General features: G+C 66.5%; 47 protein-coding genes (2 of these 47 only partly in view). 31 read left to right on the top strand and 16 right to left on the bottom strand.

Annotated elements, in window-relative coordinates; genetic code table 11:
• The 4 genes from QX128_RS08315 to QX128_RS08300 form a co-directional block, all read left to right on the top strand.
• Window positions 1-134, top strand: partial view of a tetratricopeptide repeat protein gene (locus tag QX128_RS08315; RefSeq protein ID WP_316237187.1) — the end only. It extends 1,249 nt beyond the left edge of the window; the window shows 134 of its 1,383 coding nt (coding positions 1,250-1,383); its start codon lies off the left edge, out of view; its stop codon occupies window positions 132-134.
• A 122-nt stretch (window positions 135-256) separates the two neighbouring features.
• Window positions 257-2,161, top strand: coding sequence for a propionyl-CoA synthetase (locus QX128_RS08310; RefSeq protein ID WP_316237186.1), 1,905 nt, complete (start codon window positions 257-259; stop codon window positions 2,159-2,161).
• 350 nt (window positions 2,162-2,511) lie between these two features.
• Entirely contained in the window at window positions 2,512-2,784 is a 273-nt protein-coding gene (locus QX128_RS08305; protein WP_316237185.1) for a hypothetical protein, read from the top strand.
• Between the two features lie 186 nt (window positions 2,785-2,970).
• Entirely contained in the window at window positions 2,971-3,702 is a 732-nt protein-coding gene (locus QX128_RS08300) for an OmpW family protein (RefSeq protein ID WP_315804622.1), read from the top strand.
• Between the two features lie 299 nt (window positions 3,703-4,001).
• Here QX128_RS08300 and QX128_RS08295 read toward each other — a convergent pair whose 3' ends face one another.
• Window positions 4,002-4,697 carry a DUF1013 domain-containing protein gene (locus tag QX128_RS08295; RefSeq protein WP_315804621.1) on the bottom strand — a complete coding sequence of 232 codons (696 nt, stop codon included), beginning with the start codon at window positions 4,695-4,697 and terminating at the stop codon, window positions 4,002-4,004.
• A gap of 268 nt (window positions 4,698-4,965) precedes the next feature.
• Between QX128_RS08295 and ispH the strand changes: the two genes are divergently transcribed.
• The 3 genes from ispH to rnhA all read left to right on the top strand — a co-directional run bounded on the left by ispH (window position 4,966) and on the right by rnhA (window position 7,517).
• A complete protein-coding gene (gene ispH, locus QX128_RS08290; protein WP_315804620.1) occupies window positions 4,966-5,934 on the top strand; it encodes a 4-hydroxy-3-methylbut-2-enyl diphosphate reductase in 969 nt (322 codons plus the stop codon).
• A gap of 147 nt (window positions 5,935-6,081) precedes the next feature.
• Window positions 6,082-7,056: a homoserine kinase gene (locus QX128_RS08285; RefSeq protein ID WP_316237184.1), complete on the top strand. Its 975-nt coding sequence runs from the start codon at window positions 6,082-6,084 to the stop codon at window positions 7,054-7,056.
• A complete protein-coding gene (gene rnhA / locus QX128_RS08280; protein WP_315736125.1) occupies window positions 7,053-7,517 on the top strand; it encodes a ribonuclease HI in 465 nt (154 codons plus the stop codon). The genes QX128_RS08285 and rnhA overlap by 4 nt, the downstream gene beginning before the upstream one ends.
• Window positions 7,518-7,530: 13 nt before the next feature.
• Here the strand turns inward: rnhA and QX128_RS08275 are convergent, their stop codons facing one another.
• The 6 genes from QX128_RS08275 to QX128_RS08250 all read right to left on the bottom strand — a co-directional run bounded on the left by QX128_RS08275 (window position 7,531) and on the right by QX128_RS08250 (window position 15,984).
• Window positions 7,531-8,688, bottom strand: coding sequence for an FAD-dependent oxidoreductase (locus QX128_RS08275; protein ID WP_316237183.1), 1,158 nt, complete (start codon window positions 8,686-8,688; stop codon window positions 7,531-7,533).
• Window positions 8,689-8,955: 267 nt separating this feature from the next.
• Window positions 8,956-9,441 (bottom strand): peroxiredoxin, encoded by a 486-nt coding sequence (locus tag QX128_RS08270; RefSeq protein WP_315804617.1) that lies wholly within the window; start codon window positions 9,439-9,441, stop codon window positions 8,956-8,958.
• Window positions 9,442-9,580: 139 nt separating this feature from the next.
• On the bottom strand, window positions 9,581-11,272 hold the full coding sequence (locus tag QX128_RS08265; RefSeq protein ID WP_316218045.1) for a long-chain fatty acid--CoA ligase: 1,692 nt from the start codon (window positions 11,270-11,272) through the stop codon (window positions 9,581-9,583).
• 187 nt (window positions 11,273-11,459) lie between these two features.
• Window positions 11,460-12,878 carry a serine hydrolase gene (locus QX128_RS08260; RefSeq protein WP_316218044.1) on the bottom strand — a complete coding sequence of 473 codons (1,419 nt, stop codon included), beginning with the start codon at window positions 12,876-12,878 and terminating at the stop codon, window positions 11,460-11,462.
• Window positions 12,879-13,051: 173 nt separating this feature from the next.
• Window positions 13,052-14,842 (bottom strand): glucan ABC transporter ATP-binding protein/ permease, encoded by a 1,791-nt coding sequence (locus tag QX128_RS08255; RefSeq protein ID WP_315804614.1) that lies wholly within the window; start codon window positions 14,840-14,842, stop codon window positions 13,052-13,054.
• Window positions 14,843-14,928: 86 nt separating this feature from the next.
• Window positions 14,929-15,984 carry an ABC transporter substrate-binding protein gene (locus tag QX128_RS08250; RefSeq protein ID WP_316237182.1) on the bottom strand — a complete coding sequence of 352 codons (1,056 nt, stop codon included), beginning with the start codon at window positions 15,982-15,984 and terminating at the stop codon, window positions 14,929-14,931.
• A gap of 290 nt (window positions 15,985-16,274) precedes the next feature.
• On the opposite strand from QX128_RS08250, the gene QX128_RS08245 reads away from it, so the two are divergent.
• From QX128_RS08245 to QX128_RS08225, 5 genes are all read left to right on the top strand, one after another.
• Window positions 16,275-16,676, top strand: coding sequence for a hypothetical protein (locus tag QX128_RS08245; RefSeq protein WP_316181108.1), 402 nt, complete (start codon window positions 16,275-16,277; stop codon window positions 16,674-16,676).
• A 104-nt stretch (window positions 16,677-16,780) separates the two neighbouring features.
• The gene (gene hisE, locus QX128_RS08240) at window positions 16,781-17,179 is read left to right on the top strand and encodes a phosphoribosyl-ATP diphosphatase (protein WP_316181109.1); all 399 of its coding nucleotides are present in this window, start codon (window positions 16,781-16,783) and stop codon (window positions 17,177-17,179) included.
• A gap of 69 nt (window positions 17,180-17,248) precedes the next feature.
• The gene (locus tag QX128_RS08235; RefSeq protein WP_315804684.1) at window positions 17,249-17,830 is read left to right on the top strand and encodes a YqaA family protein; all 582 of its coding nucleotides are present in this window, start codon (window positions 17,249-17,251) and stop codon (window positions 17,828-17,830) included.
• Window positions 17,830-18,468: a hypothetical protein gene (locus QX128_RS08230; RefSeq protein ID WP_316237181.1), complete on the top strand. Its 639-nt coding sequence runs from the start codon at window positions 17,830-17,832 to the stop codon at window positions 18,466-18,468. Before QX128_RS08235 ends, QX128_RS08230 begins: the two co-directional genes overlap by 1 nt.
• A 141-nt stretch (window positions 18,469-18,609) precedes the next feature.
• Window positions 18,610-19,578 (top strand): nitronate monooxygenase family protein, encoded by a 969-nt coding sequence (locus QX128_RS08225; RefSeq protein ID WP_316237180.1) that lies wholly within the window; start codon window positions 18,610-18,612, stop codon window positions 19,576-19,578.
• A gap of 79 nt (window positions 19,579-19,657) precedes the next feature.
• Here QX128_RS08225 and QX128_RS08220 read toward each other — a convergent pair whose 3' ends face one another.
• From QX128_RS08220 to QX128_RS08205, 4 genes are all read right to left on the bottom strand, one after another.
• Window positions 19,658-21,229, bottom strand: coding sequence for an ABC transporter substrate-binding protein (locus QX128_RS08220; protein WP_315804608.1), 1,572 nt, complete (start codon window positions 21,227-21,229; stop codon window positions 19,658-19,660).
• 212 nt (window positions 21,230-21,441) lie between these two features.
• Window positions 21,442-22,974, bottom strand: a complete 1,533-nt coding sequence (locus QX128_RS08215) for an ABC transporter substrate-binding protein (RefSeq protein ID WP_316237179.1) — start codon at window positions 22,972-22,974, stop codon at window positions 21,442-21,444.
• Window positions 22,975-23,105: 131 nt separating this feature from the next.
• Entirely contained in the window at window positions 23,106-24,716 is a 1,611-nt protein-coding gene (locus QX128_RS08210; protein WP_316237178.1) for an ABC transporter substrate-binding protein, read from the bottom strand.
• A 42-nt stretch (window positions 24,717-24,758) separates the two neighbouring features.
• On the bottom strand, window positions 24,759-25,397 hold the full coding sequence (locus tag QX128_RS08205) for a hypothetical protein (RefSeq protein WP_315804605.1): 639 nt from the start codon (window positions 25,395-25,397) through the stop codon (window positions 24,759-24,761).
• Between the two features lie 519 nt (window positions 25,398-25,916).
• On the opposite strand from QX128_RS08205, the gene minC reads away from it, so the two are divergent.
• From minC to QX128_RS08185, 4 genes are read left to right on the top strand one after another with little or no spacing between them, the layout of a single operon-like run.
• Window positions 25,917-26,612 (top strand): septum site-determining protein MinC, encoded by a 696-nt coding sequence (gene minC / locus QX128_RS08200; RefSeq protein ID WP_316237177.1) that lies wholly within the window; start codon window positions 25,917-25,919, stop codon window positions 26,610-26,612.
• A 20-nt stretch (window positions 26,613-26,632) separates the two neighbouring features.
• Window positions 26,633-27,448 carry a septum site-determining protein MinD gene (minD, locus tag QX128_RS08195; protein WP_315804603.1) on the top strand — a complete coding sequence of 272 codons (816 nt, stop codon included), beginning with the start codon at window positions 26,633-26,635 and terminating at the stop codon, window positions 27,446-27,448.
• Window positions 27,445-27,720: a cell division topological specificity factor MinE gene (gene minE / locus QX128_RS08190; RefSeq protein ID WP_315716282.1), complete on the top strand. Its 276-nt coding sequence runs from the start codon at window positions 27,445-27,447 to the stop codon at window positions 27,718-27,720. The genes minD and minE overlap by 4 nt, the downstream gene beginning before the upstream one ends.
• A 21-nt stretch (window positions 27,721-27,741) precedes the next feature.
• Window positions 27,742-28,515: a thioesterase family protein gene (locus QX128_RS08185; RefSeq protein ID WP_316237176.1), complete on the top strand. Its 774-nt coding sequence runs from the start codon at window positions 27,742-27,744 to the stop codon at window positions 28,513-28,515.
• 331 nt (window positions 28,516-28,846) lie between these two features.
• On the opposite strand, the gene QX128_RS08180 is transcribed toward QX128_RS08185, so the two are convergent.
• Entirely contained in the window at window positions 28,847-30,538 is a 1,692-nt protein-coding gene (locus tag QX128_RS08180) for a methyl-accepting chemotaxis protein (RefSeq protein ID WP_316237175.1), read from the bottom strand.
• Window positions 30,539-30,780: 242 nt separating this feature from the next.
• On the opposite strand from QX128_RS08180, the gene QX128_RS08175 reads away from it, so the two are divergent.
• Complete coding sequence (locus QX128_RS08175; RefSeq protein WP_315804600.1) at window positions 30,781-31,203, top strand: DUF1801 domain-containing protein; 423 nt, start codon at window positions 30,781-30,783, stop codon at window positions 31,201-31,203.
• A gap of 420 nt (window positions 31,204-31,623) precedes the next feature.
• Window positions 31,624-32,703 (top strand): hypothetical protein, encoded by a 1,080-nt coding sequence (locus tag QX128_RS08170; RefSeq protein ID WP_316237174.1) that lies wholly within the window; start codon window positions 31,624-31,626, stop codon window positions 32,701-32,703.
• 948 nt (window positions 32,704-33,651) lie between these two features.
• On the opposite strand, the gene QX128_RS08165 is transcribed toward QX128_RS08170, so the two are convergent.
• The gene (locus tag QX128_RS08165; protein ID WP_316237173.1) at window positions 33,652-35,214 is read right to left on the bottom strand and encodes an AMP-binding protein; all 1,563 of its coding nucleotides are present in this window, start codon (window positions 35,212-35,214) and stop codon (window positions 33,652-33,654) included.
• 154 nt (window positions 35,215-35,368) lie between these two features.
• On the opposite strand from QX128_RS08165, the gene QX128_RS08160 reads away from it, so the two are divergent.
• From QX128_RS08160 to QX128_RS08145, 4 genes are all read left to right on the top strand, one after another.
• Window positions 35,369-35,977: a hypothetical protein gene (locus tag QX128_RS08160; RefSeq protein ID WP_316237172.1), complete on the top strand. Its 609-nt coding sequence runs from the start codon at window positions 35,369-35,371 to the stop codon at window positions 35,975-35,977.
• 58 nt (window positions 35,978-36,035) lie between these two features.
• The gene (locus tag QX128_RS08155; RefSeq protein ID WP_316237171.1) at window positions 36,036-37,016 is read left to right on the top strand and encodes a nitronate monooxygenase; all 981 of its coding nucleotides are present in this window, start codon (window positions 36,036-36,038) and stop codon (window positions 37,014-37,016) included.
• Between the two features lie 72 nt (window positions 37,017-37,088).
• Window positions 37,089-37,355: a hypothetical protein gene (locus tag QX128_RS08150; protein ID WP_315804595.1), complete on the top strand. Its 267-nt coding sequence runs from the start codon at window positions 37,089-37,091 to the stop codon at window positions 37,353-37,355.
• 181 nt (window positions 37,356-37,536) lie between these two features.
• On the top strand, window positions 37,537-38,163 hold the full coding sequence (locus tag QX128_RS08145) for a hypothetical protein (RefSeq protein ID WP_316237209.1): 627 nt from the start codon (window positions 37,537-37,539) through the stop codon (window positions 38,161-38,163).
• A 70-nt stretch (window positions 38,164-38,233) separates the two neighbouring features.
• Here QX128_RS08145 and QX128_RS08140 read toward each other — a convergent pair whose 3' ends face one another.
• Both QX128_RS08140 and QX128_RS08135 read right to left on the bottom strand, forming a co-directional pair.
• On the bottom strand, window positions 38,234-38,713 hold the full coding sequence (locus QX128_RS08140) for a hypothetical protein (protein ID WP_316181130.1): 480 nt from the start codon (window positions 38,711-38,713) through the stop codon (window positions 38,234-38,236).
• Window positions 38,714-38,839: 126 nt separating this feature from the next.
• On the bottom strand, window positions 38,840-39,691 hold the full coding sequence (locus QX128_RS08135) for an NAD-dependent epimerase/dehydratase family protein (RefSeq protein WP_316237170.1): 852 nt from the start codon (window positions 39,689-39,691) through the stop codon (window positions 38,840-38,842).
• 188 nt (window positions 39,692-39,879) lie between these two features.
• On the opposite strand from QX128_RS08135, the gene QX128_RS08130 reads away from it, so the two are divergent.
• The 5 genes from QX128_RS08130 (at window position 39,880) to QX128_RS08110 (ending at window position 45,155) form a co-directional block, all read left to right on the top strand.
• Window positions 39,880-41,916, top strand: coding sequence for an NAD(+) synthase (locus QX128_RS08130; protein WP_316237169.1), 2,037 nt, complete (start codon window positions 39,880-39,882; stop codon window positions 41,914-41,916).
• Between the two features lie 218 nt (window positions 41,917-42,134).
• A complete protein-coding gene (locus QX128_RS08125) occupies window positions 42,135-42,824 on the top strand; it encodes a substrate-binding domain-containing protein (protein ID WP_316181135.1) in 690 nt (229 codons plus the stop codon).
• Window positions 42,825-42,938: 114 nt separating this feature from the next.
• Window positions 42,939-43,379: a hypothetical protein gene (locus tag QX128_RS08120; protein ID WP_315804590.1), complete on the top strand. Its 441-nt coding sequence runs from the start codon at window positions 42,939-42,941 to the stop codon at window positions 43,377-43,379.
• A 170-nt stretch (window positions 43,380-43,549) separates the two neighbouring features.
• The gene (locus QX128_RS08115) at window positions 43,550-44,782 is read left to right on the top strand and encodes an MFS transporter (RefSeq protein ID WP_316237168.1); all 1,233 of its coding nucleotides are present in this window, start codon (window positions 43,550-43,552) and stop codon (window positions 44,780-44,782) included.
• Window positions 44,783-44,909: 127 nt separating this feature from the next.
• Entirely contained in the window at window positions 44,910-45,155 is a 246-nt protein-coding gene (locus tag QX128_RS08110) for a hypothetical protein (RefSeq protein WP_316237167.1), read from the top strand.
• 228 nt (window positions 45,156-45,383) lie between these two features.
• Here QX128_RS08110 and QX128_RS08105 read toward each other — a convergent pair whose 3' ends face one another.
• Complete coding sequence (locus QX128_RS08105; protein WP_315804587.1) at window positions 45,384-45,626, bottom strand: hypothetical protein; 243 nt, start codon at window positions 45,624-45,626, stop codon at window positions 45,384-45,386.
• 1,025 nt (window positions 45,627-46,651) lie between these two features.
• On the opposite strand from QX128_RS08105, the gene QX128_RS08100 reads away from it, so the two are divergent.
• The 4 genes in view from QX128_RS08100 to QX128_RS08085 are tightly spaced (at most 51 nt apart) and all read left to right on the top strand, a layout consistent with a single transcriptional unit that may run on beyond the window.
• Window positions 46,652-49,168, top strand: a complete 2,517-nt coding sequence (locus QX128_RS08100) for a M64 family metallopeptidase (RefSeq protein WP_316237166.1) — start codon at window positions 46,652-46,654, stop codon at window positions 49,166-49,168.
• Complete coding sequence (locus QX128_RS08095; RefSeq protein WP_316218026.1) at window positions 49,161-52,667, top strand: DUF6603 domain-containing protein; 3,507 nt, start codon at window positions 49,161-49,163, stop codon at window positions 52,665-52,667. The genes QX128_RS08100 and QX128_RS08095 overlap by 8 nt, the downstream gene beginning before the upstream one ends.
• Before the next feature lie 51 nt (window positions 52,668-52,718).
• Window positions 52,719-56,015, top strand: a complete 3,297-nt coding sequence (locus QX128_RS08090) for a hypothetical protein (RefSeq protein ID WP_316237165.1) — start codon at window positions 52,719-52,721, stop codon at window positions 56,013-56,015.
• 37 nt (window positions 56,016-56,052) lie between these two features.
• Window positions 56,053-57,671 carry the beginning of a hypothetical protein gene (locus QX128_RS08085; protein ID WP_316237164.1) on the top strand. The gene runs 4,051 nt beyond the window's last position, so 1,619 of the gene's 5,670 nt are visible here — the first part of the coding sequence; the start codon lies at window positions 56,053-56,055; the stop codon falls past the right edge of the window.

Genomic DNA, 57,671 nt, shown 5'->3' with positions numbered 1-57,671 from the left:
GCCTTGCGGTCGAACTGCGCAGCGCACAGCGTGACTTCATCGCCGAACGGAATGCCCGGTTCGGCAAGCCCGGCTACGACCTTCGTCTAGCCCTGCAGCGACGTTTGGACATGCTGCGCGACGCAGGGCATTGATCCGCCCGGGAAAGTGACCGGACTCCAGGTTGCGCCTGATCTGGATCAATTCATGACGGCTTGAACTGTCGCTTTGTCCCGTGACAATACTCGGGAATAAACACAGATCTTGGGGAAACGTCATGAGCGCTGCGAGCCGCTATCACGAGGTCCATGCACGGTCGCTGCAGGACCCGGAAGGGTTCTGGGCCGAGGCCGCCCGCGCGATCGACTGGATCGAGCCGGCCAAGACCATCTTCGATCCCGCGATGGGCGCCTATGGCCGCTGGTTTGCCGGGGCCGTCGTCAACACCTGCTACAATGCGCTCGACCGTCACGTCGCCGCCGGCCGCGGCGATCAGCTGGCGCTGATCCACGATTCGCCGCTCACCGGCTCGGTCACGAAGCTCACTTATGCCGAGATGCTGAAGGAGGTGCAGACGCTCGCCGCGATCATGCAGGATTTCGGCGTGGCCAAGGGCGACCGCGTCATCCTCTATATGCCGATGGTGCCGGAGGCCATGGTGGCGATGCTCGCCTGCGCGCGCATCGGCGCGGTGCATTCGGTGGTGTTCGGCGGCTTCGCCGCCAAGGAGCTCGCCACCCGCATCGACGACGCCACGCCGAAGCTCGTGCTGTCGGCGAGCTGCGGCATCGAGCCCGGCCGCGTCGTGCAGTACAAGCCGCTGCTCGACCAGGCGATCGAGCTCGCCGACAACAGGCCCAAGGCCTGCATCGTCCTGCAGCGTCCCGAGCATGTCTGCGAGCTCAAGCCCGGCCGCGACTACGACTGGGCGGCGCTGCGCAAATCCGCGCTCGCCAATGGCAAGCTGGCACCATGCGTGCCGGTGCTGGCGACCGATCCGCTCTACATCCTCTACACGTCCGGCACGACCGGCAAGCCGAAGGGCGTGGTGCGGGACAATGGCGGGCACCTCGTCGCGCTGAAATGGTCGATGGAGAATCTCTACGGCATCAAGCCGGGTGAGGTCTGGTGGTGCGCCTCCGACATCGGCTGGGTGGTCGGCCACAGCTACATCATCTACGGCCCGCTGATCCATGGCGCGACCTCGGTGATGTATGAGGGCAAGCCGGTCGGAACGCCCGATGCCGGCGCGTTCTGGCGCGTCATCAGCGATCACAAGGCGGTCGCTCTGTTCACCGCGCCCACGGCATTCCGCGCCATCCGCAAGGAGGATCCGGAAGGCACTTTCCTGCGCAAATATGATCTATCGCATTTCCGCACCCTGTTCCTGGCCGGCGAGCGCGCCGATCCGCCGACGGTGGAATGGGCCGAGCAGCAATTGAAGGTGCCGGTGATCGACCACTGGTGGCAGACCGAGACCGGCTGGTGCATCGCCGGCAATCCGGTGGGCATCGGGCTATTGCCGGTCAAGCACGGCTCGCCGACGGTTCCTATGCCGGGCTACCAGGTCGACATCGTCGACGAAGCCGCCAAGCCCGTGCCCGCCAACACGATGGGCTCGATCGTGATCAAGCTGCCGATGCCGCCGGGCTGCCTGCCGACCTTGTGGCAGCAGGAGGAGCGCTTCAAGGAATCCTATCTCAGCGAATTCCCCGGCTACTACAAGACCTCCGATGCCGGCTACAAGGACGAGGACGGCTATATCTTCGTGATGGGCCGCACCGACGACATCATCAATGTCGCCGGCCACAGGCTGTCGACCGGCGGCATGGAAGAGATATTGGCGTCGCATCCCGACGTCGCGGAATGCGCCGTGCTCGGCATCAAGGATGCGATCAAGGGCGAGGTGCCCTGCGGCTTCATCGTGCTCAAGGCCGGCGTCTCGCGCAGCCCGTCGCAGATCGAAAAGGAGATCGTGGCGCTGGTGCGCGACAAGCTCGGACCGGTCGCCGCGTTCAAGCTCGCCATCACCGTCGGCCGGCTGCCGAAGACGCGCTCCGGCAAGATCCTGCGCGGCACGATCAAGAAGATCGCCGACGGCGAGCAATGGAGCATGCCGGCCACGATCGAGGATCCCAAGGTGCTCGAGGAAATCGGCGAGGCACTGAAGAGCCGGGTGTAGCGTCACGCTGCTCAGGTCACCGGGCGGCGCGGGTCACTCTCAAGCCTCTCCATGAACACGCAAACAGCGTGTTCATGGTCCCGTATGCAGCGGCCGCTCCGTCGCTTGCCCCTCATGGTGAGGAGCGCCGACAGGCGCGTCTCGAACCATGAGGCTGCAGTGGGGGCCTCGCCTTCGAGACGCCCGCCTCTGGCGGGCTCCTCAGGGTGAGGAGCACAAGTTGCAGTCGAACACGGCTCTGCCCTGGAGCATCATGAGGCGTCGACATCCGCGCCCTCGGGCTTGACCCGGGCGCCCATTGTCGTCAAGCAACGGGCCGGACCGCCCGATTGACGAGAATGGAACGTTCGATGCGACAGACCTCCGCCCGCCTGGCCCTGGTGCTGATGGCCGTGCTTTCGCTCTCGGCCTGCGCCTCGCGCAACCAGGGTCCTGCGGTGGCGATCGGCAATGACGATGATGATGCGGTCTGTCAGGCCGGCGGCAAGGTCGCGCCGGGCTCCGCCGAATATGTCGCCTGCCGCAAGGATCGCGACGTGCAGCGGCAGCGCGCCGAGGCGCGTGCCGACCGCCGGCAGCGCGATCTCGGCGAATACATGATGAACCATCCCGACCGGCCCTGAGCGCCAGTGCAAGCGCCTCTCATGGCCCGTGACTTCGATGCAACAGTTGCGTGACATCGGCGCTGCAACAATGCCGATTGATTGAGATCAAATCCAAGCCCATGGCGTCCCTGCCACACCTGTGACCGCAAGGCGCGGCCGTGCCCGCGCAAACGTTGCTCAAGGGTGGTGGTTATGGGGACCTCGATGAACAGAATCTTGAAACTCTCGTCATCGCTGCTGGTGCTGGCGGCGATCTGCGGAGCCATGGGCTCGGCGCAAGCAGCCGACCTGCAGGCGGCGCCGGTCTATACCAAGGCGCCGGTGGTCGAGGCGTGGAATCCGTGGATGCTCCGTGTCCGCGCGCTGGGTGTGCTGCCGGATGCTGGCGGCTCCACCGTGAACGTGACCGGCGTGCCGGCGCTGTCGTCGCCGAATTCCGGCCTGTCGATCTCCAACTCGGTCGTCCCCGAGCTCGACATCAGCTACTTCTTCACCAGGAACATCGCGGCCGAGCTGATCCTCGGCGTCACCCGGCATTCCATCGGCGGCACCGGCTCGCTCGACGGCCTCAACATGGGCAAGGCCTGGCTGCTGCCGCCGACGCTGACCCTGCAATATCACTTCACCGATTTCGGCGCGTTCAAGCCGTATGTCGGCGCAGGCGTGAACTACACGGTCTTCTTCAACCAGAGCGCCGCGAACCAGGTCTGGAACGGCCTTGCCGTCACCAACCTGCACATCTCCAACCAGTGGGGCGCCGCGGTCCAGTTCGGCTTCGACTACATGCTCGACAGGCATTGGGGCCTGAACGTCGACGTCAAGAAGCTGTGGCTGCAGCCGAACTACTCGGCGACCGTCAACGGCGCAATTCCGGTCACCGGCCGCGCCAACATCGATCCGTGGCTGGTCGGCGTCGGCGTCACCTACAAGTTCTGACTTGTTGCGTTCCTCCCAAGACTGCATGGCGCCGGCATCCCCGGCGCCATTTTTTTGGGGGAGAATTGCTGCTGGCTAGTTTTGAGTTTGGCTGGAGCTCGCGCCTCCCCCACCGCTGTCGTCCCGGCCTTGAGCCGGGACCCATACGCCGCGGCGGGAATGAAGGACGAGGCGCTGAGCCACGACCGGCTTGGGCCGTTCCGCAAGCCTGTGGTTATGGGTCCCCGCGTTCGCGGGGACGACACCGATGATTGTGGCAGGCGCTGTTGATGGCCGATAGAGATGGACGCCCGCGCGTCCTACTCTTCGTCCTCGTCCTGCTTCTTGCCGCCGATGGTCTTGAGCTTGGCGAACACGGCGTCGACGTTGAGATCGTCCTCGTCGCGGCCCGCCGGCTCGTACTCGTCCTTGCGGGTGGTCTCGGAGGCCGGCAGCAGGGTGGCGCCGCTGTAATTGGCGTCGAGCGGCTTTTCCTTGGCGGCGCGCTGGACCTCGAAGTCGAGCTCGATCTGCGAGCACAGGCCGAGCGTCACCGGATCCATCGGCGTCAGCGTCTGCGCGTTCCAATGGGTGCGGTCGCGCACGCTGGCGATCGTGGTCTTGGTGGTGCCGACCAGGCGCATGATCTGGGCGTCCTTGAGCTCGGGATGGTTCCGCACCAGCCAGAGGATGGCGCTCGGGCGCTCGTGGCGGCGCGACACCGGGGTGTAGCGGGGGCCCTTGCGCTTGGGCTGCGGCGGCAGCACCACCTTGCTCTCCTGCAACCGCAGGCGGTAGTTCGGGTCGCGCTCGGCCTTCTCGATCTCCTCGCGGGTGAGCTGCCCGGTCGAGATCGGATCCATGCCCTTGATGCCCTGGGCGGCGTCCCCGTCGGCGATGGCGCGCACCTCGAGCGGGTGCATCTTGGTAAAATCGGCGACCTGGTCGAAGGTCAACGCAGTATTGTCGACCAGCCACACGGCAGTTGCCTTCGGCATCAGCGGGGCGTTGCTCATGGCAAATCTCCTTTGTGCTCCGCCCCGGCCCTGGGAGGCGAAACCTGTGGTCATCGGCGATGACGGGAATTGGCCCTATATAAGCCGTCCCGGGGGCGGGGCGCAATGGCCTGGAGAAAACGGCCTTGACAGCGCTCGAAAGCAGTCCCAAGTCCTACCCAAACGAGTGTCAGACCCAAGCTCTTCGCGTATCGACCGCCCCCGCTTGCCGGCCCGGGGGTCCGTGGTCGCCGAAACCAGCCCGCACAGATCAGCTCAGACCAGCCCCATGGCAGCCAAACCAGACCTCAAAATCGTGCTTTGCTCGCCGCGCGGCTTCTGCGCCGGCGTGGTGCGCGCCATCGACACCGTGGAACGGGCGCTCGCCATCTATGGCGCCCCGGTCTATGTCCGCCACGAGATCGTGCACAACAAATACGTCGTCGACAGCCTGAAGACCAAGGGCGCCATCTTCGTCGAGGAGCTGGCGGAGATTCCCGACAGTACCAACGCACCGGTGGTCTTTTCGGCGCATGGCGTGCCGAAGTCGGTTCCCGCCGAGGCCCAGGCGCGGAACTTCTTCTCCCTGGACGCGACCTGCCCGCTGGTGACCAAGGTCCACCGTGAGGCCGCGATCCATTTCAAGCGCGGCCGCGAGATCCTGCTGATCGGCCACTCGCACCATCCGGAGGTGGTCGGCACGGTCGGCCAGCTTCCGGCCGGCGCCGTGACGCTGATCGAGACCGCCGAGGACGCGGCGACCTTCACCCCGAAGGACCCGGACAACCTCGCCTTTGTCACCCAGACTACGCTGTCGATCGACGACACCAAGGACATCGTCGCGATCCTCAAGGGCCGGTTCCCGAACATCTCGGGCCCGCACAAGGAGGACATCTGCTACGCCACCACCAACCGCCAGCTGGCGGTCAAGAAGGTGGCCCCGGTGGTCGACGCGCTGATCGTGGTCGGTGCGCCGAACTCGTCGAACTCGCAGCGCCTGCGCGAGGTCGCCGAGCGCGAGGGCTGCCCGATTGCGGTGCTGGCGCAGCGTGCCTCGGACATCGACTGGGCGCGCTTCGAGGGCATCAAGAGCCTGGGCATCACCGCCGGTGCCTCGGCGCCGGAGGTGATCGTCGAGGAGATCATGGGTGCCTTTGCCGAGCGCTACGTGCTGCATGTCGAGACGGTGTCGGCGGCCGAGGAGAACGAGTTCTTCCCGCTGCCGCGCTCGCTGCGTCCGGAAGCGGCCGCCGAGTAAGCCGGCCGCTTGTTTTCCGCCCTCGGCGGCCTCTCGGCCTTGAACCCGGCGCCCGCATGCGCGATGAAGGGCGCAACGGGCCTGTCCGGTGATGAAGTTCGCATCGGAGAGGCGGGGGCAGGCGAACTTCGACAACTGGGATAGCGCATGGCGGTCTATACCGACGTCGCCGCCGACGAGCTTGCGGACTTCCTCAAGACCTACGACATCGGCGAATTGCTGTCCTACAAGGGCATCGCCGAAGGGGTCGAAAACTCCAACTTCCTGCTCCACACCACCAAGGGCTCCTACATCCTCACGCTGTACGAGAAGCGCGTGGCGGTGGACGACCTGCCGTATTTCCTGGGCCTGATGGCCCACCTGGCCGAGCGCGGCGTGAGCTGTCCGCAGCCGGCGCGCAATCGGGACGGCGCGGTGTATTCGAGCCTGTCCGGCCGGCCCGCGGCGATCATCAACTTCCTGGAAGGCATGTGGCCGCGCAAGCCGAACGTCACCCACTGCGCCGGGGTCGGTGCGGCGCTGGCGCAGATGCACCTCGCCGGGCGCGACTTTCCGCTGGTGCGCAAGAACCCGCTCTCGGTGTCCGGCTGGCGCTCGCTGTTCGCCCAGGCGGGCGACCGCGCCGACACGGTGCAGGCCGGCCTCTCCGCGCTGCTCTCGACCGAGCTCGATCATCTCGCGCGCGCATGGCCGACGGATCTGCCGGAGGGCGTCATCCATGCCGACCTGTTTCCGGACAACGTGTTCTTCCTCGGTGACAAGCTCTCGGGGCTGATCGACTTCCCGTTCTCCTGCAACGACATTCTGGCGTATGACGTCGCGATCTGTCTCAACGCCTGGTGCTTCGAGTCCGATCATTCGCTGAACGTCACCAAGGCGCGCGCCTTCTTCAACGCCTATGGCCGCGTCCGGCCGCTGTCGGAGGCGGAGCTGGAGGCGCTGCCGCTGCTGGCACGAGGCGCGGCGATCCGCTTCCTGCTGACGCGGCTGGTGGACTGGCTCAACGTGCCGCCGGGCGCGCTGGTCAAGCCGAAGGACCCGCTGGAATATGTCCGCAAGCTGCGCTTCCACCAGGCGGTGACCAGCGTGCGCGACTACGGCATCGGTGGAGCAGTGGCGTGAGCGAGCATCCGGTCGTCAGCATCTACACCGACGGCGCCTGCTCGGGGAATCCCGGGCCCGGCGGCTGGGGTGCGATCCTGCGCTTCGGCGACAAGGAGAAGGAGCTCAAGGGCGGCGAGCCGCACACCACCAACAACCGCATGGAGTTGATGGCCGCCATCTCGGCGCTGGAAGCGCTGAAGAAGTCGTGCCAGGTCGAGCTCTACACCGACAGCCAATATGTCCGGCAGGGCATCACCGGCTGGATCCATGGCTGGAAACGCAACGGCTGGAAGACCGCCGACAAGAAGCCGGTCAAGAACGCCGAGCTGTGGCAGCGGCTCGACGCCGCGCTGAAGCCGCACAAGGTCAACTGGCACTGGGTCAAGGGCCATGCGGGGCACGCCGAGAACGAGCGCGCCGATCAATTGGCGCGCGACGGCGTGGCGATGGCCAGGATGCAGAAGAACGTGCGCGGCTGACGTCACGGCACCACTACGGACGCCCGGGCGAACTCCGCTCGATGGCAAAATCGTCCAGGAGCGGTGAGCTGCGGCCCTCGATCAAGGCAGCGATCAGCTCGGAGGCGAGATAGCTGAAGGTGATCCCGTTGCCGCCATATCCGTAGGCCGCATAGATGTTGGGAGCGCGCGGAACGCGGCCGATCAGAGGCAGCCCGTCATCGGTCGTATCAAACGTTCCGGACCACTGATAATCGAAATCGACGATCGCGCGCGGCCACAGCGCCGAGAGCTCTGCGGCGAGCCGCCGCGACTTGTCCGGAATGGCGCGGTCGCGAGCTTCGGGCTCGATGAGGTCCTCATCGTCCTCTCCCCCGAAAATGATGCGCCCGTCAGCCGTGGTCCGGCCATAGTGATAGTCTTCGCTGCTCTCCCAGATCAGTACGTCGTCTCGCCAGAGATTTTGTGGCTGGGGCCTGGTCGCGACGGCCCAGCTCGACGCGACACGATGGATCGTCGGCTGGATGATCGCGGGCATTGCATATCCTGTCGCCAGGACGATGTGACGGGCTTCGATCTCATGTCCACTGTCGAGGCCGACCGTGGCACTCGCCTTGCCGCTGTCAAAGGCCACCGCATCACCATGGACCAGGCGCGCGCCCTGCGACAGCGCGAGGGACAGCAGACCACTTGCGAGCTTGACCGGATCGGCTTCGGCCGCGCCGGGAGACAGGATCGCCCCGGCGCGGGCAAACCCGAAATGCTCGAGCAGGGTTCGGTGATCGAGGAATGCGCCGGGAAGCCCGGCCCGAACGCGTTGCTCCAGCTCTTCCCGCAGCGAGCGGGAATCGTCTTCTCGCGCAAGGTAGAGCGATTGTCTCGGCCGCAGTTCGCCAGGCAGGTTGCGCTCGCCGACCAGGCGCATCAATTCGTTCACCGCCCGCAGACTCGCCTGATAGCACCGCGCAGCGCGTTCGAAGCCGATCATCACCGAGAGCTCACTCAGCGACCGGTCGATCTCCCACAACAGCATGGCCGTGCTCGCAGCCGTACTGCCGCGGCAGGGCTTCTCGCGATCCATCACGACGACGTCGCGGCCTTGACGGGTCAGCCGTTCGGCCATCATCGCGCCGGTAATCCCGGCGCCAATGATCAGGATGTCGCAACGGAAGTTTGAAACGACGGCGGCCATCGGAAACGAAGGTGCAGCCGCCCATGGCGGTCGCGCGCTGCGGACATCTTCCTGCGCCAGTTGCTCGGTCTGCTCGCTGAAGATGCTGGCCTCCCCTTGTTCCATGAACCGGGGCCTACAACGCGTCCGAGCGGCTTTTGTTCATCTAGGATTGTCGCTGCGACGGCTGCTGCGCTCTTCTGGTGGTAGAACGCAGGCTCGGTCGAAGCAGAAGAAAAAAGCCCGCGGGGGCACCGCGGGCCTTCGGATCAGGTCAGGAAAGCAGGATCACAGCTGCCCGAGCAGCGTGTCGCCGCCGGAGACCTCGACCTTGCCCGGGGCGGCTTCGAGGTTCAGCTTGGTGACCGTGCCGTCCTCGACCAGCATCGAGTAGCGCTTCGAGCGGATGCCGAGGCCGGCGCCGGAGGCGTCGAGCTCCATGCCGATCGCCTTGGTGAACTCGGCATTGCCGTCGGCCAGGAACACGGCCTCGTCGCGCTGGTCGGTGTCGCGCTTCCAGGCGTTCATCACGAAGGCGTCGTTGACCGAGACGATCGCGATGGTGTCGACGCCCTTGTCCTTCATCGCATAGGCGTTGAGGAAGATGCTGGGCAGATGCATCTTGTGGCAGGTGCCGGTGTAGGCGCCGGGCACCGCGAACAGCGCGACCTTCTTGCCCTTGAAGATGTCGTCGGTGGTTTTGACCTGCGGGCCTTCGCCGGTCATGACGCGGAATTGGGCCTGCGGCAGCTTATCGCCAACCTTTATGGTCATTCGAGTTACTCCTTCCCCTGGATGTGTCTTGGATCTGTCTTGCGCGGTGCGCGCTACACTATTCGGCAGGCCGGAAACGGCAACGGCCCGCCGCGATCACGACTCCGTCATCGCACAACGCTGCCGCCCCGCCAACGGATCAGGCCGCCGCTGCCGGCTTCTTCTTCTCGTCGCGCAGCTCCCGGCGCAGGATCTTGCCGACATTGGTCTTCGGCAGCTCGGTCCTGAACTCGATCTGCTTCGGCACCTTGTAGTTCGTGAGCTGCTCGTGGCAGTGCTTGATGATGTCCTCGGAGGTGAGGTTGGGGTCCTTCTTCACCACGAACGCCTTGACGACCTCGCCGGTCTTCTCGTCCGGCAACCCGATCACGGCGGTCTCCAGCACGCCCGGATGGGTCGCGATGACCTCCTCGACCTCGTTCGGATAGACGTTGAAGCCGGAGACGAGGATCATGTCCTTCTTGCGGTCCACGATCTTGACCGAGCCGTCCGTGGCCATGACGCCGACGTCTCCGGTGCGGAAGAAGCCGTCCGCCGTCATCACCTTGGCGGTCTCGTCGGGACGATTCCAGTAGCCGGCCATCACCTGCGGGCCCTTGGCGCAGATCTCGCCGGCCTGGCCGAGCGGCACCTCGTTGCCGTCATCGTCGCGGATCGACAGCCAGGTCGATGGCAACGGCAGGCCGATGGTGCCGGTGAACTCGGTCGAGGTCGGCACGTTGCAGGTCAGCACCGGCGCGGTCTCCGACAGGCCGTAGCCCTCGGCGATGCTGCAGCCCGTCACCTGCTTCCACTGCTCGGCGACCGGGCGCTGCACGGCCATGCCGCCGCCGTTGGAGACCTTGAGCTTGGAGAAGTCGATCTTCTTGAAGTCAGGATGATGCAGCAGGCCGTTGTAGAGCGTGTTGACGGCCGGGAAGGTGTTGACCTGATACTTCATCAGCTCCTTGATGAAGCCGGGAATGTCGCGGGGATTGGGGATCAGCAGATTGGCGCCGCCGGCGCGCACTGCGAGCAGGAAGCAGCAGGTCAGCGCGAAGATGTGGTAGAGCGGCAGCGCGCAGACGATCAGCAGCTGATCGACATGCGGCGGCCGGTCCATGACCGGCTGCAGCCAGGCGTCGTTCTGCAGCACGTTGGCGACGACGTTGCGGTGGAGCAAGGTGGCGCCCTTGGAGACGCCGGTGGTGCCGCCGGTATATTGCAGGAAGGCGACGTCGTCGGGGCCGATGGTGGGCTTCTGGAAGCGCTTGCCTCGGCCGGCGGCGAGCGCATCGTTGAACGGCACGGCGCCCGGCAGCGAGAACGCCGGCACCATCTTCTTCAGGCGGCGGACGACGAGGTTGACGATCACGCCCTTGAAGCCGAGCAGGTCGCCCATGCTGGCGACGACGATGTGTTTGACCTGGGTGTGTCCCACCACCTGCTGCACGGTGTGGGCGAAATTCTCCAGCACGATGATCGCCTCGGCGCCGGAATCCTTGAGCTGGTGCTCGAGCTCGCGCGGCGTGTAGAGCGGGTTGACGTTGACGACGGCGTAGCCCGCGCGCAGCACCGCGGAGATCGCGATCGGATATTGCAGCACGTTCGGCATCATCAGTGCGACGCGCGCACCCTTCGCCAGACCCAGGCCCTGCAGATAGGCGCCCATCGCGACCGACATCTCGTCGAGCTCGCGATAGCTGATCGCCTTGTCCATGCAGATGAAGGCGCGGCGATCGGCGAATTTCTTGAAGCTCTCTTCCAGCAGGTCGACGAGCGACGGGTATTTGCCCGGATCGATATCGGCGGGAACGCCGGCCGGATAGTGCTTGAGCCAGATGCGCTCCATGACCCTTCCTCTCTGATCGTCTCTTGTTCGTATATCGGCAGCCGCCTCTCTGGGGCCGGCGGCGCCAATATCGAATTTCCGGCCGTTCAAGGCAAGCGGCCGGCGCGTCGATGAAAGGGGAGGTACAGGCAGTCCGGGCCGAGGGCCCGCGCCAGTTGCTGGCTGCGTCAGTATGCGCCGCGCGGGATCAGCCGTCCTTCGGCGCGGGCTTGCCGTCCGTCTTCGGCTTTGCGGCGGCCTTGGGCTTGGTGGGCTTGGGCGCGTCGGAGCCGGCTTTTTCCGCCGGTTTTCCGCCGGCTTCGTGCTTGGCGGCGACGTGGCGTGCCGCGCCCGGCTTGGCGTTCGACGGCTTGGCATCCGACGGCTTGGCCGCGGCCTTCGCATCCGCATCGGTCTTGGCGGCGGTCCGGGTCGCCGGCTTGGCATCCTTGCGGGCGGCGGCATGCGCCTTCTTGCCGCGGTGCCTGGCCGGGGTCTGCGCGTCGGCATCGGCGGCGACAGCTGCGATCAGCGCCGCGCCGGTGCGCGTCGGGCCGGTGTAGACCACGACCGGCTCGGACGGAGCGGGGGCCGCCGCCAGCAGTTCGGACGGCTTCATGGACGGCGCCTGCAGGCCGGCGAGCAGGGTGCCGCCGGTCGCTTCGCCGTCCGCACCGGCAACGGTGTCCTCGTCCTCATCGCTGGCCGGCCGGTGGCGGCGGCCGTTGCACATGTCGTCGCGCAGGTTGGGCGGCGTCGCGTCGACCGGGGCCAACTGATCGACCGTGCCGAGCGGCGACTTCAGCCAGCTCAGCTGGTTGCCGTTGAAGCCGCGGTCGAGCATCTGGATCGCGCGCACGGCGCGCATCTGTCCCGAGGAGGCGCCGAGCACCACCGCGATCAGGCGCTTGCCGTTGCGGGTCGCCGACGCCACCAGATTGTAGCCCGAGGCGCAGATGAAACCGGTCTTGAAACCGTCGGCGCCGGGATAGCGCCCGATCAGCTTGTTGAAGTTCTGCACCACGCGGCGGCCGTAGCGGATCGACGGGATGTGGACGAAGTATTCGTACTCGGGAAGATCGCGGATGATGGCGCGCGCCAGGATCGCGAGATCACGCGCCGAGGTGATCTGGCCGTCGGCAGGCAGTCCGTTCGGATTGACGTAGCTGGTCTGCGTCATGCCGAGCTTGCGGGCGGTGTCGTTCATCATCGCCGAGAAGCCGTCGATGGAGCCGCCGACGCCCTCGGCGAGCACCACCGCCATGTCATTGGCGGACTTCACCAGCATCATCTTGAGCGCGTTGTCGACGGTGAGCTGCGTGCCCGGCCGGTAGCCCATCTTCGACGGCGACTGCGAAGCCGCGGTCGGCGAGACCGTGAACAGCGTGTCGAGCGTAATCCTGCCCTCCTTGACCGCCTTCAAGGTGACATAGGCGGTCATCAGCTTGGTGACTGATGCTGGGTACCAGGGATAGGTCGCGTTCTGCGCTTCCAGCACCTTGCCGGTGTCGGCTTCGACGAGCAGCAGCGCCTCGGCATGGGCCCAGCGCGGCGCGAGCACGAGAGCGGCAGCGAGAACGATGATCTTGATCGGGGAATAGCGGAACAACAGGCGAAGCGTCTGCACTGGTCAGATCCGGTCCTTTGAGACCCGCCTCGCGCGGCGAGGTGGGCAAACGGGCTTTCGGGTTTCAAGCGTGTCCGGTGCCGCTTCGGTTGCGGCAGGTCGCGAACCTATACCGGCTCGACGCTGGCGAACAGAGCCCAGCCATTCAATTCCACGATGAAAGCGTCCCGCGATCAGGCCTTGACGGTGGTGCCGTCGCTGTCCGGCGCGACAAGCGACGCGCGTGCGTTCTCCTGCACCATGAACTGGGCCTTCGCGAGTTCCGCGAAATGGCCGCCCTTGGCAACGAGTTCATCGAACGTTCCGCTTTCGATCACGCGCCCGTTCTCGAACACCAGGATTCTCGTTGCATTGCGAATCGTCGAGAGCCGGTGTGCGATCACGAAGGTCGTGCGTCCCTTCATCACCTCGTCGAGCGCCGCGTTGAGCTTGGCCTCGGTGACGGCATCGAGCGCGGAGGTCGCCTCGTCGAGAATCAGGATCGGAGGATCCTTCAGGAGGGCACGCGCGATCGAGAGCCGCTGGCGCTCGCCACCGGACAGCATGCGGCCGCGCTCGCCGGCGTTGGTATCGAAGCCCTGGTCGGCACGATCGATGAAGTCGAGCGCCTGGGCGCGCGCGGCGGCGGTGCGCAGCTCCTCGTCGGTCGCGTCCGGCTTGCCGACCAAAAGGTTCTCGCGGATCGAGCGATTGAACAGCAGCGCCTCCTGGAACACGACGCCGATGTTCCTGCGCAGTGCCGCGAGCTTCAATCCGCGGACGTCCATGCCGTCGATCCTGATGAAGCCGGATTGCGGATCGAAGGCGCGATGCAAGAGTGCAATCGCGGTCGACTTGCCGGCGCCGGTCGGTCCGACCAGCGCGATGGTCTGGCCGGGCAGCGCGGTGAAGGTGAGGTCCTCCACCGCCGGCCGCTTGCCGTCATAGGAGAACGAGACGTCGTTGAATTCGACCAGGCCCGAGAGCCGGCCGACCTCGATCGCGTCGGGGCGGTCGCGCACGGCCGGCACCGCATCGAGCACGGTGAAGAACTCGGCCAGCCGCGGCGCCTCCATGAACACGTTGTTGATGAAGGACACGACCTGCTCGAGCTTCTGGATCAGCATGGTTGCGAACGACACGAACATCACGATCTCGCCCACGGACGTCAGCCCGGCCTGATGCAGGGCGATGCCCAGCGTGAAGATCGCGAGCACGGTGATGGTGGTCGAGGCACGCGTGATGACCGTCACCAGCGCCCACCAGCCGAGCACCGGCATCTGCACCGACAGCAATTGTCCGGCCACGGTGCGCAGGCCCTGCACCTCGGCATCGATGCGCACGAAGCTCTGCACCAGCGCGACATTGCCGAGCGCGTCGGAGGCACGCGCCGACAGGTCGCTGTAATGCTCCTCGACCTCGCTCTGCATGCCGTAGGTCTTGCGCACGACCAGGGTCGTCAGCACGGTGAACACCACGCACAGCACGAACAAGAGGATCGCGAGCCGCCAGTTCAGATAGAGCGACAGCGGCAGCAGCACCAGCACCGACATGATCGCGGCGAAGTGCTCGCGGAAGAACGACAGCCACAGCTTCCACAGCGCGTCGGTGCCGTTGATCATCACCTTCATCAGCCGGCCGGAATGGGTGCCGGAATGGAACGTCAGCGGTAGCTGCAAGATGTGCTCGAAATAGCTCGTCAGCACCGCATGGCGCTGCCGGTGCGCCAGCCGGTCGGCCTGCAGCGCGACCCAGGCGCTGGCCAGTATCGTGAACAGCCCGAATCCGGCCCAGGCCGCGAGCAGCGGCCAGGCGGTGCTGGTCGAGGCGTTGCCCGAGAGCGAGTCGACAATGCGTCCGAACAGCACCGGCTCGGCGAACTGCGCCACCGCCAGCGCCAGGTTGGCGATCGCGAGAAACCAGCCGAGCCGCGCCTCCTTTCCGAGCAGATGGAGCACGCGGGCATAGATGCGGAGCAGGGACATGGGCGGGGCGCTTCGTGTCGGCAGTTGGAATCAGCGCTGGGCGCGCGGCGCCATGTTAGCAAGGGAACGGCCGCCGCGGCGAGCGCTCAGTTGACCAGCCGGCTGTCGGCGGGCGGCAGGAAGCTGTCGTCGAAGATGTCGGCGGGTTGCGGACGCTTGTGGTGGAATTTGCCGTCCTCGGCGAGTTGGTCGAGGGCCCGCTCGAACCGGGCGGGATCGATGCCGCCGATGCCATCGCGTCGGACGTCCGGCGTCAGCACGTTGTCGACGAGCACGCTCTGCAGCCGCTGCAGCTCGAGCTCGCGGGAGCCGTCATTCATCCGGCCCACCACGTCGGCGATCGCGCCGGCAGGGTCCTTGATGGCAAGCTGGAGGCCCGACGTCAGCGCGCGCAGGAAGCCCTTCACGGCAGCCGGCTGCTTGGCCGCAAAGCCGGGATTGACGATCACCGCATGGCCATAGGCCTCGCAGCCATAATCAGCGAAGCGCAGCACCGCGAGATCGGCGGCGGGCACGCCGCGGTCGCGCAGATTGATCGCCGAGAGATACGAGAAGCCGCTGACGGCATCGACCTGGCCGGCCGACAGGATCGGCTCGCGCACGGCCGCGCCGACGCGCGACAGCTTGATGGTCTCGGGCCTGAGATGGTTGTGCCTCACGACCGCCGGCCACAGCCGGATCGAGAGATCGCCCTCGGCGACGCCGAGCGTTTTGCCTTCGATGTCGCCGAGCCCGTTGATGCCGCGACTCCTGCGCGCGATGATCGCGTAAGGCGCCCTGTTGAACAGCACGAACACGGCCTTGACCGGCTGGCTGTTCGACGCGTCGCGATAGCGGATCAGCTCGTTGATGTCGGCGAGCGCCATGTCGGCCTCGCCGGAAGCGACCCGCGCGATCGCATCGGGAGAGCCCTTGGCCGTGGTGATGGTGACCGTCACGCTTTCGGTGGCAAACAGCCCGCGGCTGGCGGCGAGGACCAGTGGCGCCATGCTGCCATCGAGCGGCCGATCCAGCGCGAACATGACGGCGACCGGACGTTTCGGCTCCTCCGCCGCAGCTTCCTGTCGCGACAGGCATGAGGGCACGACGACGACGGCGAGGAGCGCCAAAGCAAGCAGGGTGAGGGATCGTCGCATGCGCATCATGTCACGCCGGTATTCGCAGGCCGTACCGGTCTTGTCACGCCGGTATTCTAATCAGTTCGCCGGCCGTCGCGGGATCGAGCCGCGGGATCGTCATGTCAATTTCGTGACAACGTCGCTGTCTCGCTGCCCGCTCGGGGCCGGCGGTGCCTGATCATGTCGGATCGAATGTGAATGGTCCATGAGCAAGGCCTGCGGCGATTTGCGGCTTCGACTCCGGGTTTCGCGAGGGGAACTGTGGGCGCAGTTCGCGAGTTGGTGCGCGAGATTGGATCGTACGGAGAAAACATATGATCGCACAGCGCGGAAGTTTTTCCCGCTTTGGCCGTGCTACCGTCCTGGCGACGGTGGCCGCGGTGACTTTGACGGCCGTGCAGCCGACACTCGCCTTTGCCGGCTCCGCGCCGGCCGAGAAGGGCGTCGTCGCCAAGACGGCCAATGATGGCGGCCTGACCGATGTCAGCGCGCGCCGGCGCCACTATCGCGGCAATGGCGGTGCGGCGGCTGCGGCTGCCTTTGCCGGCATCGTCGGCACCGGCCTCGCCATCGCGGCGGCGCAGAACCGCCGTTCCTACTACGAGGACAATTATTACTATGGCCGGCCGGCCTATTACGGCTACGGGCCGCGCTATCAGTATTACGGCGGCGGCCCCTATTACGGTGGCGGCTATCATCATCACCCGCATTGGTGATGTGAGATCGGATGAGACGATCCGCCGGCCCCGTGCCGGCGGATTTTTTCTTGCCTGCTGCGAACGTTAATATGCGGGCCATCGATTTTAACTAGTGTGGCGAGATGACTGATTCGATCGATCGGCTCTATCGCGCTGTCCTGGCGGCCAGGGATCTCGACCCCGCGCGATCGCGCACGGCCAAGCTGATGCAGCAGGGCACGGCCAAGATGGCCAAGAAGCTCGCCGAAGAGGCGATCGAGGTCGCGATCGATGCCGTCGGCGGCGACGCCCAGGCCGTGGTGCGCGAAAGCGCCGACCTGATCTACAATCTGGCCGTGCTGTGGGCCGAGCTCGATGTCCAGCCCGAGGACGTCTGGCGCGAGATGGAACGGCGCGAGCTGATGCTCGGCATCGCCGAGAAGCTGCCGAAATCGCCCGCGAAGGTCGCCAAGGCCGCGCCCGGACGGGTGGCGGGGCGACCGATCGTCGCGGCCGACCGGACGATCCGCAAGCGGCACTAGTGTGGCGGTCCGATTCGGACCGGCATATGGGCCATGGACAAATCCTGCCCGGTTTGCTTCATCGCCACCATGCTCAGACGGATCTACGACTGGTGTATCGACGCCGCCCACAAGCCGCATGCCATGTGGATCATGGCCGCGGTCGCCTTCGCTGAAAGCTCGTTCTTTCCGGTGCCGCCGGATGTGATGCTGATCCCGATGTCGCTGGCGAAGCCGCAGCGGGCCTGGCTGTTCGCCGGCGTCTGCACGGTGGCCTCGGTCCTCGGTGGCATCGTCGGCTACGGCATCGGTGCGCTGCTCTATGACTCGCTCGGCCATTGGCTGATCCAGCTCTACGGCCTCGGCGACAAGGTCGAGGCGTTCCGCGCCTCCTATGCCGAGTGGGGCGCCGTCATCATCCTGCTGAAGGGATTGACGCCGATCCCCTACAAGCTGGTCACGATCACGTCGGGCTTCGCCGGCTATAATCTGTTTCTGTTCATCGTCTGCTCGATCATCGCGCGCGGTGGCCGCTTCTTCATCGCCGCGATATTGCTCAACCGCTATGGCGAATGGATCAGGGTGCGCATCGAGAGGCATCTCGGCCTGTGGGTGGCGATCGGCGCGGCCGTGCTGGTGGCCGGCTTCGTCATCGCCGTGAAGCTGATCTGATGCGGCCGCTGCGCCCGGGGCGGGGGGCGGGGGCAGCGCTGCTCGTGGTCGTCTCCGTGCTCTCTGCCGCCGCGGCATGGGCGCAAACGGCGCCTTCCTTGGGGTTGCGAGAAGCGCCGCAACAGCCACCGCAGCAGGCGCCTGCCGTCCAGCCTGCGCCGCCCTCCAATCCGGGTCTGGTGGAGGAGCTTGGCAAGCTGTTCGAGAAGATGTCGATCATTCCGCTGAAACCTTCGGGCGATGCCCGCGCCGAGCCGCCGGCGGCCGGCAGCGATCCCACCGGCGCTGCCGCGGATCAGCCCGCCGCGACACCGGTGCAGCCCACTGGCCCGGTCGCGCCGAAGGGCGGCGCCGACACCAAAGACGTGCTGAAGGAGACCGGCGAGACCTTGTCGCGCCTCGCCAAGCCCTCGAGCATGATCACCGGCCGCTCGGTCTGCCCGATTGCCACCAACGGCACGCCGGATTGCAAGCTCGGCGCCGACCGGCTGTGCCAGGGCAAGGGCTACAAGGACGGCAAGAGCCTCAACACCGACTCGGCGGAGACCTGCTCGGCCAGGGTGCTGATCCCGGGCCGGCAGCGCAAGCCGGGCGACTGCCGCACAGATACCTTCGTCACCTCGGCACTCTGCCAATGACGCCTGCATGCCAGCGCCTCAACGCAAGACCGTGATCGGGCTTTTCCGGTCCCTCTGCGGGCGAATTGCCATCACGGCTTGATGTCGGGCATGCTCGCGATCACGAGCGTCTCCGCATTTCACAACGAGGAATTCCCATCCATGTCCATGCCCGCCTTGTTCAAGGGCCGCCTGTCGATCCCGGTGATCGGCTCGCCGCTGTTCATCATCTCCGTGCCCGACCTGGTGATCGCGCAGTGCAAGGCCGGCGTGGTCGGTTCGTTTCCGGCGCTGAACGCGCGGCCGGCCGCACTGCTCGACGAATGGCTGGCGCGCATCACGGAAGAGCTCGCCGCCTATGACCGGGCGCATCCGGAACGCCCGTCGGCGCCGTTCGCCGTCAACCAGATCGTGCATCGTTCCAACAACCGGCTCGAGCAGGATCTCGCGCTGTGCGAGAAGTACAAGGTGCCGATGATGATCACCTCGCTCGGCGCGCGCGAGGAGCTGAACCAGGCGGCGCATGGCTGGGGCGGCATCGTCTTCCACGACGTCATCAATCAGTTCTTCGCCCACAAGGCGATCGAGAAGGGCGCCGACGGCCTGATCCTGGTCGCGGCCGGTGCCGGTGGCCATGCCGGCACGATCTCGCCGTTCGCCTTCGTGGCGGAGACCCGGAGCTGGTTCGACGGCCCCATCGCGCTGTCCGGCGCGATCGCCAACGGCCGCGCCATCCGCGCCGCGCGCGTGCTCGGCGCCGATTTCGCCTATATCGGCTCGGCCTTCATCGCCACCAAGGAGGCGAACGCCGTCGAAAGCTACAAGGACATGATCACCAAGTCCGGCGCCGACGACATCGTCTATTCGAACCTGTTCACCGGCGTGCACGGCAACTACCTGAAGCCGTCGATCGTCGCCGCCGGCCTCGATCCGGACAACCTCCCGACCTCCGATCCGTCGAAGATGAGCTTCGGCACCGATGCCGCGGGCGAGCGCGCCAAGCCGAAGGCCTGGAAGGAGATCTGGGGATCGGGGCAGGGCATCGGCGCCATCAAGGACGTGCTGCCCGCCGCCGAGCTGATCGCGCGCTTCAAGAAGGAATATGACGAAGCGATCGATCCGCCGCTCTGAGCGGCTTCGCGCCGGACAAAAGAAAAAGCGCGGCAGCCTGGGCTGCCGCGCTTTTTTAACCCGTAATAAGCTGGACGAGTTACTCCAGTTCGATCGCCTGGAACTTGCCGCGCTCGTCCAGCGCCGTGCCCCAGATCTTGTGCGAGGCCTGGTGTTCGGCGCGGCCGAAGCCGAGCTTGGCGCCGAGACCGAGATCGATGTCACGCATGTTCTCCAGCGTATCGATCAGCGCCTCGGTGTCGAGCTGCGGGCCAACCCGGCGCAGCGCCTGGATCAGCACGTTGGCCGAGACGTAGCCTTCGAACGACACGTAGGACGGTGCCTCGCCCGGGAAGTACTTCTCCAGTGCGCTCTTGTATTCGAGCACGGCGCTCGAATAGCCGCCGACGGCCGGCACCACCTGGGTGACGATCACGCCGCTGGCATAGCGCGGGCCGAGCAGCATCAGCTCGTCGGAGAGCTCGGTCGAACCCACGAAGGAGACGTTGGTGTAGATCATGTGCGGGAACAGATCGCGCGTCTTCTCGATGAACTTCGCGGCGGCGCGATAGGTTGCGACCATGACGATCGCCTTGGGCGGGTTCTTCAACGCCCTCAGCTGGTTGACCGCGTCGTCGACGTCGACCGTGTTGCGCTTGTAGTTGAGGCGCAAGATGGACGTGTCGGCAAGGCCGAGCGTGCGGAAGGCCTTGGCCACACCGGAGAAGCCTGCATCACCATAGGCGTCCTGCTGCGCGAACACGGCAATGTCCTTGGCTGGCAGGCGGCGCAGCTTGACGAGGTAGCGCACGACGGTGTCGGTCTCTTCCGCGTAGCTGGCGCGATAGTTGAATACATAGCGATCCGGCGGATCGTTGCGCAGCAGGTTGGCGCCGGTGAACGCGCCGTAGAACAGCACGCGACGCTGCAGGGCGTAGGGCATCGCCACGGCAGAAGTTGGGGTGCCGACGTTGCCGACGAAGCCGAACACCTTGTCCTTCTCGTAGAGCTGCTTCATCGCGTCCAGCGTCCGCGACGGCTCGTAGCCGTCGTCGGCCGAATAGATCCGCAGCGAGCGCCCGGCGATGCCGCCGGCGTCGTTGGCGCGGTTGAAGGCAGCCTCGATGCCCATCTTCATCTGGCGGCCGAGCTCCTTGGCAGCGCCGGAGAACGGAGCGGCGATGCCGAAGCGGATCTCGTTGGCGGTGACGCCCTGGACGTTGGTCGTGGACGCCGGCGGCAGCGTCGCGGTCGGTGCCGTCGCAGCGACAGCCGCGGACGGGGCGATCACCCCGGCGAGGCTGGTGGCGGTCTGGCTCGGCGCGCTTTGCCCGAGCGAGCGCTCGAGCTCGGCGAGCTGGCGGCCCGCGGAGTTACAGTCGGTCTGAGCCGCCCCGACGCGGTTGCGTCCATCGGCGACGTAGCCGTTGAAGACGCGGGTGAGCTCGTCACGATCCGAGCCGCCGGTGGAGGCCTCCCGGATCACCTCGCGAAACTTGTCGACAATGGCCTGAACGCGGCCCTGGTCGATCGCCTGACAGGCGGATGCTGCTCCCACGATCGGCCCGACCCGGCTCGCAAGATTACGCACCACATCCGCATTGGTGCCCGCCGCGCTGGCGGGCGTTGCGAGCAATGCCGCAACCAAGAACACGCTACAACGAAAGTTCATTGCCACTATCCCACTTTGGACCCCATCCAGGTCTTCCGCCTGGTGAATTGACGCCGTGTCTGCGACGGAGAAGACATAAGACCGTCACCATGCACAGACCAGCCTTTCCTAAGAGCATGACCATTTCGGTAACCCGACACGCCTTTTTCCGATCATACTTTAGGACCTGCTAACGAAACGTCTTCACCAGTTCTTCCCCTTCGAAGCTAATTCTACTCAAGTTCGATTGCCTGATACGTGCCGGTTTCGTCGAGTGCGGTGCCCCAGATCTTGTGCGAGGCCTGGTGCTCCGCGCGTCCAAATGCGAGCGTCGTGCCGAGGCCGAGATCGAGGCTGCGCATCGATTCGAGCGTGTCGACCAGCCGCTCGGTGTCGAGCGGATTGGTCTGCTTCAGCGCCTGGATCAAAATCGTCGCCGAGATATAGCCTTCGAGTGACGTGTAGTCCGGTGCCTCGCCGGGCGCGTATTTGGCCAGGGCGTTCTTGTAGTCGAGCACGAGGCTTGAGTAGCCCGAAACCGCCGGCACGCCCTGCGTCACGATGACGCCGTTGGTGAAGCGCGGGCCGAGCAGCTTGAGCTCGGTCGCGAGCGAGGTCGAGCCGACGGCGGACACGTTGGCGTAGATCAGGCCCGGCACCGCGTCGCGCGTCTTCTCGATGAACTTCGCGGCGGCGCGATCGGTCGCGACCATGATGATCGCCTTCAGTCCCGGCTTGTGCGCCTTGACCTGATTGACCGCCTCTTCCACGTCCATCGTCGCGCGCGGATAGTTGATTCGCGTCACGGTATCGCCGATGTTCAACTGTCGGTAGGCCTTCGCGACACCGGTGTAACCGTCGTCGCCGAATGGGTCCTGCTGGGTGAACACTGCGATCTGCTTGGGCGAGACGCGCTTCATCCTGATCAGGTAGCGCACCAGCGCGGCAGTCTCCTCGGCGTAGCTCGCCCGATAGTTGAAGACGTAGCGATCCGGCGGATCGCGTCGCACCACGGCTGCGCCGGTGTTCGGCGCGAAGAACAGCGTGCGCCGCTCCAGCGCATAGGGGATCGCCACCTGCGAGTTGGCGGTGCCGACGTTGCCGATGAAGCCGAACACCTGCTCCTTGTCGTAGAGCTGCGTCATCGCCGCCAGCGTGCGGTTCGGATCGTAGCCGTCGTCCGCCGCCACGAGGCGGAGCATGCGCCCGTTGACGCCGCCGGCATCGTTGGTGCGTGCGAACGCGGCCTCGATGCCCTGGCGCATCTGACGCCCGGTCTCCTTGCGGATGCCGGAGAACGGCAGGACCATGCCGAAGCGGATCTCGCGGTCGGTGATGCCGCGCACGGGGCCGGCGGTGACGGCGCCGGTCGTCGTTTCGGCCTTGACCGGTGTGATCGGGGCCGTCGCCGTAGCCGGCTCGCCGAGCGAGCGTTCGAGCTCCGTCAGTTGCCGCTCCGCGGCCGCGCAGGTCGCCTGCGAGGCGCCCGTACGACTACGGCCCTCGGCGATGTAGCCATTGAAGCTGCGGGTCAGCTGATCGCGCTCGCCGTCATTCCTCGTCGCCTGGCGGATGGCTTCGCGGAATTTGTCGACCATGCCCTGGACGCGGCCCTGCGCGATGTCCGGGCAGGCGGATGCCTGTCCCACGATCGGCCCAACCCGGCTGCCGAGCTCCCTGACGACGTCGGGAGCCGCCGCCAGAGCGGGGCTGAAGGGAGCTGCGAAAACACTCCCGATGATCAACGTGGACCAACGCACGGCCATCGAACCTTCCACCTGCTCAGCCTGTTTCAAACCCTCTTCGTTCTACTATTCGTGGCATTTCGAATTAATGTCGGGTTTCTCTGTCGCTCTTTTGTCGTGGTAGTCGAGGCCGTCGCGCCTCCAGCGGTATCCTATTCAAGTTCGACGGGTTGGTAGGTGCCGCTGTTGTCAAGCGCCGTGCCCCAGATCTTGTGCGAAGCCTGGTGTTCGGCGCGGCCGAAGCCGAGCTGCGTGCCGAGGCCGAGATCGACGTTGCGCATGTTCTCGAGCGTTTCGACCAGTTGCTCGGTATCGAAGTTCGGACCGGCGCGCTTCAGTCCCTCGATCAGGATGCTCGCCGCGATGTAGCCCTCGAGCGAGGTGTAGTCGGCCGGCTCGCCCGGGGCATATTTCGCAAGTGCGGTCTTGTATTCGAGCACTAGGCTCGAATAGCCGGAGACGCCGGGCACGGTCTGGCTGACGATCACGCCCTCGGCGTAGCGCGGTCCGAGCAGCATCAGCTCGCTGGCGAGCGCCGAGCCGGCAACCGCCGAGATGTTGGCGAAGATGACGCCCGGAAATACGCCCTGGGCCTTCTCGATGAACTTGGCTGCGGCACGCGTCGTTGCCAGCATCACCACCGCCTTGACCGGGGTCTTCAGCAGCTTCAGCTGATTGATGGCGTCGTCGACCTCGACCGTGTTGCGCGGATAGTTGACCCGGACGATCGAATTGTCGCTCACCCCGAGCGTCCGGAATGCCTTTGCCACGCCGGCGAAGCCCGCGTCGCCGAAGGCGTCGTTCTGCGCGAACACGACGATCTGGCGCGGATGCAGCCTTCGCATCTTCACGAGATAATGGACCAGCGCGTCGGTCTCCTCGGCATAGCTCGGCCGGTAGTTGAAGACGTAGCGGTCGGGCGGATCGTGGCGCACGACGTTGGCGCCGGTATAGGGCGCGAAGAACAGCGTGCGGCGCTCGAGCGCGTAGGGGATGGCGACCGCGGCGGTGGCCGAGCCGAAATTGCAGATATAGCCGAACACCTGCTCCTTCTCGTAGAGCAGTTTCATCGCATCCAGCGTGCGCGCGGGATCGTAGCCGTCATCGGCAGTGACGAGCTTGAGCATGCGGCCGTTGACGCCGCCGGCCTCGTTGACGCGATTGAACGCCGTCTCGACGCCGATCTTGAGCAGTCGCCCGCTCTCCTTCACCGGTCCGCTGTAGGGAATGACCATGCCGAGCTTGATCTCGCTCTGCGTCACCCCGCGCACGTTGCCGGCCGGCGGCAGCAGTTGCGCCGGGACGGTCGCGGCCTGCGCCGTCGCAGGTCCGATGCTCACGGCAGGCAGGTTCGCGCGCGCCGGAGGCGGCGCTGCGATGGATCGTTCGAGATCGGCAAGCTGCCGATCGGCGCCGCCGCAATCCATCCGGCCTGACGTGACGAGGCTGCGGCCTTCGGCCACATAGCGATCGAGCAGGCGCGTCAGCTCGTCACGGTCGGCCTCGCTGGAGGCGGCCTCGCGGATGACGAGCTGGAATTTCTCGATGATGGCCTGGATGCGCGGCCGGGCGATGTCGCGGCACGCGAGTGCTGCGCCAATGATCGGGCCGACGCGGCTGCCGAGCTGGCGCGCCACGCTCACACTCTCGCCGGGCGCGGCAACGGCCTCGCCGGCCACGAGGGACGCGAGCAGGATGGCTGCCACACGGGCGTGAGCCAGCGGACGGCGTGCTGCCGCTTTCTGCGGTAGGACGTCGATCATCGTCGCCTGTGAAGTGTTGGAAGCTGGATCAGTCGTAGAGGGTTAGCGAACCCGCTCCATCTGACCCGTCTTCTGGTTCCACTGCATGAACTGCTGCAGCATGGGCTTTTCGGGATTGTCGGAATCTGCCGCGGGCTCCGGAGCGTCCGCGAGCAGCGACTTGAACTGCGACAGCGCCGGGGCGGCCTGAGCCTCGACCCGCTCCGGCAGCGCGCTGGTCTGGTCCGCCTTGGCGTCCTGCACGTCGGCGGCGACCGGCGGCAGCGTCTTCATCGACTGCACGGCGGCGACGAAGGACGAGCTCGCGTCGGGCTGGCGCCACACCGGCACGATGTTGACGAAGAACAGCGCGACGACGGCGGCGACGCCGGTTGCGGCGGCGAAGCGGCCGGCCACCTTGAACACGACCGAGCGGCGGTCGCGCTCGCGCTCCAGATCCGGCGGCTCGCGCATGACCTGGGGATTCAGCGATTGGCGAAGGGATTCGAACACGGCGGTCTCCAGGCGAGCATCGAGCGGTCCTTGCTGTCCCGAAGCGGGACGCTCGGCCGCCTCCGCTGCCTTGGCATTGTCACCGACGAGAGATAGACGCGCGGCTTCCGGACGTTCGCGCAGCCACCGCGGTGCATAGTGCAGCGGGTCCTGCGGGTTCATCGGATTCTGTTCACTCAACGAACTCATACGCTACTCCTCTGACGCTCGATTCCGGTAAACTGATACGCTTCTGCCACGGTCGTATGAGAGCTAGTTTCAAACGAAGAGCGGGAGCGGTTCTGCCACTTCAGATCACACGGAATCATTTGCAGAATCAGACGTTTCGCGTCGATCAGCGATCGCACGCCAGCAGTCCCTTCCTGCAAGGCGCCGTGGCACGTTTGCCGTGCCTTGGGCGCCTCTATCGATCCCATGCCCCGCCCCCTGACGAGTGTCAATCGATCGGAACTTCCTAAAGCCGTCGGTTCCGAATTATATGTACGTTAAAGTTATCATCATGATGTGATTAAAATGAGGCATGACAGGTCTTGACGCAGATGCTCATGAATTGCGTCTCATTGATGCCAACATTGCGCCTTGATTCGATCATCATCGAACTATGTCGGGCGGGCCGCTGTCGATTTTTGAGCGGCTTAGCGTCGATTTAACCATCCGTTAACCATCTGGCGCCGACAGTTAACCAATCACTAAGAAGGGTTGGGTCGGATGGTCATGAGTGCCAGCGCTGAAACGGTGCGTCCTGTTATTCGTCTGCGCGGGCGCTCCTACGTCGCCTTCGTGTTTTCGCCGGTCGTGCCGATCGCCGATTGGCTCGCCGAACTCGATGCGACGCTCAAGGGATCGCCCGGCTTCTTCGTCGGCAAGCCGATCGTGCTCGATCTCTCCGCCGTGGACCTGAGTCCGCTCGCCATCACCCATCTCATCAAGAGCATCGAGTCGCGCAACATCCGCGTGCTCGGCCTCGAAGGCGTCGAGCAGGGGCGGCTGTCGCTCGGCATGCCGCCCTTGTTGTCCGGCGGCCGTCACTGCGCCGTGCAGGAGATCGAGCCGGAGAAGCCACAGCTGCAGCAGCCGACCTCGCTGCTGCTCGACCAGCCCGTACGCTCGGGCCAGTCGATCGTGTTTCCCGATGGCGACGTCACCGTGCTCGGCGCGGTGTCGTCGGGCGCCGAGATCGTCGCCGGCGGCTCGATCCACGTCTACGGCGCGCTGCGTGGCCGCGCGATGGCCGGTATCAACGGCAACGCGGCGGCGCGCATCTACTGCCAGAAGATCGAGGCCGAGCTGGTCGCGATCGACGGCTACTACCAGACCGCCGAGCAGATCGACGCCGCGTTGCGCGGCCGGGCCGTGCAGGCGCGGCTCGAAGGTCATTCCATGAAGATCGTTGCATTGAACTGAGTAGCAGGAGGATTCGTGACATGTCGAAAGTACTCGTAGTGACGTCGGGCAAGGGTGGCGTCGGCAAGACCACCACGACGGCGGCGATGGGCGCGGCGCTGGCGCAGGCCGGCGAGAAGGTCGTCGTCGTCGATTTCGACGTCGGCCTGCGCAACCTCGACCTGGTGATGGGCGCGGAGCGCCGCGTCGTGTTCGATCTCATCAACGTGGTGCATGGCGTCGCCAAGCTGCCGCAGGCCCTGATCCGCGACAAGCGGCTGGAGAATCTGTGGCTGCTGCCGGCCTCGCAGACCAAGGACAAGGACGCGCTGACCGAGGACGGCGTCGGCCGCGTCATCACCGAGCTGCGCAAGACATTCGACTGGGTGATCTGCGACAGCCCGGCCGGCATCGAGCGTGGCGCGATGCTCGCGATGCGCTATGCCGACGAGGCGCTCATCGTCACCAATCCGGAAGTATCGTCGGTGCGCGATTCCGACCGCATCATCGGCATGCTCGATTCCAAGACCGTGCGCGCCGAGAACGGCGAGCGCGTCGAGAAGCACATCCTCATCACCCGCTACGATGCGGGCCGTGCCGCGCGCGGCGAGATGCTGTCGATCGACGACGTGCTGGAGATCCTGGCGACGCCGCTGCTCGGCATCGTGCCGGAGAGCCAGGACGTGCTGCGCGCCTCCAATGTCGGCTGCCCGGTGACGCTCAACAGCCCGGCCAGCGCGCCGGCGCGCGCCTATCACGATGCAATGCGCCGCCTGCTCGGCGAGGAGGTCGAGATGCAGATCCCGACCGAGCGCAAGGGCCTGATGAACCTGCTCCTGGGACGGAGGGCTGCATGAGTGTGCTGCGGCTCTTTACGGGGCGTGCGGCCTCCGCGCCCGTCGCGCGGGAGCGGCTGCAGATCCTGCTCGCGCATGAGCGCAGCCTGCGCGGCCAGCCCGATCTCCTGATGCAGCTGCGCGAGGAAATCCTCGCCGTGGTTTCGCGCCATGTGGTACTTGATCCGGACAAGGTCATCGTTCGCATGGACCGGGGAAAGCATGTCTCGACGCTCGAGGTCGACATCGAACTGCCCAATGGCGCCGACCGCGCCTTTGCCAGCGCCGGCTGAGACGTGGCGAGGCGCGCGCTGATGCGGCCGATCTTCCGCATCGCGGACAATCGGGTCGCCGTCAGCTCCGATGCTGCGGGACCATGGGATCCGACCATGCAACATGGGTCTGCGCCATCGGCGCTGGCCGTGTGGGCGGCCGAGCGCATTCCCACGAAGTCGCCGATGCGCATCGCCCGCGTCACCATCGACCTGATGCGCCCGGTGCCGCTCGCAGAGCTCCTCATCGAGACCGAGGTGCTGCGCGAGGGGCGCAAGATCCAGCTCTGCGCCGTGCGCTTGCGCGCCGGCGACACGGTGGTCGTCACGGCGACCGTGCTCAAGATCAGGCAGGATGCGGTGCCGCTGCCGGACGATGTCGGCGAGCTGCAGGTCGATCTGGTCGGCCCCGACGAGGCGCTGCCGGAGCCGGCTGATTTCTCGACCAGCCCCTTCGTGCGCGGCATGACGCTCCGCGCCGCGCGCGGCCGCTTCGGCGTCAAGGGACCGGGCGCGATCTGGTACCGCGTCGACTGGCCGCTCGTCGACGGCCATGCCGTATCGCAGGCGATGCGCGCCGTGGTCGCGAGCGACTTCTGCAACGGCACCTCGGCCGCGCTCGACTTCCACAGCTACACGTTCCTCAATGCCGACCTCACCGTGAACATGGCCCGCGAGCCGGTCGGCGACTGGATCCTGCTGGACGCCGAAAGCTGGATCGGCCCGGACGGCGCCGGGCTGGCGATGGCGCGATTGGGTGATGCGAGAGGCTATTTCGGCCGCGTGGTGCAGAGCCTGGTGATCGAGAAGCGGTGAGGGGGCGGTCCGCCGTCCGTATCTCGTTCATAGCGGGTTGGCGAACTGATCACCGCACCAGTGCTGCTTCGCTTCCAACGGCGCGCCGCGGCGAGGTGTCATGAGGTTGCGCCGGTGATCGGCGGTTGCTTGCTTCGTTACGGGTGAACCAATCAACCCTGCGCCAAGCTCCGCTGCGCCCACTCCCCCGCTCGCGGGGGAGTGTTGGAGAGGGGGCGCCACGCACACCGCCGCTGGAGCGGCCCCCTCCCTAGCCCTCCCCCGCAAGCGGGAGAGGGAACGCACTGCCGTTGTTGCGACTGAACGAGTCCGACCACGAATGATCTCGCTCTCATGCCGCGCGCACCGTGCCGAGGAAGCGCCCGACCTCCAGCTTCAGCCGGTTGCTGTCCTGCGACAGCGACTGCGCCGCCGACAGCACCTGGGACGAGGCCGAGCCGGTTTCGCTGGCGCCATGCTGCACCTCGGTGATGTTGGACGACACTTCGTGCGTGCCCTGTGCCGCCTGCTGGATGTTGCGCGAGATCTCCTGCGTCGCGGCGCCCTGCTCCTCGACCGCCGCGGCGATGGTCGAGGAAATCTCGGACAGCCGTTCGATGGTGCCGCTGATCTCCCTGATCGCGCCGACCGACTCCTGGGTCGCCGCCTGGATGCCGGAGATCTGCTGGCCGATTTCGCCGGTCGCCTTGGCGGTCTGCTCGGCCAGCGCCTTGACCTCGGAGGCGACCACGGCGAAGCCGCGGCCGGCTTCGCCGGCGCGCGCCGCCTCGATGGTGGCATTGAGCGCGAGCAGGTTGGTCTGCCCGGCAATGGTGTTGATCAGCTCGACGACGTCGCCGATGCGCGCTGCGGCCTTGGACAACTCGCCGACGCGGTCGTTGGTCTTGCGCGCCTGGTCGACGGCCTCGTTGGCCATCCGCGCGGATTCCTGCACCTGCCGGCTGATCTCGGTGACCGACGAGCTCAGCTCCTCCGTGGCGGATGCGACCGACTGCACGTTGGCGGTCGCCTGCTCGGATGCGGCCGCGACGGTGGTGGTGCGCTGCTGTGTGCGTTCGGCGGTCGAGGTCAGCGTCGTGGCCGACGCTTCGAGCTCGGTCGAGGCCGAGGAGACCGTGTTGATGATCTCACCGACCGCGCTCTCGAAGCTGTTGGCCAGGTCATGCATGTCGCGCTTGCGCCGCTCGACGGCGAGCTTCTCGGCCTCCGCCTGCTCGGCGCGCAGTTTCTCGGTCTCGATGGCGTTGTTCTTGAACACCAGCACGGCGCCCGCCATGTTGCCGATCTCGTCCTTGCGGTCGGTGCCGGGAATCGGCGCCGCCATGTCGCCGCCGGCGAGCCGGCGCATCGCCTCCGTCATCGCCGTGATCGGGCGCGACACGCCGGCCACGATCAGGTAGCCCATCGCGATGCAGAGCAGCGCCGCCAGTGCGATCACACCCAGAATCCAGGCGCGCGAGGACAGATAGACCGCGGCGCCCTTGTCGGCTTCCTTCTTGCCCTGCTCGACGTTCCAGGCGAGGTCCTGTTCCAGCGCCTTGCGGGCCAGCACAAAGTCGTCGCGCAGCTTGCCCATGAACAGCGTGGTTGCGGCGTCGACCTGGTTCTTGCGTGACAGTTCGAGCAACTGCTTGCTGTCGTCGAGATAGGTGGTCCACGGCGTCTTGAACGCAGCCACCAGCGCCTTCTCCTCCGACGTCGTCACCGTCGGCTCGTAGAGGCGCCAGGTCTTGTCGAACAGCTCGAGGCTTTCGGCGATCTGCCGTTCCTGGATTGCCTTTTCGTCGGCCGTGGTCGCCAGCAGGAACTGACCCTGCCGGGCACGATATTGCTCGATCGATTTGGAGATGGTTCCGAGCCATCCGGTCGCCGGCAGCCAGTTGTCGCGCACTTCCGCAGCCGAGCCGTTCACGCTACCGAGACGATCGATGGAGAAGCCGCCGAGCCCCATCGCCGTGATCAGCACGATGCCGAACGCCAGCAGGACCTTGTTGCGAATGGACAGGTTGGAAAACGACGGCATCTGCGACTCCGGCTTCGATAGGTCCAGGGATTGGGTGCAGCCGGCTCGAAGAGAGCGCGTTACTGCAAATCGGCGCGACGAGCGCTCGTCGGTGAGGCGTCGTGGTCCGCGCGTGCGCCCGATTTGGCCGGGGATTTATAAAGATTGCTCTAAACTTGAGCAGACCAGGATAGCCGTATAAGTACGGCGCGCTGCGAACTACACGCAGATGGAACTACGCGCAGGTGAACGGAACAAGCGTCATGGCGAAATCAACGAAGGCTGAAGGTGCCGGCGAGGGGAGCCAGTCTCCGTCGGAACTGATCGACGTCCGGATCAAGCAACTCGGTGACTGGCGCGGCGTCACGCTCGGCCATGTGCGTGATCTCATCAGACAGGCCGATCCCGATATCGTCGAAGAATGGAAGTGGCGCGGCGTTCCCGTGTGGTCGCATGGCGGCATCGTTTGCACCGGCGAAACCTACAAGGCGGCTGTGAAGCTCACCTTCCTCAAGGGAGCTTCGGTGCCTGACCCTTCCGGCCTCTTCAACGCCAGCCTCGACGGCAACACCCGCCGCGCCATCGACCTTCACGAAGGCGACGTGATCGACGAGGCGGCGTTCATGGCGCTGATCCGCGCCGCGGTTGCGCTGAATGGGACGAAGCGGAGCGGTCGGAAAGCGTAGCAGGGGCGGTGCAGCAGCGGACGGCAATCCTCACGCGTCGCTGCCCGCCCGGGGTCGCGAGCCAACGGGCCGCTGCGCATGCGCGGCGCGATGACAGGCGATGACAGGCTTAGCGAAGCACACCAGCTGCAGGAAACGGTCGAGCACCTGACGAACTCGCTGGAGTTGCGCCGCGCAACGAAACCGGCTATTCAGCGCCACCCCAACTTCAACGCAGGAGGCGACGATGTCCAGACTCGCACGCTTCCCGGGCTCGCTGCGCGATCATTGACGCGGCCACCGGGATGATTGTCCCGGATATGATCTGACTCTTTCACAACTCATCGAAAAGCCCGCGGCCCTCCTGGCCTGCGCTTGAACACTTGTGTCATGACATCTCATCCTCTGCTGACTCCGCGCCGGGAGCCGGTGCGTTCTTCGTTGTGTGAACGTCGGCTGCGGCGCTATGCGTCTCGTTTCCAGTCCCGCGTCACTGCGCTGGCGCAGCGCCATCCGCATCTCGCCGACCTCGCGCTGAGCTTTCCGGCGCTGTTGTTCGCGCTGGCGGTGCCGTGCAAACAGGTTGACCCGGAGCCGGCGATTGCTCGCGTGATCGCGGGACGTTCGCTTGCCGAGGCGGCCGCCGCGGCGGGCCTGCCGATGTGGCTGCGCAAGCTGCCGCCGGAGGCGTTCGTTTGTCCGATCCCGCGGCTGCCGGATGGCGATCTGTTCCGCAGGCAGATCGGCAATCACTTGCCGCGCTCGCCGAAGCTGATGCCGATATGGCTGCAACTCGTCTCGGAGATGGCGACCATCGCCCATGAGGCCGCCGCCGTCTGGATCGCGCGGGAGTACGTCCGTGCGCCGAAGATCGTGAACCGCGACCGCGTGCATCTGCTCGCCCTGTGGATCTGGTTCTCTGGCCAGCCCGGCCGTCTCGCCCACGATCTCATCGACCGGCCGTGGACGCCGGACATGAGGCTCGATGCCGCAATCACTGCCGCATCCAACTGGCGCGGTCGGATCTCGCTGCATCTGAATCTCGGTCAATTGCCGATCAGCGACATGTGGCTCGATCCCGGCCGGATCGGGGACTATGAGTTCAGGCCGCTCGACAAGATTCCGGATCTGGTCGACGAAGCGGCCGCCATGCGCAATTGTGTCCGCACCTACGGCGCTGACATCGTCCACAACCGCTCGCGGCTGTGGAGCGTCCGTCACCGGGGTGAACGCGTTGCGACGCTGGAGGTCGGCCGCCACTGGCGCGATCCTTTGCTGAACATCGTCCAGCTCAAGGGGGCCGGAAACGCGGCCGCGTCGCACGACCTGTGGTGGATCGCGCGACGCTGGCTGCATCTGCACGATCTCTCACAGATCGAGCCGGCCAGGATGAAGTGGGGCCAGGCGCCGCTCGACCACGTCACTTGGCGCGCGCTGTGGCGGCCCTATTGGCTTGCAAAACGCCGGATTCCCGACTGGCTGCCGCTCGCGCCTTCGCGCGACGCGTTCGGTGCGCTGTGATGAAGCCGCGCGTCGGCGCGGCCGCGCTGGACCCGACGAACGACTCGGGCAGTATCCCGGCAATCGCGCAGAGCGGGGCCATGAACCGACGGAGGTGATTTGCCCGACGAGCGGACTCTCTCACATTCACCGTGGTTCGAGGGCCGCCCCGCGCAGCGGAAACCGCGTGCGCCGAATGTGAAATTCGGCAACGCCTTCAAGCCGATTTGGCCTGTCCAGATCCTCGACGAAAAATATTCGACTTTGCATTATCAGAAATATCTGTTTTCCTCTTCTCATCCCGCCTCACTGACGAGGGGCGCTTCGCGAACGTCACGACGCGTTGGGGTGGGAGGCGGTGGCCGCGACGGGCGCAGCGTGCTCCAAGCATGCCGACGTACGTCTCGTCGCGGACGGTGAAGTCGCAGGGTCCTGGCCTCCCGACGCTGAGGTCAAGTTTCGTGAGATCGCCCAGGGGCATCTTGCGGGACGACGGTGGCAAACAAGCCCGGTCGCCGGGGAGACTGCGTATAATCCGTCAACCCATCGCGCAGGGAAGGCCGGGTCTATCCGGCCGAACCTGTGGTTCTGCCGCGTGCTTTTTTGCTGCACGCGGACCGCAGGCCTCGGTCGAGGCCTGGCCTTCCCTGCACCCTCCGTCTGATGGAGGGGAGAACGTCAGCAAGACTCGGACGCCGATGCGTCGCGAGATGGAAGGGCCATGGTCTCCACTCGTGCAACAAACACAGTGTCATCCGCGAACGCGGGGATCCATAGCCACAGGCCGATGTTCGAGGCACGCATGTCGACACGACTCGTCTCACCACGCCCTCCTGCGGTCATGGATCCCTGGGTCGCGCTTCGCCTGCCCGGGACGACAGCGGAGGGTGGCGGCTGCGAGCGGGGGGCCTACCTCGGGATTGCAAAGCCGTATGCTCGGATCTCCGTCGAGACAGCGTGGCTGTGTCCTCACCCCACCATGCGCCCGCGTCCCTCCCAGTACCGCGCGCGCAGCACCTTCTTGTCGATCTTGCCGACGCCGGTCACCGGCAGCTCGTTGACGACTTCGATCCGCTTCGGCGCATGGGCCGAGCCCTTGCGCGCCTTGACCAGCTCGATCAGCTCGCTGGCGTCGATCTGCGCGCCCGCGCGCGGCACCACGATGGCGGTGACGGCTTCGCCCCATTTGTCGTCGGGCACGCCCACCACGGCGCACATCGCCACATCGGCGTGCTGCGTCAGCACATCCTCGATCTCGCGTGGGAAGATGTTGAAGCCGCCGGAGACGATCATGTCCTTCTTGCGGTCGAGGATGTACATGTAGCCGCGCTCGTCGCGGCGGGCGATGTCGCCGGTGTGCAGCCAGCCGTTCTTCAGGGTCTCGGCGGTGGTGTCCGGCCGCTTCCAATATTCACTCATCACATGCGGCGCGCGCACGCAAATCTCGCCGGCCTCGCCCTGCGCAACCTCCTGATCATTGTCATCGAGGATCTTGACCTCGCAGGCCGCGATCGGGAAGCCGCAGGACAGGAACAGCTCCGGCTGCTTCGGATCGTGGTCGGCCTTGCGCAGCACCGACACCGGATAGCATTCGGTCTGGCCGTAGAGCTGCGAGAACACCGGGCCGATGCGCTCGATGCCTTCGACGAGCCGCGTCGGCGACATCGCCGAGGCGCCATACAGCACAAGCTCGAGCGAAGAGAGATCGGTCCTGGCCAACGCGGGATGATCGAGCAGCACGTAGATCATCGTCGGCACGAACAGCGTGAAGTTGATGCGCTCGCGCGCGATCGTCGCCAGCACCGCCTCGGGATCGAAGCCCTTCAGCATGTGAACCGTGCCGCCGCGCATCAGGGTCGGCAGCACCTTGGTGCCGGCGACATGGCTGATCGGGGCGACCGTCAGGTAGCGGGCGCGCTCCGGAATCTCGAAATCGGCGAGGATCGCGGTGGCGAAGCCGCCATATTCCCGGTGATGACGCAGCGCGCCCTTCGACTTTCCGGTGGTGCCGCCGGTGTAGTTCAAGGTCGCGATGTCCTCGGGCGTGGCGAAGCTTCGCGCGGTGGCGTGGCCGGACTGCTCGATCGCGGCGAGGAGGTCGGCGCCGTAGCCGGCTGCGCCAAGCGTGAACACGTGGCGCAGGCCGCCCGAGCGCGCGGCCAGCTCGCCGCCGCGGTCGTGGAACGCGGCGGCATCGATCACCAGCACCTGCGATTCGGAATCGGCGAGCTGGAACAGCTGATCGTCCAGCGAGCCCAGCGGATGCAGCCAGGTGATGGCGAGCCGCGACAGCTGCGCCGCCGTGCCGGCGCACCAGGCATCGGCGCGGTTCGCGCTGAGGAACGCGACGCGTGTTCCCGGCGGCAGGCCGAGCCGCATGAACACGCCCTGCATGCGGCCGATGAGGTCGGTCGCGCCCTGATAGGTCAGCGATCCGCCAGGCCAGCTGAAGGCGGTGCGCGACGGATGACGCGACAGCGTGAGCAGGGTCTGCTCACAGACGACCGGAAACGAATGAAGCTGTGGGGTCATGGACGATCCTTCCGAGATGCCGCGATCGTTGTTGCGTCGCGTGGCTTGTTGCCGACGCTATCAGAAAGCCGATCGCGCTCAAGGTGCGCTTGTCGTCCTCGGAACATCGCTGCGCGCGCCGCGTTGCCCGGCCGAACAACAACGGAGCAAGGCCATGCGCACCTCGACAGCTTTTTTTGCGGGAGCCGGAACGGTTGCCATTGCCGTTGCGGCCGGTCTCGGCGGCGGGCTCATGATCGCGGAAGGCATGCATCCGAGATCGCCGGCGCTCGAGCAGGCCAAGCTCGAGCGCTCCGTGCCGGAGGCGCCGTCGCCAAGTCCGACCGCCACCTCGTATCTTGCGGCAACGCAGGCGGCTGCGATCACGCCGGTCAAGGTGGCGCCTGCCGCAACCGAGACGAGGCCCGTGACCCCGGTCTCGACCGATCCCTCGCCGGCGCCGCAAGACGCCGCAGCAGAGGCGACGGCGGCCTCTTCGGCGAACGCCGTCACCCAGACCGCTACCGCCGAGGACGTTCAGGACAAGGCCGCAGCGAAGCCCGAGGACGCCGATCTCAAGTCGCGCGGCGCCGAGCGCAAGCGCGCCGCGGAGCAGCGCCGCGCCGAGCGGCACCGGCAATATGTCGAGCGCCGGCGGCAGCGCCGCGAGCAGGATATGCGCGCCGTCGAGCAGGCGGTGCGCGATGACACGACGCCGCGCGCCTATGCGGCGCAGCCGGTCGGCATGGATGGACCGCGCTTCAGCTTCTTCGGCGACGATTGATCGCACGCGGTCGCGTCGCTATCCCTGAGCCCAACGAAGGATCAGGGAGGGACCTGAAGTGCAGGACACGCGATGGGGAGGGCTGCGGACGCGGCTGCGATTGCCGCTGATCGCAGCGCCGATGTTTCTGGTGTCGGGGATCGAGCTGGTGAGCGCGGCCTGCGGGAACGGCGTGATCGGCGCGTTCCCGACCGTCAATTGTCGCACTCCCGATGAGCTCGATGCCTGGCTGCGCGAGATCGCCGATCGGCTCGCGCGCCACAGCGATGCCAGTGGGCGGGCGGCTGCGCCGCTCTGCCCGAACCTGATCGTGCACCATTCCAACGCGCGGCTGCAGGACGATCTCGCGGTGCTGTTGCGGCATCGTCCGGAGATCGTGATCACCTCGGTCGGCTCGCCGGCGAAGGTCGTTGCGCCCCTGCATGATGCGGGCGCGCTGGTGTTCGCTGACGTTGCCTCGATCCGTCATGCCGAGCGCGCGGTCGAGGCCGGCGCCGATGGCCTGGTGCTGCTCGCGGCCGGGGCCGGCGGCCAGACCGGCTGGCTCAATCCATTCGCCTTCGTGCGCGCAGTCAGGGCGTTCTTCGATGGTCCCATCGTGCTTGCCGGCGGCATCAGCGACGGCGTCGCGCTACGCGCGGCGGAGGTGCTCGGCTGCGACCTCGCCTATATGGGCACGAAGTTCATCGCCACACGCGAAAGCCTGGCCGATGATCGCTACAAGGCGATGCTGGTCGCGAGCTCGGCCGACGACGTGCTGCTGACGTCCGCCTTCACCGGCCTGCCGACCAGCATGCTGCGGCCGTCGATCGTCGCCGCCGGGCTCGACCCCGAAGCCTTGCCGGCGCGCGGCGCGATCGAGATCGGCAGCGACATCGACATTGCTGCGCGCGAGGCGCGGCCGAAACGCTGGCGCGACATCTGGAGTGCGGGGCACGCGACCTCTGGGGTCACCGACATTCCGTCCGTTGCCGAACTGGTCGCGCGCACGGCCGATGAGTACATGGGCGCCGGTGGCCACGCTCGTGAGAAAACGTGATGTGTGTCCTTAAGGCACCATTAACCATCGGGTCCCACAATCCGCGGAGCTTGAACTTGGCGGAATCGTGCGATGGGCATCGGGCTACGGCAGGACAAAGAGCGGGCGACGCTTGAGGAGATCCGGATCCGTGTCGGGCATGCTCTGCAGCGGCATCCGCTGTGCCGCAACGTCCAGTTCGACATCATGAGCGTTCCCCGCACCGCCCGCGGCGGGAACTGGACCATCAGCCTGCATTCGGTGGAACCGGCGGCGCTTTGGGAGGCCTCCGACATCGTTGCCGACATCCAGGCCGCGTACGATCTGCTGATCCCGGCCGAGCTGTCTTCGGCGGCGTGAAAAAAATATCCGTCATGTTCACAGGGCGGAATGGTGGCCGGCGTGTTTCTGTGGCATCGTAAAGCCTTAATTAACTCCCACTTTTCGGCAAAGTGCGGCTTTCCGCCGGGATACGGAGAATTGCGTGACGAAGTCGATCGCTTTTGTCGCTTTGCTGGGCGTGCTGATCGCAGGCGCGGCCGTGACGAGCGTCCTGATGCAGGACAGCGTGCCTTCGGCCGGTGCGATGATGCCGCCCGTGGTGGCGAAGAGCCCGCTCTCCAACCGTGAAGCCAAGGGCGACCGCCTGGCGATGGTCACACTTGCGGTCCCCGAGGTGCAGCAGCCGAGTGCCGCCCCGAAGACGACTCTCCGCCAAGCCTATGCCTATGCACCGTCCGAGGCCGAAATGGCCAAGGCGTCGGCCGCTGCGGTCGTTGCTGCCGAGCCGGTGGTGCCGAAGTCCAAGATTCTCGCCCGGAGCGAGCCGACGCCGGCGCCGCTGAAGCCCGAGGTGCAGAAGGCCTATTCGCTGCTGTCGGACGGCCAGATCGCCGGCATCAAGGAGCGGCTGCGGCTCTCGTCGAGCCAGGAATATTATTGGCCGGCGGTCGAGACCGCGCTGCGCGCCGTCGCCCGTAAGATCCACGCCGGACGGCAGGGCGCGGCGAAGCCGGGCGCGGTGGCGCTCGATCCGGATTCGGATGAGGTGCAACAGCTGAAGTCGGCCGCGATGCCGCTGCTCTGGCAGTTGCGCGAGGACCAGAAGGACGAAGTGCGGCGGCTCGCGCGCACGATCGGCCTCGACAAGGTCGCAGCTGCGATCTGATCCGGGCGATCCCTGCCGTGAACACGTCAAGGCCGCGCATTGCGCGGCCTTCGCTGTTCGAGGGGGTCTTTTACCGCGCTGGCGGATTGGCCTCTGGATGCCCGCCGCTCTCGGGACCGGCTCCGGTCGGCGATGACGCGGGCGCGGTGCGCAGGTCCGGGGCCGGCCGCGCCGGCTGGGTCATCGTCGGAGCTTCCGGCGGGGTGATCGCGGCGCCGGCGCCGACCGTGGTGCCGCGATCAGTGTTGCTCGGCGCCGACGGCACCGGGGTCGGCTTGTCGCCGCCGGCAAAGCGCGTCGCGCCGCCGCTCTGATAGCCGGCGACCAGCAGGCCGGCGACCACGAGCCCGAGCACGAACAGGCCGCCGAGCTCGGGCAGCGCGCCAGATGGGGCGACGCCGCGGCTCCGGCCGTCGCCCTCGAGCGCCACCGCCGCGATCTCCCGGTTGTGCCGCGAGCGCAGGAAGGCCAGGAACGCGCCGGCCGCGATGATGATCGCGGCCGCGAGCGTGAAGAACATCAGCCAGCTGATGGGTTGATCGCCTTGCATGTCGAACATCCTTTGATCCGTGAGGGCTGCGCGACGTGCAGTCGCGTCAAACCCGCATGACAATCTCTGTTCGTTGCAATCGCCGGTGGCATGAAAGGTTTCCCGCCCGGCGGCGAAAATCTTGCCTCAGCGCCCGTCGCCGGCGGCCCACAGCGCGTCGAGCCCGGCGCGATAGGTCGGGTAGGCGAAGCCGACGCCGAGCTCCTGCCTAGCGCGAATATTCCGGATACGCCGGTTGCTGGCATAGAAGCTGCGCGCCATCGGCGACAGCTCGGCGCTGTCGAACGGCAGCTCGGGCGGCGGCGCGATGCCCATCAGGCTGGCGGCATAGGCGATGACGTCCTGCGGCGGCGCCGGCTCGTCGTCCACGATGTTCCAGGCGCCGCCTTGTCCGTGCCGGATCGCCCCCATGATCGCGCTGGCGGCATCATCGACATGGATGCGGTTGAACACCTGGCCCGGCTTGACGATGCGGCGCGCCCGCCCGGCCTGCAGCTCGACCAGCGCGTTGCGGCCGGGCCCGTAGATGCCGCCGAGCCGGAGCACCGCGAGCCGGTCGCCGATGACAGCGCGCCATTCCGCCTCGACGCGGACGCGGGCCTGAACCCGGTCGTGCTCTGGCGCCAGCGGCGTGTCCTCGTCGATCCAGCCGCCCTGGTGGTCGCCGTACACGCCGACGGTCGAGAGATAGACCACGCGCCGCGCGCGCCCCGCCGTGATCGCGTCGCCGAATGCGGCCAGCACCGGGTCGTCGCCCGCTCCGGGGGGCACCGAGATCAGCACGACGTCGGCGTCCGCCGCCTTCGCCAGCGTCGCGGCGGCGGGCGCCGTGCCGTCGAACAGGTCGATGTCATCAGGCGCCAGCTCCGCGCGCTTGCCGGCGCTGCGCACCGTGCCGCCGATGCGGGCAAACGCGCCTCGGTGCAGCTCGACGAAGCGCTGGGCGGTGTAGCCGAGGCCGATGACGAAGAGGTTCATGGATGCCGTTCACCTGCACTGCGCGAATAGATGAGCCTCCGAGTTACCCGGCGCCGGGTGGCCCGCGCAATTCAAATGACGCGCGCGGAGTCAGCCTGCGGGCGGGGCGGTGCTGACCTGCCGCGCTTGTTATGGCTCCCGTCATGGTCCATGTCGTATGCTCCGGCGACAGGAGATGGACTGCCACGATGAATTTCCATTCGATCTACCGCCATGGCTTTGCCCGCGTCGCCGCCTGCGTCACGGTCTCCAGCGTCGCCAACCCGACCGCCAACGCGGCGGCGATCCTGGCGGCGGCGCGCGCCTGCCATGATCAGGGCGCGGCGGTCGCGGTGTTTCCGGAGCTCTGTCTGTCCGGCTACGCGATCGAGGACCTCGTCAAGCAGGACCCGCTGCTCGATGCCGTGCAGCGCGGGCTGCTCACCCTCGTCGAAGCCTCGCACGACCTGATGCCGGTGCTGATCGTCGGCGCGCCGCTGCGCTTCGCCCACCGGGTCTACAATTGCGCCGTCGTGATCCATCGCGGCGAGGTGCTCGGCGTCATCCCCAAGAGCTACCTGCCGACCTATCGCGAGTTCTACGAAGGCCGCCACTTCGCCTCCGGTGCCGGCATCCGCGGCGAGATGATCGAGGTCGCCGAGACCATGGCGCCGTTCGGCACCGACCTGCTGTTCGCCGCCGCCGATGTCGCCGGGCTCGTGATCGGCGTCGAGATCTGCGAGGACATGTGGATCCCTGTCACGCCGGCGTCCGAACTTGCGCTTGCCGGCGCCACCGTGCTCGCCAATCTCTCCGGCAGCCCGATCACGGTCGGCCGCGCCGAGTCTCGCTCACTCTTGTGCCGCTCGACCTCGGCGCGCTGCCTCGCCGCCTATGTCTACGCGGCGGCCGGCGCCGGCGAATCCACCACGGACCTCGCCTGGGACGGCCAGACCTCGATCTTCGAGAACGGCGTGCTGCTCGCCGAGAGCGGGCGCTTCCGCCAGACCGGCCAGACCATCGTCGCCGACGTCGATCTCGATTTGCTGCGCCAGGAGCGCGCGCTGATGGGCACGTTCGACGACAATGCGCGCGCGCAAGGCGCCGGCGTGCACTGGCGCCGCATCGGCTTCGAGCTGCAGCCGGCCGAGGGCGACATCGGCTTCAGGCGCAGCATCGAGCGCTTTCCGTTCGTGCCGAGCGATGCCGCGCGGCTCGATCAGGACTGCTACGAGGCCTACAACATCCAGGTCGCCGGCCTGACGCAGCGGCTGCGCGCCACCGGCACCAAGCGCATCGTGATCGGCGTCTCCGGCGGGCTCGATTCCACGCATGCGCTGATCGTCGCGGCGAAGGCGATGGATCTGCTCGGCCTACCCCGCACCAACATCCTGGCCTACACGATGCCGGGCTTTGCCACGGGCGCGCAGAGCAAGTCCTACGCGCATGCGCTGATGTCTTCGCTTCAAGTCAGTGCCGCCGAGCTCGACATCCGCCCCGCCGCCACGCAGATGCTGAAGGACATCGGCCATCCGTTCGGCCGCGGCGAAGAGGTCTACGACGTCACCTTCGAGAACGTGCAGGCGGGCTTGCGCACCGATTATCTGTTCCGGCTCGCCAATGACCGCGGCGGCCTCGTGCTCGGCACCGGCGATCTCTCCGAGCTGGCGCTGGGATGGTGCACCTATGGCGTCGGCGATCAGATGTCGCACTACAATGTCAATGCCGGCGTGCCGAAGACGCTGATCCAGCATCTCATCCGCTGGGTGATCGCCTCGCATCAGTTCTCGGCTGACGTCGACCGCACGCTTGAGGCGGTGCTGTCGGCGGAGATCTCGCCGGAGCTGGTGCCGGTGAAGGAGGGCGAGACGCCGCAGAGCACGCAGGCCACGATCGGCCCCTATGAGCTGCAGGACTTCAACCTGTTCTATACGCTGCGCTACGGTATGCGCCCGTCGAAGATCGCCTTCATGGCGCATCACGCCTGGAAGGATGCGGGCGAGGGCGCCTGGCCGCCGCACTTTCCGCCCGACAAGCGCAACGCCTATGCGCTCGGCGACATCAGGAAGTGGCTCGAAGTGTTCCTCAAGCGCTTCTTCGCCTTCAGCCAGTTCAAGCGCTCGGCGATGCCCAACGGCCCGAAGGTGGTGGCCGGCGGCGCATTATCGCCCCGCGGCGACTGGCGCGCGCCGTCGGACGGCAATGCGACGGCGTGGCTGGAGGACCTGGAGAGCGTGCCGAAGTGAGGGCTGCAGTCCTCGTGGCATGTCGATGGCGCACCGTTTTGCATCACGGGCGGTGCGCTCCCTCTCCCCGTAAGAACGGGGAGAGGGAGCGCACCGGCGCTCGCCGTAACCGCTGTTGCCTCCCACCGTCTTGCTCCGCTGCCCCGCTTGCCATATCCGAAGAAGCGTCGCAGCGTAGTTTGCGGCGCTGCAATTGCCTCTTCAAACGGAGCCCCTCCATGAGCGTGACCGCCGCCGGCATTTCCTCGATGGCGACGAGGCAGATCCTCGCCGAGCTCGCGGCCGCCTATGAGGAGGCGACCGGCGAGGTGATCACGATCGAATCCGTCGGCGGCGTCGATGCCGCCAAGCGCATCCGCGCCGGCGAAGCGTTCGATTTCGCGGTGCTGGCTTCCGACGCGTTGCAGAAGCTCGAGGCCGACGGCCACCTCGTGCCCGGCAGCATCATCGAGATCGCGGAATCGCCGATGGCGATGGCGGTGCGCGCCGGCAGCGCCAAGCCCGATCCGCTCGACGAAGCCGCCGTGCGCAAGGCGATGGAGAACGCCAAGGCGATCGGCATCTCCACCGGCCCGAGCGGCACATATGTGCAGAAGCTCGCCCGCGACTGGGGCCTGGAGGGCGATGGCGCCTCGCGCCTGGTCCAGGCCAAGCCCGGCATTCCCGTGGCCAAGCTGCTCGCCGATGGCGAGGTCGATGTCGGCTTCCAGCAGCTCAGCGAGATGCTCGGCGCACCTGGCATCGACATCGTCGGTCTGCTGCCGGACGCGCTGCAGCCGGGCACCGTGTTCGCCGCCGCGTTGTGCAACGCCGGCGCACACACCGACGCCGCACGCGCGTTCATCGAATATCTGGTCTCGGACGAGACCGCCGAGACCAAGCGCCAGCACGGCATGACGCCGGTGTGAGGCGGCGAGGGGCAAGGATCGTCCTGGACGTCACGTGCCTCGCAACTTCCGCATGGAACTTCGCCCCGCCGCGCCCTATCGAAGGACGTGTGCTGAAAGCGAATGGAAGGACTCATGCGTCGCTGGCCTCTCGTATCTCTCATCCCTCCGTTGCTGACCGGCTGCGTCACGCAGAGCGCGGAAAATGACAAGGCTGCGGAAGCCGCCGCGATGGCGACGCATCTGCCGGCCGACTATCGTCAGATCCTCGCCAACGATTTCAAGACCTGGCCGGACTACGCTGGCATGCCCATCACCAAGGCCCAGATATCGAACCCCGCCAAGGAGTTCGGTGACATCCTCAATGGTGGAACCGTGGTCGGCATCTGCGTGCGCTACATGACCAGACCGCGTGCTTTTGGACAGGAGCTCAGCCCGCGGACGGTGGTCGAATCGATTTCCTTCACCAACAAGCGCCTGAATCACGCAGGTCTGAAAGGCCGGCGCGAGATCGCGATGCTCAGCTGCGACGCAAAGCGCGTCTACTCGCCCTTTCCCGAGATCGAGACGGAGTAGGCACGGATCGGAAGCGACCAGCGCATCGGCACCGGCTTGGGGCGCGGCTGCCGGTTGCGCGCGTCGGCCGATCCCCCCGACGGTCCAGGGGCGACGAAAAATGGTCCGCGCGTATGTCGTCCGAGCCCCGCGCCGTTCGTCTTGTCATCGAACGGCAGAGGAGGAGACGAATGATCACATCGCACTATCGCTGGGTGATCGTGGCGGCCGGGGGCGTGCTCGGCTGCGTCGCGGTCGGCGGCCTGTTCTCGCTGCCGGTGTTCCTCAAGCCGATGGCCGCCGAGACCGGCTGGTCGGTCGCGGGGATCTCAAGCGCGATGACCATCGGCTTCCTGGCGATGGCCGTCACCAGCATGGGCTGGGGCACGTTGTCCGACCGGATCGGCCCGCGTCCCGTGCTGCTGATCGGATCGGTCCTGCTCGCCGTCAGCCTGCTGCTGGCAAGCCTGACGTCCTCGCTGCTGGCGTTCCAACTGCTGTTCGGACTGATCGCTGGCATCGCGACAGCGGCGATCTTCCCGCCGGTCATGGCGACCGTCACCGGCTGGTTCGACACCCACCGCAGCCTCGCGGTCTCGCTGGTCTCGGCCGGCATGGGTGTCGCGCCGATGACGATGTCGCCGCTCGCGGCCTGGCTCGTGTTCAGCTACGACTGGCGCACCGCGATGCAGTGCATCGCCGCCATCGTCGCCGCTATCATGATCCCGACGTCGCTGCTGGTGGGCCGTCCACCATCGTCAGCGCCCGACGCCGCCCTCGCGTCGGATCCGGCCGCCGGGCCGGCTGAGATGACGCGCGCGGCGGCGCTGCGCTCGCCGCAGTTCCTGATCCTGCTCGCCACCAACTTCTTCTGCTGCGCCACCCATTCCGGCCCGATCATCCACACCGTCAGCTACGCCGTCACCTGCGGCATCCCGCTGATGGCGGCGGTGACGATCTACAGCGTCGAGGGGCTCGCGGGCCTCGGCGGCCGCATCGCCTTTGGCCTGCTCGGCGACCGCTTCGGCGCCAAGCGTGTGCTCGTTCTCGGCCTGCTGGCGCAGGCGTTCGGCGCGCTCGCCTACGTCGTCGTGCGCGACCTCGCCGCGTTCTATGCCGTCGCGGCGACCTTCGGCTTCCTTTATGCCGGCACCATGCCGCTCTACGCGGCGATCGCGCGCGACAACTTTCCGCAGAGCATCATGGGCACGGTGATCGGCGGCACGGCGATGGCCGGCAGCCTCGGCATGGCGACCGGCCCGCTGGCCGGCGGCCTGATCTACGACAGCTTTGCCAGCTACACCTGGCTCTATGTCGGCTCGTGGGTGATGGGCCTCGGCGCTGTCATGATGATGATGACATTCAGGCCGTTTCCCAAGCCGGCGTCGCAGCCTGGCGTCGTGCCGATGCAGGCGCCGGCCTGACGCTGCTGCATCGCACCTTCACGCGCGCTGTCGGAATCGGACAACAACGCTTGATCCACCGGCAGGAACTGCGATGTCGCAGCCGGGTTGGGCGAGCGTGGGGTTCAACCGGATGGAGATCGGATCCATGAAGAAGACCCAGCTCGCCATTGCCACCCTCGTCGCCGCCACCCTCGCTGCCGTCCCGCTCGCCGCGCAAGCCAAGCATGCCAAGAAGCACAGCGCCGCGACCTCGACGACCTCCTCGCAGACCACCGGCAGCAACATGCGGGCGACCGGCGGCGGCGCGATGAAGTCCAGCCGCGATTCCACCTCGTCGAGCCAGGGCAACGTCGGCCCAGGCACGAACCAGGCGGGGAGCATGGGGAAGTAGGACGGAATCGTCCCTCGGATTCCGCGTCGGAGTGCCCGGTGCCCGGGCTTTCCGGCGCGCGGTGGCACTCCGCAGCAGCGCAGCGATGCAAGACGCCGCTACACCACAGCGCTGCAAGACGACGCGCTCCACGCGAACGGACGGCGCGAAACCACGGGAGCGAACAAACCTTGCGAACACCAATCGGCCTCGCCAATCGGGCGATGAGTCCCGATCAGCAAAACCCGATTACTTCGAGGCTTCCTTGATCTTGTGATCCAAATGCCCGGTGCCGTGGTCCCGGCGCAACTGGCTCAGCGACGTCTCGTTGAGCTGAAGCAGCACGTCACTGAGCTTCGTCGAATCCGGATAGCCCGCCGCGAACGATTTGCCATAGATCTTGCGCAGCGTGCCGACCAGCGTATTGCCATGCTTCCGGCTGATCTCGCCATCCTTGTCCCGATGGCGGCCGTCCAGGCCCGGTTCCTTCATGCGTCTCTCCCCCTGATGCGACTTCTGTGCTTCTGATAGCCTGCGCTCAATCAACGAGATTGGCAACGCTGCAGCGCGACAGACGAAGTCGCGGGCGCCTGTGCGTCGTTGCGGTTGGCCATCTTTGCCAAAGGCGTCGGCCGAAATAAAGATTTCACTTGCCGGTTTTCCGAAATCGCGATTTTATCTGCGGATTCCGCCTCATGCAGAGGGCGTACGCGTCGTCACGATACGTGGAGGTGGGCTGCGATGGACGTGGATGCTGCGCCAGACGAGCGCGTGCGTCGCGGACGGCGAAGTCGTGTGGTCCCGGCCTCCCGATGCTGAGGTCAAGCCTGCTGTTATGCGCAAGCGTCACGCGGGCGATGGGGGCAAGAAAGCCCGGTCCCCAAGGAGAGCACGAAGGACACCGTTAAAACCGATCGCGCAGGGAGGGCCGGGTCGTCCGGCTGGACCTGTGGTACCTGCCGCCTGCATCTTTTTCGCAGGCGGGCCACGGGCCTCAGTCGAGGTCCGGCTCTCCCTGCGCCTCTCGTATGTCGAGGCGCGCCGACCAGCGCATCCCTCGGACTCATCGAGCCGCGAGACTGCGCGCGCACGCCTGAAGCGACCGCAAGTGGCTGTTTGACATCTGGCTGTTTGACATCCGAATGACGTGACGGTGCTTGTCTGCGCCCGTGACAACGTCGAGCAGCGTCGGGCCGAACCCACGGATAGGAGACGCGGTCAGTCGCAGTACGTCTCAAGGAGCTCGACGGTGAGAAACCGGATCGCGCCATAGAGCGGTCGTGTTCATCCGTGAACGAGGACAACGAGAGCTCCACGCCGCCGGCATTTGCAGCAGGGTTGGCCCCAGTGATGGAGAACACCACTCGGCAAACGACAATTGCGGAAGGATGTCGAAACAGTATCACGTTGAGGTTGTGTTGAGAAGGCTTGAGTGTACAATCTTGGGGATGCCAGATTTTCGATGGGAGCGACGGGCTTCCCGATAGGTGTGCTGGCTGAGAGAGGGTCGTGCCGGCATGCCTCTCATCGTCTATCCGCATTGCGACATGCACGTCGCGCTGAAGAAGCCCGCGACCAAGGTGCTGCCGTTCCGCGTGTTCGACCAGGACCTGCCGAACGGCTCGACGACCTACACGCTGACCGACGTCACCGCGGACTGCAATTTTCGAATCCTGGCGCCGTACAACCCGGTCGGGTCCCGGCTGACCAGCTTCGTGACGATTGATCCTGCGGCGCGCACCATCACCGGCGACGACGTCGGCATCAATCTCGTGGTGATCGAATACGGCCCCGGCTACGTCGTCGCGCGTATCCAGGTGCACGACGATGTGCTCGGCTGGTGGTTCGGCAACTCCTCGATCACCACGGCGCTGCATCCGACGGTTGCCCACAGCCAGCCGACGCTGTGCGCGCTGTTCAGCGACGATCCGACCGGGACCGATCTCGTCGGCGACATCACCGGGCACGGCTTCGTCACGCTCAGCTCGGCCAGCCCCGGCACCTTCGTGGTGGCAAATACGAACAATGAGGGACGGTTGAGGGGCGTGAGCGAGGGCGCGGCCCAGCTCGACGGCAGCTTCCTCGGCGTCAACCAGAGCCTGCCGGTGAAGGTGGTCGACTACGCCAAGACCCGCGACAACATCTCCACGGTGCGCGCCGGCGACCTCGCCAATGCCTCCGAGATGCACAACATCCTGTTCCTCGCCGAAGGCTTTCGCGCGTCCGAGAAGGACAAGTTCGACAAGATCGTGCAGGAAGCGGCGGACGGTCTGTTCTCGCAGAAGCGCCACGAGCCCTATGGCACGCTCGCGGGCAGCTTCAACGTATTCAAGGCCTTCCAGGCGTCGGAAGAGCAGGCGGTGACCTGCGGCTGGCGCGTCAACGACGAGGAGACCTCCGAGCTCGGCAAGGGCGGACCGATTCCGTGGAACTACAGCGTTTCGGACGACAAGAGCATCTACGAGGTCGACGAGCTCGTGGCCCGTGTCGGCCTGCCGCTCCGCAACGAGACTGCGACGCCGGCGCAATTGAAGGCGCGGTGGGCGAGCCAGTCGCTGCCCAATTACGACGCGGCGAAGGTCAACGACACCCTGATCGAAGCGTGGAGGAAGCAGAAATCGCTCGGCATCCTGGAGGCACGTGACACCTTCTACGGCCTGATGCTCGGCGCCCGCTGGGGCGACCGGTCGGCGAAGTCCGGGGCCGCTTTGACGATGCCGGCGGCGGATGCGGCGGGCGATGCCAACCTCGCGCCGCTGATCGCCCGCGCCTATCAGTTCTTCAAGCCGGCCAGCGCCACCCGGCACCTTGCCCCGGATCCGCGCCGGCACCCGCCGGAGCTCGCCAGGGACGGCCGCGCGAACGTTGCGGCGCCGATCATGGCCTACCTGTCCGGACTGCGGCTCGGGCCGTCGCCGCACACCGCGCTCGGCGCCGAGTGGATACCGGACGGCACCTTCAAGCGCAGCCGCGGCCTGATCGCCATGATCACCAACGAGGACATGATCGGCGGCACCAATTTCAACCAGTCGACCGTGACCGCCAATTCGCTGCAGAGCCTGAAGACGCTCGATTTCGAATATCCGGCGACCAACACGGCGACGAAGAAAGTGATGCGGCGCAAGCCTGCCAGCGACATCGACGCCGACCTCACCGATATTATCGACACGGTTGCGCACGAATTCGGCCATTCCTTCAATCTCGGCGACGAATACGAGACGAGCGCCGAAGACAATGCGACCGCTTCGAGCGAGGACGACAACATCGTCGCGCTCGCCGACATCTTTCAGGATCCGAGCTACGCCGCCAACCACTCCCGTCTGGTCGATCCGTCCAAGGTGAAATGGTTCGAACTTCTCAGGATCGAGCTTTCGGCCAAGCTGACCCAGGCTTCGACCCAGCAGGGTGGCTCGATCGAGGTCAGGATCGACCCGCGCCAGATCCCGCGCTGGGTGCAGGCGAAGGCGGCCGGCCGCCAGGCGTTTCTCCGCCGCATCCAGATCACGGCGATCGGCCAGCAACTGCCGCTTACGTTCATCGATGCCGATTACCTCGTCAGACTCGACATCGGCGACATCGACCAGAACCTCGGCTCGATCCGGCTCGGCGGGCTGGAATTGCCGCCGGCGCCGTTTCCCGTGTTTCCGAAAGGCTCGCTGCTGTTCGTGCCGCGCCGCGACGATGCGGACGCGCTGGTCTATGTGGTGGAAAAGAAGGTGCGCGACTTCATCGCAGGCAACCATCTGCCGCTCAACAAGGATACCGACACCGCTCATGTGAACGACGAGGGCGACGACCCGAAGGACATCCCGGACTTCAAGCCGCCATGCAAGGCGCAGCGGCTGGTCGGCCTGTACGAGGGCGCATACAACTTCACCGGGCTGGTCTATCGGCCGGCCGGCGACTGCAAGATGCGGAACAGCAGCGGCGCTTTCTGCCATGTCTGCAAATGGCTGATCACCAACCGCGTCGATCCCGCGCTGCACGACGTCGTCGACCGTGAATTCTATCCGGAGGCCAAGAAAAATGGCTGAACCGGGCGCCCTCGAAACGATCGTCGCCGAGATCGGCAAGCTGCTGCTGCCGCTGCGGGCGGCGGTGGAGTCGCCGGCCGCGTTCCAGGGCCTGCTGCTCAAGCTGGGCTGGGATTCCGACGTGATTCCGAAGCCGATCGCCGATCTCGCGGTCGACTTGCAGTTGTTGTTCGATCGGCTCCAGGCGCTGGTCGGCGGTGGGCTGTCGCTCGACGGCGAAGTGGCGTCCGACGGCGAGATGACGCTGGAGTCCGGGGCGCTCGAAGACGCCTTCAAGGCCATCGAGGCGATCGCCGGCGTCGTGCAGGCGATCGACGACCTCGTCTCGGCGCCTGGCGGTGCATTTTCGGCGACGCTGAACGCCGACAATTTCAAGGGCGAGTTTCCGGGGCAGCTCGTCGGCTATCTCTTCATCACCTATCTGCGCAACCATCATCCGGGCATCGGTTTCGCGCTGCAGGCGCTCGGCGTCATCAGCACCCGCTATACCGCGCCGGCCGGCAACCGCCCGGACTACATCGACTACAGGTTCAGCTTCCCGGACCTGCCGAAGATCGTCTCCGACCCGGTGACACTGTTCGAGAACGCCTTCGGCTGGGGCACCGACAGCTTCGACTTCTCCGGCTTCGCGCGACAGATCGACAGCCTCGCGGCCGGGCTCGGGCTCGACGTCCGGATGGTGGAGGTGCCGGATCGGGTCGCGCGCGCGCTCGAAGGCGGCCCTCCGACCGGGCGTGCCGCGGTGCGCAAGCGGCTCCGCTTGGTGTTCTTCGAGCGGGCGCGCGACGCGGGTCGGCTATCGGCCGAGCTCGGACTGTTCCCGCTGCCGAAGTCCGGGACCAAGAAGCCGGGCTTCGCGCTGCTGCCGTCGTTCAGCGGGCTGCTGTCGGTGCGGATGCAGCTCGGTCCGACGATCGCGGTGACGATCTCGAGCGACCTCGATCTCACCGGCGGTGTCGGCCTGATGGTGCGGCCGGGCAGCGGCATCGACATGGTGACCGGCTTCGCGGGCAGCGGCGCGCCGACGTCGGCCAAGGGCACCGCGCGCGTCGAAGTGGAATACTCCGCCGCCTCCGGCAGCCCGACCATTATCCTCGGCACCGGCGAGGGCACGCGGCTCGAATACCAATCGGTGAGCGGTGCCGGCGGCTTCACGCTGGTGGCGGGCAAGGACGTCGAGGTGTTCGCCGAGGTGGATCTCAAGGGCCTCGCTTTCGTCCTCGACGCGTCCGGCTCGGACGGCTTCATCTCGACCATCCTGTCGGGGATCTCGACGCGGTTCGAGTTCGATCTCGGCCTCGGCGTCGCCTATCCGCGCGGCGTGTATTTCCGCGGCACCTCGCATCTCGAGATCCAGATCCCAGCGCATATCGACCTCGGTCCGATCGAGGTGCAGGGACTGACGCTCGCGGTGACACCGTCGGGTGGCGGCCTCCCGATCGATATCGGCGCGACGCTGAAGGCGGCGCTCGGTCCGCTGGTCGCGGTGGTGGAAAACATCGGGCTGCGGACCGATCTCGCTTTTCCGGGGAGCGGCGGCAATCTCGGCCCGATCGATCTATCCTTCGGCTTCAAGCCACCGAACGGTGTCGGGCTGTCGATCGATGCCGGGGCGGTGACGGGCGGCGGCTATCTCTTCATCGATCCGGACCGCGGCGAATATGCCGGCGCGCTCGAACTGAAGATCCTCGACTTTCTCTCGGTGACGGCAATCGGCGTCATCACCACCAAGATGCCGGACGGGTCAAAGGGCTTTTCCTTCATCGCCATCATCACGGTCGAGTTCAATCCCGGAATGCAGCTCGGCTTCGGCTTCACCCTGCTGGGAGTCGGCGGACTCGTCGGCCTCAACCGCTCGATGGACCTCGACGCGCTGGTCAACGGCGTGCGCGCCGGCTCGCTGGACTCGGTGCTGTTCCCGCACGACGTCGTCGCCAACGCGCACCGGATCATCTCCGACCTCCGCACCTTCTTCCCGCCGGAGCAGGGGACCTTCCTGATCGGCCCGATGGCGAAGTTCGGCTGGGGCACGCCGACGCTGATCAGCCTGTCGCTGGGGATCATCATCGAGATTCCCGGCAACATCGCCATCATCGGCAAGCTGACGGTGGCGATCCCGGACGAGCGGCTGCCGCTCATCATCATCCAGGTCGCCTTCATGGGCGCGATCGAATTCGACAAGAAGCGCGGCTGGTTCTTCGCCATCCTGTACGAATCGCGCGTGATCTTCATGCCGCTCGACGGCGGCATGGGCGTGCTCGCGTCATTCGGCGGCGACGCCACTTTCATCGTCTCCGTCGGCGGCTTCCACCCGGCCTACAATCCACCGCCGCTGCCGTTCCCGCCGATCCCCCGGATCGCGATCAACATCCTCAACACGCCGGTGGCCCGCATCCGGGTCGACGCCTATTTCGCGGTGACGTCGAACACCGTGCAGTTCGGCGCACATGCGGAGCTTTATTTCGGCATCTCGATCGCCAGCATCGAGGGCCATCTCGCCTTCGACGCGCTGTTCCAGTTCTCGCCGTTCTATTTCATCATCACGATCTCTGCCTCGCTGTCGGTGAAGCTGTTCGGCGCGGGGCTGTTCAGTATCCGCTTCCGCGGCTCGCTCGAAGGCACATCGCCCTGGCACGTCGAGGGCACCGGGAGCATCTCGCTGCTGTTCTGGGACGTCGACGTCGACTTCTCCCACACCTGGGGCGACAAGGAGGACACCAGCCTGCCGCCGGTCTCCGTGCTGCCCCTGCTGGTGGCGGAATACTCGAAGGCGGAGAATTGGACTGCCGCGCTGCAGAACAGCAGCAGGCTGTTGGTGACGCTCAAGACCGTGGACGCGGGCTCCGACCTTGTGCTGCATCCGGTCGGCTCGCTCAAGATCACCCAGCGTGCGATTCCGCTCGGCATCACCCTCGACAAGATCGGCGCGCAGCGCCCGGACGACGCCAATTACTTCGCGGTCGCGGCCGCGACGTCGGGCATCGAGAAGCGCGCCACCATCCGGGAGTCGTTCGCGATCGCCCAGTTCAAGGACCTCAAGGACGGCGAGAAGCTCAGCGCTTCCGACTACGAGGCCGAGGAGGCGGGGCTGGAGCTGTCGGTCACTGGCAACCAGGCCAAGACCAGCTATGTCACCAAGCGCATCGCCCGCTACGAAGAGATCATCGTCGACAACAATTTCAAGCGCGCACGCCGGCGCTTCGTCACGCTCATCTCCGGGCTGTTCACGCACTTCCTGGCCAACAACGCCGTGGCGCGGTCGGAGATCTCGGCGAAGTCGCGCGATCTGAAGCACGGATTCGACGACAAGATCGCGGTCGATCAGGCGTCCTATGTGGTGGTGAGCCTGGTCGACAATTCGCCGATCGCCGGCGCGCCTGCGTCGTTCCAATCGCGCGCCAGCGCCGGTGAATTCATGGCGGCCGAGACGCGGCGCAATCCGAGCTTCGCCAGCGAGGCCCATATCGTGCGCCCGCACGAGATGAAGCGCGCGGCGTAGCGGAGGCACGATGATGGCGGGCGGTCCGGCGAGGCGGCGGGGAGGGGCGGGATGAGCGACACGATCGGCACCTATTCCTTCCTGCCCTGGCTGCGGCTCGGCGTGGCGAACAACATCACCGCGGCCGACAACGACAACGCGGTGGCGCTGCGCGCGACGATCAAGGTCGACTTGTCGCTGGCCGGGCGGCCGGTCCAGGGCGACACGGATCTGACGGCGACGATTTCGCGCGACGTCGCGCTCTATGGTCCAGGCGACATCGTCGGCATCGATCCGAAGGCGGTGGTGAAGGTGGAGCCGCGCGACTGGATCACCAATTTCGAGCCGAACTACCTGCCCTTCGTTGAGTTCTATGACGAGGATTTTCCGTGGCGCTACACGCCGGCCGCGCCGGACGAGTCGCGCCACCGGCTGCGCCCGTGGCTCGCACTCTTGGTGCTCGAGGTGGAGGAGTTCAAGGAAGTCGCGGTGTCGTCGGCGCGGCCGCTGCCGGCGATCGAGGTGACGGGCGATCCGGCCTCGGTGTTTCCGCCCGCCGACCAGCTTTGGGCCTGGGCGCACGTCCACGTCAATCGCGACCTGATCCAGCAGGACGGCGTGGTGGAATCGACCAATGCCGACCAGGCGAGGGCGCGACTGGAGAGCCTGCTGGCCAGCAATCCGGACTACGCCTATTCGCGCGTCCTGTCGCCGCGTCAGTTGAAGCCGAATACGTCCTACCATGCGTTCGTGGTGCCGACCTTCGAGAGCGGCCGTCTCGCCGGCCTCGGAATCGCGCCGGTGGCGAATCCCGCGCTCTTCGCGACCCTGTCGGCCTGGGCGGACTATACCGACCGGCCGTTCCCGACGCTGCATCCGGTGTACAAGCGGTGGTACTTCAAGACTGGGACGGTGGGCGATTTTGAGTACCTCGTCCGCCTGCTGAAGCCGCGTCCGCCGGACTCGCGGCTCGGCCGCCGCGACATGGACACGCAGACGCCGGGTTCCGGGATGCCGCCCATCGCGGTCGCCGGGCTTCACGGGGTGCTGCGGCTCGGCGGCGCGCTCAAGGTGCCGGACGAGGCGCTGACCGGTGCGCAGGAGGCAGAAGCTGCGGCCTATGAGGGCTGGGATGAACCCTACGCGCACGAATTCGAGAAGGCGCTGGCGGGCTTCGTCAACCTGACCGACGACTATGCCCGCGAAGGCGCGCCCGACCCGGTGATCACGCCGCCGCTGTACGGCCGCTGGCACGCGCTCACCGAACGGCTGCTTGAGGAGGCGGACGGCAGCGACGCGCCGCAGCCGCGCAATTGGGTGCACGAGCTCAATCTGGACCCGCGGTTTCGCGTTCCCGCCGCGTTCGGCACGGAAGTCGTGCAGAAGAACCAGGAGGCCTATATGGACGCCGCCTGGGACCAGGTCGGCGACATCCTCGCGGCGAACCGGCGGATCAGGCTGGCGCAATTCGCCAAGGCGGCGGCCGCGATCTGGCATGCGCGCCATCTCGGGCCGCTGAAGGATCTCAGCGCGGAGCGCGGGCTCACGATGATGGCGCCGGTGCAGCGCCGGGTGATCGCGGACGGCTTCACGCTGCGCCATCGGCTCAAGGAAAGCACGGTGCCCCGCGCGGCGCTGTCTGCGCCGTTCCGGCGCGCGGTCCGGCCGCGCGACCAGGTCGCGGCGACGCTCGGCTTCGACTCGCCGAAAGGCGCCGAAGAGCTGCTGGAGAAGATCAATCGCGGCGAGGTCAGCGCGGCGCCGCCGCGGGTCACCCCGGAAGCCTTGCCGGCGGTGGAGGATGTCGCCGCGCAACTTCAGCCGAAGTCGCTGCCCGCGGAGCTGACCGACTGGCTCGCCAAGCACCGCTGGGCGAAGTGGGTATTGCTGGTCGTTCTGCTGCTGCTCGCCGTGCTGCTGCTGGCCGTCGCCATTCCGTTCGCGATCGTGGTCGCGGCAGCGGCGCTGGCGCTGTTCGGATGGCTGGTGCGGCTGGAGAAGCAGGCTGGCATCGCGACCGGCGTGTTGCCGCAAGGGGCTTCGCCCGAGATCATCGACGCGCTGCCGGGCTTTCCGTCGTTCACCATCCGCGATCCTGATCCCGCCGCGCCTGAGCCGGTCGGGGGCGTTTCGTCCGCCGACAGCCCGGAGGCGGCGCGCTTCAAACTGGCCCTCAAGGACCTCAACCGGCTGCTCACAGTCAGCGCCGATCTCGGCAGGCCGCCGTTGCGCAAGCCGATCGACATCGCCGCGCTCGGAGCGTCGACCTTCGCTGCGATTGATCCCGACAAGACGGTGCCCGCCTGCACCTTCTCCTCGATCACCATTCCGCCGCGAGTGCTGGCCATCAACGGGATCGCGACGCTGCTGCAGCCGGAAGTGTTCAAGCCGGTGATGGCATATCCGGAAATCGACCTGCCGATGTACAAGCCGCTTCTCGGCCTGTCCGACGAGCACTTCCTGCCGAACATCGACAAGATTCCGCAGAACACGATCACGCTGCTCGAGACCAATCAGCGTTTCATCGAGGCCTACATGGTCGGCCTCAACCATGAATTCGCCCGCGAGCTGCTGTGGCGCGAATATCCCACCGACCAGCGCGGCAGCTGCTTCCGCCAGTTCTGGGACCCGAGCGGCGTGATCGACCGGGAGGGCCTGTCGAAGGACGAGCTGCGCGAAAAGCTCCGCGATATTCCGCCGCTCCACACCTGGTCGCTGTTCTCCAAGCTCGGCGATCACGACCATCGCGAGAAGCCGGGCGAGAACGAGGAGGAAGTCGTCCTCGTCATCCGCGGCGAGCTGCTGAAGAAATATCCGACCGCGGTGATCTACGCCCAGAAGGCGCGCTGGCAGCGCGACGACGGCGGCGCGATCAATCCCCGCGTCGAGCGGGTGCTGGAGACCGACGGTCCGGTGGAGGATCGCCTGCGCACACCGCTCTACGAAGCCAAGGTCGATCCCGACATCACCTTCATCGGCTTCGACCTGACCTCGAAGGAGGCGAAGGGGGGCAGCGGCCGCGGCAATTCGACGGCGCCGGGCTGGTTCTTCGTCATCAAGGAGCGGCCCGGCGAGCCGCGCTTCGGCCTCGATATTTCTCGCGATGGGCCGCTCAACGTCTGGAACGATCTCGCCTGGCCCGACGTGCTGTCCGACGCCGACAAGGGCTTCCTGCAGATCAGGCCGGGCGGGCCGACCCTCACCCTGGACGATCCGGTGGCTCCGGAGCTGCAGGAGAAGAAACAACAATACGATGAGGACAAGGCGCTCCGCTGGCATCCGGACAGCAACTCCGCGGAGCTCGCCTACATCCTCTACCAGGTTCCCGTGCTGGTCGCGGTGCACGGCAGCGAGATGCTGCCGAACTGATCGCGCAGTGGACACGACAGGGGGCGGCTGAAGCGAAATGTCCGAGTTCGATGATATCCGCAAGGAGCTGGAAGCGTCGCGCGCCGCGGCCGATGCGACGTCGCGCGAAATCGGCCGGCTTCGCCACACCCGCGCGCGGCTGATCCGCGACCGCGCACGGGCCGAGCGCGTCAGCAAGGGCGCCGACGATCCGGCGCTGGCGGCGATCGACAAGGAGATCAAGGCGGCGGCCTCCGAGATCGAGCGGCTGGGCGGTGCGCTGAGGGCGGCGAAGGACGAAGTGGTCCGCAATATCGGGCTGTTCGCGAACTTCACCGATCCCCGCCGCAACATCGGCCTGCTGTCCGATCAGACGCCGATCCTGCTGATGCCGCTGCGAATCGAAACGCGCTTCAAGCAGGCGGCGGCATTCGGCGGCGACCGCGACGAGCTGTGGGTCCGGGTCTATCCGGACGACATCGCCGTCGACAGCTTCGAGGAGGCGTTGTCGGAAGACGAAGTGAAGCGCGCCCAGGCCTATTGGGCCGACGTCTGGCGGGCGAACCACGACCCCGCCGGGGAGCGGGCCGCCTGGCGAACGCTGCTGAGCGGACAGGGCTCGGGGCGGTCCTACTACGTGATCCAGACTCATCGCCCGCTCAACGAGGCGGCGCGACCGGCCAAAGTGGAAGGCGTGCCGACCGTGATCCTGACGGTGGTGACCAGCGCGCCGCTCGTCGATCCCGAGCGAGGTGCGGTCAGCACGTTCTGGACGGCACTGTGGCGCGCGGGCACCGATGCGGCCGCGCAGGCGGACGCGATCGCCGCGCTCGACAGCGCGCTCGGCGCCGAGCGCGCCGCGGCGGTCCGTGAGGCGTACCGGCCGCGGAATCTCGCCGACGCGCCGCCCGAGGGCGCGGACCGCGCGACCACCACGGTCATCGCCGCGTATCTGGAGTTTCCCGCCACGGACGCCACGCCGATGCGCGAGACCGGCTGGTCGCAGCCGGCGACCGCCCGGACCTTGCCTGATCGCCTCGTCCTGCTCGGCTACAACAACGGAACGCTCGAGCTCGAGCAACTTGGAAAACCGATTCCGTCGCCGCTGCCGGTCACGCCGTCGCCGACCGGAACGGACGACGCATCGGTCGCGGGCGACGGCGACGACATCACGTTCGGTCCGGAGCTCGAATGGGTGCGCAACTTCGACCGCGCCGTCGAGATCGGCATGGGATTCCGGGTGCCGCTAACGCCGGCCGCCTTCCGCCGTGGCTTCGATCAGTTGATGGTGCTCGGTGTGCGGCTCGGGGCCGATGCAGACGCCGGCCGGGTCGCGCTGGAGCAGTTGTTCGTCCATCATCATCAGTCGAAGGCGGGGTTCTCGATCCTGCCGCAGGGCCAGCCGACCAACAACGTCGAGGGCGAGGGCGCCGCCTACAGCTGGCGCGAGGATTCCGACGTCAGCTTCGATCACTACTTCGGCACTCCGCCCCTGGACCCCGACGGATGGTTCGAGCGGACAGACGGACGCTGCCTCGCCGCCACGCTCGGTCTCGATCCGGCCGCGCTGGCGGCGATCCCCTTCTACCATCGCCACGACGTCAACGACGCCCGCGCCATGAACACGGCGCTGTGGCCGGCTACGCTCGGCTACTTCATGGAGAGCATGCTTCATCC

The organism is Bradyrhizobium sp. SZCCHNR1015 (assembly GCF_032489875.1).
Lineage (GTDB): Bacteria > Pseudomonadota > Alphaproteobacteria > Rhizobiales > Xanthobacteraceae > Bradyrhizobium.
Note: the sequence above shows the minus strand (reverse complement) of the source record. Positions and strands in the feature narration are given on the sequence as shown.

What these genes read in the sequence shown, in the direction of transcription:
- QX128_RS08185 (WP_316237176.1), top strand. Translation starts at nt 27,742, where the DNA reads ATGCGGCCGATCTTCCGCATCGCGGACAATCGGGTCGCCGTCAGCTCC.
- QX128_RS08235 (WP_315804684.1), top strand. Translation starts at nt 17,249, where the DNA reads ATGCTCAGACGGATCTACGACTGGTGTATCGACGCCGCCCACAAGCCG.
- QX128_RS08300 (WP_315804622.1), top strand. Translation starts at nt 2,971, where the DNA reads ATGAACAGAATCTTGAAACTCTCGTCATCGCTGCTGGTGCTGGCGGCG.
- QX128_RS08125 (WP_316181135.1), top strand. Translation starts at nt 42,135, where the DNA reads ATGAGCGTGACCGCCGCCGGCATTTCCTCGATGGCGACGAGGCAGATC.
- QX128_RS08120 (WP_315804590.1), top strand. Translation starts at nt 42,939, where the DNA reads ATGCGTCGCTGGCCTCTCGTATCTCTCATCCCTCCGTTGCTGACCGGC.
- QX128_RS08100 (WP_316237166.1), top strand. Translation starts at nt 46,652, where the DNA reads ATGCCTCTCATCGTCTATCCGCATTGCGACATGCACGTCGCGCTGAAG.
- QX128_RS08130 (WP_316237169.1), top strand. Translation starts at nt 39,880, where the DNA reads ATGAATTTCCATTCGATCTACCGCCATGGCTTTGCCCGCGTCGCCGCC.
- QX128_RS08245 (WP_316181108.1), top strand. Translation starts at nt 16,275, where the DNA reads ATGATCGCACAGCGCGGAAGTTTTTCCCGCTTTGGCCGTGCTACCGTC.
- QX128_RS08295 (WP_315804621.1), bottom strand. Translation starts at nt 4,697, where the DNA reads ATGAGCAACGCCCCGCTGATGCCGAAGGCAACTGCCGTGTGGCTGGTC.
- QX128_RS08135 (WP_316237170.1), bottom strand. Translation starts at nt 39,691, where the DNA reads ATGAACCTCTTCGTCATCGGCCTCGGCTACACCGCCCAGCGCTTCGTC.
- minE (WP_315716282.1), top strand. Translation starts at nt 27,445, where the DNA reads ATGAGTGTGCTGCGGCTCTTTACGGGGCGTGCGGCCTCCGCGCCCGTC.
- ispH (WP_315804620.1), top strand. Translation starts at nt 4,966, where the DNA reads ATGGCAGCCAAACCAGACCTCAAAATCGTGCTTTGCTCGCCGCGCGGC.
- QX128_RS08110 (WP_316237167.1), top strand. Translation starts at nt 44,910, where the DNA reads ATGAAGAAGACCCAGCTCGCCATTGCCACCCTCGTCGCCGCCACCCTC.
- QX128_RS08205 (WP_315804605.1), bottom strand. Translation starts at nt 25,397, where the DNA reads ATGAGTTCGTTGAGTGAACAGAATCCGATGAACCCGCAGGACCCGCTG.
- QX128_RS08160 (WP_316237172.1), top strand. Translation starts at nt 35,369, where the DNA reads ATGCGCACCTCGACAGCTTTTTTTGCGGGAGCCGGAACGGTTGCCATT.
- QX128_RS08265 (WP_316218045.1), bottom strand. Translation starts at nt 11,272, where the DNA reads ATGGAGCGCATCTGGCTCAAGCACTATCCGGCCGGCGTTCCCGCCGAT.
- QX128_RS08225 (WP_316237180.1), top strand. Translation starts at nt 18,610, where the DNA reads ATGTCCATGCCCGCCTTGTTCAAGGGCCGCCTGTCGATCCCGGTGATC.
- QX128_RS08305 (WP_316237185.1), top strand. Translation starts at nt 2,512, where the DNA reads ATGCGACAGACCTCCGCCCGCCTGGCCCTGGTGCTGATGGCCGTGCTT.
- QX128_RS08115 (WP_316237168.1), top strand. Translation starts at nt 43,550, where the DNA reads ATGATCACATCGCACTATCGCTGGGTGATCGTGGCGGCCGGGGGCGTG.
- QX128_RS08285 (WP_316237184.1), top strand. Translation starts at nt 6,082, where the DNA reads ATGGCGGTCTATACCGACGTCGCCGCCGACGAGCTTGCGGACTTCCTC.
- QX128_RS08310 (WP_316237186.1), top strand. Translation starts at nt 257, where the DNA reads ATGAGCGCTGCGAGCCGCTATCACGAGGTCCATGCACGGTCGCTGCAG.
- QX128_RS08255 (WP_315804614.1), bottom strand. Translation starts at nt 14,842, where the DNA reads ATGTCCCTGCTCCGCATCTATGCCCGCGTGCTCCATCTGCTCGGAAAG.
- QX128_RS08215 (WP_316237179.1), bottom strand. Translation starts at nt 22,974, where the DNA reads ATGGCCGTGCGTTGGTCCACGTTGATCATCGGGAGTGTTTTCGCAGCT.
- QX128_RS08230 (WP_316237181.1), top strand. Translation starts at nt 17,830, where the DNA reads ATGCGGCCGCTGCGCCCGGGGCGGGGGGCGGGGGCAGCGCTGCTCGTG.
- QX128_RS08150 (WP_315804595.1), top strand. Translation starts at nt 37,089, where the DNA reads ATGGGCATCGGGCTACGGCAGGACAAAGAGCGGGCGACGCTTGAGGAG.
- QX128_RS08210 (WP_316237178.1), bottom strand. Translation starts at nt 24,716, where the DNA reads ATGATCGACGTCCTACCGCAGAAAGCGGCAGCACGCCGTCCGCTGGCT.
- minC (WP_316237177.1), top strand. Translation starts at nt 25,917, where the DNA reads ATGGTCATGAGTGCCAGCGCTGAAACGGTGCGTCCTGTTATTCGTCTG.
- QX128_RS08270 (WP_315804617.1), bottom strand. Translation starts at nt 9,441, where the DNA reads ATGACCATAAAGGTTGGCGATAAGCTGCCGCAGGCCCAATTCCGCGTC.
- QX128_RS08250 (WP_316237182.1), bottom strand. Translation starts at nt 15,984, where the DNA reads ATGCGCATGCGACGATCCCTCACCCTGCTTGCTTTGGCGCTCCTCGCC.
- QX128_RS08175 (WP_315804600.1), top strand. Translation starts at nt 30,781, where the DNA reads ATGGCGAAATCAACGAAGGCTGAAGGTGCCGGCGAGGGGAGCCAGTCT.
- QX128_RS08105 (WP_315804587.1), bottom strand. Translation starts at nt 45,626, where the DNA reads ATGAAGGAACCGGGCCTGGACGGCCGCCATCGGGACAAGGATGGCGAG.
- QX128_RS08090 (WP_316237165.1), top strand. Translation starts at nt 52,719, where the DNA reads ATGAGCGACACGATCGGCACCTATTCCTTCCTGCCCTGGCTGCGGCTC.
- QX128_RS08095 (WP_316218026.1), top strand. Translation starts at nt 49,161, where the DNA reads ATGGCTGAACCGGGCGCCCTCGAAACGATCGTCGCCGAGATCGGCAAG.
- QX128_RS08165 (WP_316237173.1), bottom strand. Translation starts at nt 35,214, where the DNA reads ATGACCCCACAGCTTCATTCGTTTCCGGTCGTCTGTGAGCAGACCCTG.
- minD (WP_315804603.1), top strand. Translation starts at nt 26,633, where the DNA reads ATGTCGAAAGTACTCGTAGTGACGTCGGGCAAGGGTGGCGTCGGCAAG.
- QX128_RS08180 (WP_316237175.1), bottom strand. Translation starts at nt 30,538, where the DNA reads ATGCCGTCGTTTTCCAACCTGTCCATTCGCAACAAGGTCCTGCTGGCG.
- hisE (WP_316181109.1), top strand. Translation starts at nt 16,781, where the DNA reads ATGACTGATTCGATCGATCGGCTCTATCGCGCTGTCCTGGCGGCCAGG.
- QX128_RS08275 (WP_316237183.1), bottom strand. Translation starts at nt 8,688, where the DNA reads ATGGCCGCCGTCGTTTCAAACTTCCGTTGCGACATCCTGATCATTGGC.
- QX128_RS08140 (WP_316181130.1), bottom strand. Translation starts at nt 38,713, where the DNA reads ATGCAAGGCGATCAACCCATCAGCTGGCTGATGTTCTTCACGCTCGCG.
- QX128_RS08220 (WP_315804608.1), bottom strand. Translation starts at nt 21,229, where the DNA reads ATGAACTTTCGTTGTAGCGTGTTCTTGGTTGCGGCATTGCTCGCAACG.